General features: G+C 60.8%; 51 protein-coding genes, 1 tRNA gene and 3 pseudogenes (2 of these 55 only partly in view). 28 read left to right on the top strand and 27 right to left on the bottom strand.

The features are described 5' to 3' along the window. The 3 genes from rnd to CAG44_RS17020 all read right to left on the bottom strand — a co-directional run. A protein-coding gene (gene rnd / locus CAG44_RS17030) for a ribonuclease D (protein ID WP_075046034.1) crosses the window boundary here: on the bottom strand, positions 1-294 show its 5' end (the start). The gene continues 840 nt to the left of window position 1, outside the view; only the first 294 of its 1,134 coding nucleotides appear in the window; the start codon lies at positions 292-294; the stop codon falls past the left edge of the window. A 275-nt stretch (positions 295-569) separates the two neighbouring features. Then, positions 570-2,207 (bottom strand): phosphoethanolamine transferase, encoded by a 1,638-nt coding sequence (locus tag CAG44_RS17025; RefSeq protein WP_085692570.1) that lies wholly within the window; start codon positions 2,205-2,207, stop codon positions 570-572. A gap of 165 nt (positions 2,208-2,372) precedes the next feature. Then, positions 2,373-2,738 (bottom strand): 5-carboxymethyl-2-hydroxymuconate Delta-isomerase, encoded by a 366-nt coding sequence (locus CAG44_RS17020; protein ID WP_085692569.1) that lies wholly within the window; start codon positions 2,736-2,738, stop codon positions 2,373-2,375. Positions 2,739-2,854: 116 nt separating this feature from the next. Here CAG44_RS17020 and CAG44_RS17015 point away from each other — a divergent pair, with 116 nt between their 5' ends. Further along, positions 2,855-3,091, top strand: coding sequence for a YdcH family protein (locus CAG44_RS17015; RefSeq protein WP_075046038.1), 237 nt, complete (start codon positions 2,855-2,857; stop codon positions 3,089-3,091). 123 nt (positions 3,092-3,214) lie between these two features. On the opposite strand, the gene CAG44_RS17010 is transcribed toward CAG44_RS17015, so the two are convergent. Beyond that, positions 3,215-4,396, bottom strand: a complete 1,182-nt coding sequence (locus CAG44_RS17010; RefSeq protein ID WP_085590603.1) for a PLP-dependent aspartate aminotransferase family protein — start codon at positions 4,394-4,396, stop codon at positions 3,215-3,217. Between the two features lie 92 nt (positions 4,397-4,488). Here CAG44_RS17010 and CAG44_RS17005 point away from each other — a divergent pair, with 92 nt between their 5' ends. After that, positions 4,489-4,950: an Lrp/AsnC family transcriptional regulator gene (locus tag CAG44_RS17005; protein ID WP_015271359.1), complete on the top strand. Its 462-nt coding sequence runs from the start codon at positions 4,489-4,491 to the stop codon at positions 4,948-4,950. Positions 4,951-5,077: 127 nt separating this feature from the next. On the opposite strand, the gene CAG44_RS17000 is transcribed toward CAG44_RS17005, so the two are convergent. Next, on the bottom strand, positions 5,078-7,408 hold the full coding sequence (locus tag CAG44_RS17000; protein WP_085618049.1) for an FdhF/YdeP family oxidoreductase: 2,331 nt from the start codon (positions 7,406-7,408) through the stop codon (positions 5,078-5,080). 348 nt (positions 7,409-7,756) lie between these two features. Between CAG44_RS17000 and moaA the strand changes: the two genes are divergently transcribed. Then, positions 7,757-8,761, top strand: a complete 1,005-nt coding sequence (gene moaA, locus CAG44_RS16995; RefSeq protein ID WP_075046042.1) for a GTP 3',8-cyclase MoaA — start codon at positions 7,757-7,759, stop codon at positions 8,759-8,761. 20 nt (positions 8,762-8,781) lie between these two features. After that, positions 8,782-9,681: a bestrophin family protein gene (locus CAG44_RS16990; RefSeq protein ID WP_085590607.1), complete on the top strand. Its 900-nt coding sequence runs from the start codon at positions 8,782-8,784 to the stop codon at positions 9,679-9,681. A gap of 130 nt (positions 9,682-9,811) precedes the next feature. Here the strand turns inward: CAG44_RS16990 and moaB are convergent, their stop codons facing one another. Then, a complete protein-coding gene (gene moaB / locus CAG44_RS16980) occupies positions 9,812-10,351 on the bottom strand; it encodes a molybdenum cofactor biosynthesis protein B (protein WP_003259533.1) in 540 nt (179 codons plus the stop codon). 140 nt (positions 10,352-10,491) lie between these two features. Here moaB and CAG44_RS16975 point away from each other — a divergent pair, with 140 nt between their 5' ends. After that, a complete protein-coding gene (locus CAG44_RS16975; protein WP_085665272.1) occupies positions 10,492-11,379 on the top strand; it encodes a LysR family transcriptional regulator in 888 nt (295 codons plus the stop codon). On the opposite strand, the gene CAG44_RS16970 is transcribed toward CAG44_RS16975, so the two are convergent. After that, positions 11,367-12,149: an AraC family transcriptional regulator gene (locus CAG44_RS16970; RefSeq protein ID WP_085692568.1), complete on the bottom strand. Its 783-nt coding sequence runs from the start codon at positions 12,147-12,149 to the stop codon at positions 11,367-11,369. The two genes, CAG44_RS16975 and CAG44_RS16970, sit on opposite strands and share 13 nt — an antisense overlap. Positions 12,150-12,527: 378 nt before the next feature. Here CAG44_RS16970 and CAG44_RS16965 point away from each other — a divergent pair, with 378 nt between their 5' ends. The 5 genes from CAG44_RS16965 to CAG44_RS16945 all read left to right on the top strand — a co-directional run bounded on the left by CAG44_RS16965 (position 12,528) and on the right by CAG44_RS16945 (position 19,192). Beyond that, positions 12,528-14,144, top strand: a complete 1,617-nt coding sequence (locus tag CAG44_RS16965) for an APC family permease (protein ID WP_015271365.1) — start codon at positions 12,528-12,530, stop codon at positions 14,142-14,144. Positions 14,145-14,292: 148 nt separating this feature from the next. Beyond that, a complete protein-coding gene (locus CAG44_RS16960) occupies positions 14,293-15,219 on the top strand; it encodes a 4-hydroxyproline epimerase (RefSeq protein WP_085692567.1) in 927 nt (308 codons plus the stop codon). A gap of 45 nt (positions 15,220-15,264) precedes the next feature. After that, the gene (locus CAG44_RS16955; protein WP_085692566.1) at positions 15,265-16,212 is read left to right on the top strand and encodes a dihydrodipicolinate synthase family protein; all 948 of its coding nucleotides are present in this window, start codon (positions 15,265-15,267) and stop codon (positions 16,210-16,212) included. 152 nt (positions 16,213-16,364) lie between these two features. Continuing rightward, positions 16,365-17,942: an aldehyde dehydrogenase (NADP(+)) gene (locus CAG44_RS16950; protein ID WP_085692565.1), complete on the top strand. Its 1,578-nt coding sequence runs from the start codon at positions 16,365-16,367 to the stop codon at positions 17,940-17,942. 2 nt (positions 17,943-17,944) lie between these two features. Then, positions 17,945-19,192 (top strand): FAD-binding oxidoreductase, encoded by a 1,248-nt coding sequence (locus CAG44_RS16945; protein ID WP_085692564.1) that lies wholly within the window; start codon positions 17,945-17,947, stop codon positions 19,190-19,192. A 15-nt stretch (positions 19,193-19,207) separates the two neighbouring features. Here the strand turns inward: CAG44_RS16945 and xenA are convergent. Next, positions 19,208-20,278 (bottom strand): annotated as a pseudogene (xenA, locus tag CAG44_RS16940) (xenobiotic reductase XenA); the annotation flags it as partial. A 50-nt stretch (positions 20,279-20,328) separates the two neighbouring features. Between xenA and CAG44_RS16935 the strand changes: the two are divergent. Beyond that, positions 20,329-20,664 carry a helix-turn-helix transcriptional regulator gene (locus tag CAG44_RS16935; RefSeq protein WP_085590625.1) on the top strand — a complete coding sequence of 112 codons (336 nt, stop codon included), beginning with the start codon at positions 20,329-20,331 and terminating at the stop codon, positions 20,662-20,664. 120 nt (positions 20,665-20,784) lie between these two features. Here CAG44_RS16935 and CAG44_RS16930 read toward each other — a convergent pair whose 3' ends face one another. The 4 genes from CAG44_RS16930 to CAG44_RS16915 form a co-directional block, all read right to left on the bottom strand. After that, positions 20,785-21,402 (bottom strand): metalloregulator ArsR/SmtB family transcription factor, encoded by a 618-nt coding sequence (locus CAG44_RS16930; RefSeq protein ID WP_085692563.1) that lies wholly within the window; start codon positions 21,400-21,402, stop codon positions 20,785-20,787. Next, positions 21,402-22,046, bottom strand: coding sequence for a hypothetical protein (locus tag CAG44_RS16925; protein WP_085692562.1), 645 nt, complete (start codon positions 22,044-22,046; stop codon positions 21,402-21,404). The genes CAG44_RS16930 and CAG44_RS16925 overlap by 1 nt, the downstream gene beginning before the upstream one ends. A gap of 260 nt (positions 22,047-22,306) precedes the next feature. Then, positions 22,307-23,944: a malate dehydrogenase (quinone) gene (gene mqo / locus CAG44_RS16920; protein ID WP_075046052.1), complete on the bottom strand. Its 1,638-nt coding sequence runs from the start codon at positions 23,942-23,944 to the stop codon at positions 22,307-22,309. A 327-nt stretch (positions 23,945-24,271) separates the two neighbouring features. Continuing rightward, positions 24,272-24,463 carry a YhfL family protein gene (locus tag CAG44_RS16915; protein WP_003254720.1) on the bottom strand — a complete coding sequence of 64 codons (192 nt, stop codon included), beginning with the start codon at positions 24,461-24,463 and terminating at the stop codon, positions 24,272-24,274. A 257-nt stretch (positions 24,464-24,720) separates the two neighbouring features. Here CAG44_RS16915 and CAG44_RS16910 point away from each other — a divergent pair, with 257 nt between their 5' ends. The 7 genes from CAG44_RS16910 (at position 24,721) to CAG44_RS16880 (ending at position 29,470) form a co-directional block, all read left to right on the top strand. Beyond that, positions 24,721-25,338 (top strand): LysE family transporter, encoded by a 618-nt coding sequence (locus tag CAG44_RS16910; RefSeq protein WP_025340245.1) that lies wholly within the window; start codon positions 24,721-24,723, stop codon positions 25,336-25,338. A 440-nt stretch (positions 25,339-25,778) separates the two neighbouring features. After that, positions 25,779-26,042, top strand: coding sequence for a hypothetical protein (locus tag CAG44_RS16905; protein WP_025340251.1), 264 nt, complete (start codon positions 25,779-25,781; stop codon positions 26,040-26,042). Between the two features lie 136 nt (positions 26,043-26,178). Continuing rightward, a complete protein-coding gene (locus CAG44_RS16900; protein ID WP_025340252.1) occupies positions 26,179-26,451 on the top strand; it encodes a DUF3077 domain-containing protein in 273 nt (90 codons plus the stop codon). A gap of 339 nt (positions 26,452-26,790) precedes the next feature. Continuing rightward, positions 26,791-27,099, top strand: coding sequence for a type II toxin-antitoxin system RelE/ParE family toxin (locus CAG44_RS16895; protein ID WP_085590629.1), 309 nt, complete (start codon positions 26,791-26,793; stop codon positions 27,097-27,099). Next, positions 27,096-27,446, top strand: a complete 351-nt coding sequence (locus CAG44_RS16890) for an addiction module antidote protein (protein WP_085590631.1) — start codon at positions 27,096-27,098, stop codon at positions 27,444-27,446. The genes CAG44_RS16895 and CAG44_RS16890 overlap by 4 nt, the downstream gene beginning before the upstream one ends. 260 nt (positions 27,447-27,706) lie before the next feature. Further along, entirely contained in the window at positions 27,707-27,913 is a 207-nt protein-coding gene (locus CAG44_RS16885) for a hypothetical protein (protein ID WP_085590633.1), read from the top strand. A gap of 255 nt (positions 27,914-28,168) precedes the next feature. Then, positions 28,169-29,470 (top strand): hypothetical protein, encoded by a 1,302-nt coding sequence (locus tag CAG44_RS16880; protein ID WP_085590635.1) that lies wholly within the window; start codon positions 28,169-28,171, stop codon positions 29,468-29,470. A gap of 129 nt (positions 29,471-29,599) precedes the next feature. Here CAG44_RS16880 and umuC read toward each other — a convergent pair. Then, positions 29,600-30,875 (bottom strand): annotated as a pseudogene (gene umuC / locus CAG44_RS16875) (translesion error-prone DNA polymerase V subunit UmuC). Between the two features lie 80 nt (positions 30,876-30,955). Between umuC and CAG44_RS16870 the strand changes: the two are divergent. The 4 genes and pseudogenes from CAG44_RS16870 to CAG44_RS16855 all read left to right on the top strand — a co-directional run bounded on the left by CAG44_RS16870 (position 30,956) and on the right by CAG44_RS16855 (position 36,073). After that, positions 30,956-32,125 (top strand): tyrosine-type recombinase/integrase, encoded by a 1,170-nt coding sequence (locus tag CAG44_RS16870; RefSeq protein WP_085590784.1) that lies wholly within the window; start codon positions 30,956-30,958, stop codon positions 32,123-32,125. Continuing rightward, entirely contained in the window at positions 32,100-33,776 is a 1,677-nt protein-coding gene (locus tag CAG44_RS16865) for a hypothetical protein (RefSeq protein WP_085590637.1), read from the top strand. The genes CAG44_RS16870 and CAG44_RS16865 overlap by 26 nt, the downstream gene beginning before the upstream one ends. After that, on the top strand, positions 33,773-35,662 hold the full coding sequence (locus CAG44_RS16860) for an integrase (RefSeq protein ID WP_085692561.1): 1,890 nt from the start codon (positions 33,773-33,775) through the stop codon (positions 35,660-35,662). The genes CAG44_RS16865 and CAG44_RS16860 overlap by 4 nt, the downstream gene beginning before the upstream one ends. Then, positions 35,659-36,073: pseudogene (locus CAG44_RS16855) on the top strand (TetR family transcriptional regulator). Before CAG44_RS16860 ends, CAG44_RS16855 begins: the two are co-directional and overlap by 4 nt. Before the next feature lie 241 nt (positions 36,074-36,314). Here the strand turns inward: CAG44_RS16855 and CAG44_RS16850 are convergent. Further along, on the bottom strand, positions 36,315-36,692 hold the full coding sequence (locus CAG44_RS16850; RefSeq protein WP_085590643.1) for a helix-turn-helix domain-containing protein: 378 nt from the start codon (positions 36,690-36,692) through the stop codon (positions 36,315-36,317). A gap of 99 nt (positions 36,693-36,791) precedes the next feature. Between CAG44_RS16850 and CAG44_RS16845 the strand changes: the two genes are divergently transcribed. Continuing rightward, the gene (locus tag CAG44_RS16845; RefSeq protein ID WP_085590645.1) at positions 36,792-37,541 is read left to right on the top strand and encodes an NADPH-dependent F420 reductase; all 750 of its coding nucleotides are present in this window, start codon (positions 36,792-36,794) and stop codon (positions 37,539-37,541) included. Positions 37,542-37,648: 107 nt separating this feature from the next. Here CAG44_RS16845 and CAG44_RS16840 read toward each other — a convergent pair whose 3' ends face one another. The 8 genes from CAG44_RS16840 to CAG44_RS16805 all read right to left on the bottom strand — a co-directional run bounded on the left by CAG44_RS16840 (position 37,649) and on the right by CAG44_RS16805 (position 47,475). Then, on the bottom strand, positions 37,649-38,212 hold the full coding sequence (locus CAG44_RS16840) for a TetR/AcrR family transcriptional regulator (protein ID WP_085590647.1): 564 nt from the start codon (positions 38,210-38,212) through the stop codon (positions 37,649-37,651). 2 nt (positions 38,213-38,214) lie between these two features. Beyond that, positions 38,215-39,498, bottom strand: a complete 1,284-nt coding sequence (gene fabF / locus CAG44_RS16835; protein WP_085590649.1) for a beta-ketoacyl-ACP synthase II — start codon at positions 39,496-39,498, stop codon at positions 38,215-38,217. A gap of 102 nt (positions 39,499-39,600) precedes the next feature. Further along, a complete protein-coding gene (locus CAG44_RS16830) occupies positions 39,601-40,146 on the bottom strand; it encodes a PaaI family thioesterase (RefSeq protein ID WP_085590651.1) in 546 nt (181 codons plus the stop codon). Positions 40,147-40,177: 31 nt separating this feature from the next. Beyond that, complete coding sequence (locus CAG44_RS16825; RefSeq protein ID WP_085590653.1) at positions 40,178-41,656, bottom strand: MFS transporter; 1,479 nt, start codon at positions 41,654-41,656, stop codon at positions 40,178-40,180. A 61-nt stretch (positions 41,657-41,717) separates the two neighbouring features. Beyond that, complete coding sequence (locus CAG44_RS16820; RefSeq protein WP_085692560.1) at positions 41,718-42,524, bottom strand: oxidoreductase; 807 nt, start codon at positions 42,522-42,524, stop codon at positions 41,718-41,720. A 15-nt stretch (positions 42,525-42,539) separates the two neighbouring features. Further along, positions 42,540-45,671 carry an efflux RND transporter permease subunit gene (locus tag CAG44_RS16815; protein WP_085590656.1) on the bottom strand — a complete coding sequence of 1,044 codons (3,132 nt, stop codon included), beginning with the start codon at positions 45,669-45,671 and terminating at the stop codon, positions 42,540-42,542. Further along, positions 45,668-46,783 (bottom strand): efflux RND transporter periplasmic adaptor subunit, encoded by a 1,116-nt coding sequence (locus CAG44_RS16810; RefSeq protein ID WP_085692559.1) that lies wholly within the window; start codon positions 46,781-46,783, stop codon positions 45,668-45,670. The genes CAG44_RS16815 and CAG44_RS16810 overlap by 4 nt, the downstream gene beginning before the upstream one ends. 74 nt (positions 46,784-46,857) lie before the next feature. Next, on the bottom strand, positions 46,858-47,475 hold the full coding sequence (locus tag CAG44_RS16805; RefSeq protein ID WP_085590660.1) for a TetR/AcrR family transcriptional regulator: 618 nt from the start codon (positions 47,473-47,475) through the stop codon (positions 46,858-46,860). Between the two features lie 95 nt (positions 47,476-47,570). Here CAG44_RS16805 and CAG44_RS16800 point away from each other — a divergent pair, with 95 nt between their 5' ends. Continuing rightward, positions 47,571-49,028 (top strand): efflux transporter outer membrane subunit, encoded by a 1,458-nt coding sequence (locus CAG44_RS16800; protein WP_085590662.1) that lies wholly within the window; start codon positions 47,571-47,573, stop codon positions 49,026-49,028. Positions 49,029-49,153: 125 nt separating this feature from the next. Continuing rightward, complete coding sequence (locus CAG44_RS16795; RefSeq protein ID WP_085590664.1) at positions 49,154-49,726, top strand: TetR/AcrR family transcriptional regulator; 573 nt, start codon at positions 49,154-49,156, stop codon at positions 49,724-49,726. A 376-nt stretch (positions 49,727-50,102) separates the two neighbouring features. Here the strand turns inward: CAG44_RS16795 and CAG44_RS16790 are convergent, their stop codons facing one another. Beyond that, a complete protein-coding gene (locus CAG44_RS16790) occupies positions 50,103-50,531 on the bottom strand; it encodes a LexA family transcriptional regulator (RefSeq protein ID WP_085590666.1) in 429 nt (142 codons plus the stop codon). Positions 50,532-50,868: 337 nt separating this feature from the next. Between CAG44_RS16790 and CAG44_RS16785 the strand changes: the two genes are divergently transcribed. Together CAG44_RS16785 and CAG44_RS28135 are read left to right on the top strand one after the other, a co-directional pair. Beyond that, positions 50,869-52,089: an AAA family ATPase gene (locus CAG44_RS16785; RefSeq protein WP_085590668.1), complete on the top strand. Its 1,221-nt coding sequence runs from the start codon at positions 50,869-50,871 to the stop codon at positions 52,087-52,089. After that, positions 52,076-52,744, top strand: coding sequence for an HNH endonuclease (locus CAG44_RS28135; RefSeq protein WP_143493930.1), 669 nt, complete (start codon positions 52,076-52,078; stop codon positions 52,742-52,744). Before CAG44_RS16785 ends, CAG44_RS28135 begins: the two co-directional genes overlap by 14 nt. Before the next feature lie 8 nt (positions 52,745-52,752). On the opposite strand, the gene CAG44_RS29345 is transcribed toward CAG44_RS28135, so the two are convergent. Next, on the bottom strand, positions 52,753-53,418 hold the full coding sequence (locus tag CAG44_RS29345) for a DNA adenine methylase (RefSeq protein WP_371858549.1): 666 nt from the start codon (positions 53,416-53,418) through the stop codon (positions 52,753-52,755). Between the two features lie 444 nt (positions 53,419-53,862). On the opposite strand from CAG44_RS29345, the gene CAG44_RS16770 reads away from it, so the two are divergent. Further along, the gene (locus CAG44_RS16770) at positions 53,863-54,549 is read left to right on the top strand and encodes a tyrosine-type recombinase/integrase (RefSeq protein ID WP_256573555.1); all 687 of its coding nucleotides are present in this window, start codon (positions 53,863-53,865) and stop codon (positions 54,547-54,549) included. Here the strand turns inward: CAG44_RS16770 and CAG44_RS16765 are convergent. From CAG44_RS16765 to purC, 3 genes are all read right to left on the bottom strand, one after another. Further along, entirely contained in the window at positions 54,546-55,409 is an 864-nt protein-coding gene (locus CAG44_RS16765; RefSeq protein ID WP_143493928.1) for a hypothetical protein, read from the bottom strand. The two genes, CAG44_RS16770 and CAG44_RS16765, sit on opposite strands and share 4 nt — an antisense overlap. 336 nt (positions 55,410-55,745) lie before the next feature. Beyond that, positions 55,746-55,835: transfer RNA gene (locus CAG44_RS16760), tRNA-Ser, on the bottom strand. Positions 55,836-55,926: 91 nt separating this feature from the next. After that, a protein-coding gene (gene purC / locus CAG44_RS16755) for a phosphoribosylaminoimidazolesuccinocarboxamide synthase (RefSeq protein WP_004375217.1) crosses the window boundary here: on the bottom strand, positions 55,927-56,566 show its 3' portion. It continues 71 nt past the right edge of the window; the window shows 640 of its 711 coding nt (coding positions 72-711); its start codon lies off the right edge, out of view; the stop codon is at positions 55,927-55,929.

Below are 56,566 nucleotides of genomic sequence, written 5' to 3'. Positions count from 1 at the left end.
CAGCTTGCCGGTCAGGCGCAGCAGCACTTCGAGGTCTTCGCTGCAGGCGTGCAGCACCTTGACCACGCCGCTGTCATCCAGCAGTTCGGCCAGGGGTTGCCAGTTGCCGATCAGCAACGGGTCGATCAGGAAGGCACGCTGGCCATCGCCGATCTGGATCAGCCCGGCTTTCGGGTAGAAGGTGTCGACCCGCATGAATTCGGTGTCGACGGCGACAAAGGGCAGCTGATGCCAGTCGCGGCAGTGTTCGGCCAGGCTCTGGTCGTCACGGATCCAGTGTATTTCGATGGCCACGAGGCTCTCCCACTAACATTGGCGCGCAGTATATACGGCGCGGGCACTGCTGGTGAAACCCGGGCCATCCTTGATATCGATCAGCGGTGCTGTTGTGCGTGTTCAGGCAGCAGCAACTCTCGTGCGCAAAATTCGCAAGCTTCGCGATCCCTGTGGGAGCGGGCATGCCCGCGAACACGGGCGAAGCCCGTGCCATCCACCGCGTCGCCTGCTTCGCGGGCATGCCCGCTCCCACAAAGAGCGCGCAAGCTAGCGGTTTTTGAATGCGCGTCGCCTCAGCGCTTGGCTGCCAGCCACGGCCGGCAGCTGGCGAACATGTCCAGCGACTGCTGGTAGACCTCGGTGTGTACCTGCAACAGGCCGAGCATCGAGTGGAACAGGTTGTCCTGCGACAGCGGTGCATCGCTGAGCTTGGCCAGGCAGTCGGTGTCGACGCCGAAGTCCTCCTTGTAGCTGTCGGAGAACCAGGTCAGCAGCGGCACGTGCTTCTGCTGCTCGGGGGCGATGGCGTAAGGCGTGCCGTGCAGGAACAGGTTGTACTCACCCAGCGACTCGCCATGGTCGGACAGGTAGATCATCGCCGTGTCGACCTTGTCCTGCTTGCTGCGCAGGGTGTCGATCAGCGAGGCCAGCACCTTGTCGGTATAGGCCAGGGTGTTGTCGTAGCCGTTGACGATTTCCTGCTCGCTGCACTGGTCCAGCGCGTTGCTCTGGCACACCGGGGCAAAGCGCTGGTCGGCGCCGGGGTAGCGCTTGAAGTATTCAGGCCCGTGGCTGCCCATCTGGTGCAGCACCAGCACGGTGTCCTTGTCGAGGTTGTCGATCAGCTCACCCAGGCCCTGCAGCAGGATCTGGTCATGGCATTCACCATCAGCGCAGAACTGCGGGTCCTTGAGTTTGCTGACATCGATGAACTGCACGCGGTCGCAGGTGCCCTTGCAGCCCGACTGGTTGTCACGCCACTGCACCGCCAGGCCGGTACGCTGGAGGATGTCCAGCAACCCTTCGCGGTTCTTCGCCACGCGGGCATCGTAGTCCTTGCGCTTCATGCCGGAGAACATGCACGGCACCGAAACGGCGGTTTCCGTGCCGCAGGAGTGCACATCGGAGAACGCCAGCAGGCCCTGTTCCCTGGCAAGGTTCGGTGTGGTATCGCGGTTGTAGCCAAGCACGCCGAAGTGGTCTGCCCGCGCACTTTCGCCCACCACCAGCACGGTCAGCGACTTGCGTTCGTGCTTTTGCCAGGCGGCATCACGCTTGGCATCTTCGCCATAATGCTGGAAGGGCCGTGATGCGGTACCGACGCGCTCGCTGACATAACCGATGGAGGCACCCACGATATTGCTGGGGGTGAGCATCAGGCGCAGTTCGTGGTGGTTGCGAAACAGCGACGACAGGCCCTGGTAGTTGACCAGTGCCACCGAGCCCAGGGCCACCACGCAGGCACCGCCAACCACCAGCTTGCCGAGCAGTTCACGGTGCCAGGCGCGATAGGCGATCGGCGCCTTCCACAACAGCACCGAAGGCACTACACCGAGGCCCAGGATATACAAGGCAAACTTCAACGAAAGCAGGTCACGCACTTCCGCCACGTTGGTTTCCGCGATATTGCGGAACATGCCCGCGTCAATAAGTACGCCGTACTGGTTCATGAAGTAAGCCACGCCCGCGCCACTCATGAACAACACGATAAGTATTGGCTTCAATACATAACGGAAGGCGAACAACGTGAGGATCAGGTTGAACGCGAACAGCATCAGCACGGCAAACGCCAGGCTCAGCCAAAGCCCCGGCAAACCGGGCGGCACGACCTGTTCAAGATGCTGCCAGAGGAAGACATTGAAGCCGATCAGCAGGTAAAGGCTGGCCAGCAGCGTGACCCATTCAGTCCGCAGGGATTTGAAGTTGAGCATCAGTGTTCGCAATCAAGAGTGATTATCAGCCCGAGGGCCTTCGCGGCACCGGGGAAACTTGGCTGAACTCTAGAAAGCGTGCCATCAATATTTTGTGAAAAAGACGCCAACAAATTCGTGAGCAGGCGCCTTTTCTACATTAAAAGAAGTTCATTCAGCGCTTGTTCAGCCTGGCAGGCGTGCCTTGGCGTACGGCTCGCGGTCGATGTCCAGCACTTCCACGCACAGCTGGATGTCCAGCCCCGGTTGCTCGGGGATGGCCTCACGCAGCACATCCAGCAGGTTGGCGGACAGTTGCGTCTTCACCTCGGGCGAGCGCCCGCTGAGGATCGCCAGGCGCACGTGGGCAAAGGCACGCTCGCCGGGCGCGGTGCCCACGCGAAACTGGCCGAAGGCCTGGGCGCGGCTCTTGATGTCGGCCTCGTCGGCGAACTGGCCACTGCCGACCAGGGCATGGTTCAGGCGCAGCAGCAGGGTATCGACATTCAGCTCGCGCAGGTTGTCGCTGTATTCCAGGTTCAGGTGAGGCATGGCGCAGGTTCCGGGTCACGGGGAGATGCGACAGCCTACCCCAGTCCCCTACCTGCGCAAAGACGACTATCCTCAAAGGTCAGAACCATCCGCCAACCCCCGACAGAGGTGAAGAAATGCCAGTTCCGCATGATCTGCTCGCTGACCTGCACGTTACCGCTGATGCATTCCAGGCGCTCATGGACAAGGACCAGACGCTGCACTCACTGCACAAGGAATACAACGCCAAAGACAAAGAGGTGGTCGCCGCCGAAGGCAACGGCACCAACGACGAGGCCGTCAACCGCCTGCGCAAGGAACGGTTGCTGATCAAGGACAAGATCGAACGGATCATTCATCCGCCCAAATCCTGACAGGAATTCATTGAATCCACCGGCCTCTTCGCGGGTGAACCCGCTCCCACAGGTACAGCGCCAGACCTGAAGGCAGCGGAGCCCCTGTGGGAGCGGGTTTACCCGCGAAGAGGCCAACAGCCCTCACATACCAGCCGCAGCCTTCAACGCCCCATCCAGGTCCTCGACCAGGTCGCGGTAATCCTCGATCCCCACCGACAACCGCAGCAGGTTTTCGCTGATCCCCATCACGCCCTTCTGCTCCGGGCTCAGCGAGCAGTGCGACATACTCCAGGAGTGGTTGATCATGCTTTCCACCCCGCCCAGCGAGTCGGCCAGCACGAAGATCTGCAGCGCCTCCACCAGGCGGTTGAGCGCGGCGCGGTCGCCCTTGACCTTCATCGCCACCACCGCCCCGCCACTGCGCATCTGCCGTTTGCACAGCTCATGCTGCGGGTGGCTCTCCAGCCCCGGGTAATACACCTGCTCGATCTGCGCGTGGCTTTCGAGGAAGCGCGCCACCTGCAGGGCATTGGCACACTGGCGCTCCATGCGCACATCCAGGGTCTTCAGACCGCGCAGGGCCAGGTAGCAGTCGAACGGCCCCTGCACCGCGCCAATCGCCATGCTGATGCGGCGCAGGCGCGCCAACAGCGCATCATTGGCAGCTACCACCACGCCACCGGTGAGGTCGGAGTGGCCGCCGATGTACTTGCTGGCCGAGTGCATCACCAAGTCCACGCCCAAGGTGATCGGGCGCTGGTTCCACGGCGAGCAGAAGGTGTTGTCGATGCAAGTGAGGATGCCCCGCGCCTTGGCCAGGTCGCACACCGCCTTGATGTCGACCAGGTGCAGCAACGGGTTGGTCGGCGATTCGATCCAGATCAGCTGGGTTTCCGGCTTGATGGCGGCGGCCACCGCCTCAAGGTCGTTGAGGTCGACGTAGGTGGTGGTCAGGCCCGAGGTGCGGCTGCGGTAGTCTTCCATGATGCGGAAGGTGCCGCCGTACACGCCGTTCATCACCACCACGTGGGCATCCTTGGGCAGCAACTCCAGCACGGTGGCGGTGGCGTTCACACCCGAGGCGCAGGCGACCGCGCCAACGCCCTCTTCCAGGGCGGCGACACAGGTTTCATAGGCATGCCGGGTGGGGTTGCCGACGCGGCTGTAGGAGTATTCCGGCTTGTCGTCCAGGCTGCGCTTGGTGAACGAACTGGCAGTGACGATCGCCGGGAAAATAGCGTTATCGGCGACGCTGAACTGCTCACCGGCGTGAATGGTACGGGTGGCGAAATTGCGCGGCTTGTCGGACATGGTCAGGCCCATTGGCAGAGTGAAAGCTGCAACTATCGCACAACCCAAATCTTCTGGCCTTGGGGTAATCTGTGAAATATTTTTCTCCACGGCCCACGCGCGATATGGACAGCTTCGACCAGCACATTCTCACCCTGCTTCAGCGCGACGCCTCGATCTCGCTCAAGGACCTGGCCGAGGCCGTAAACCTGTCTACCACGCCGTGCTGGAAGCGGGTCAAGCGCCTGGAGGAAGACGGCTACATTGTCGGCCGTGTCGCCCTGCTCGACCCGGAACGGCTGGGGTTGGGGCTCACGGTGTTCGTCCAGCTCAAGACCCAGCGCCACGACAGCGCCTGGCTGGAGCAGTTTGCCGCGACCGTGACCGGGTTCGAGGAAGTGATGGAGTTCTACCGCATGTCGGGGGACTGGGATTACATGCTGCGGGTGGTGGTGGGGGATATTGCGGCGTATGACCGGTTTTACAAAAAGCTGATCACCAGTACTGACGGGCTGTCGAACATCACTTCCAGTTTTGCCATGGAGCAGATGAAGTACACCACGGCTTACCCGGTGAACCGTTCCTGATTCCTGTATGGCAGTACCGGCCCTATCGCCGGCAAGCCAGCTCCCACAGGTACGTCACAGGTTCTGAAATCTGTGCGGTCCCTGTGGGAGCTGGCTTGCCGGCGATAGGGCCCTTGCAGGCTACCTGTCAATCCGCGGCCAGCACCGCCGCAATCCGGTTCCCGGCCTTGGCTTTCTCGACCTTGATCGCCACGAACTTCGAGGTCGGGGTATAGGTCCCCTCGCCATAGCTTTCCAGCGGCACCAGCGGGTTGGTCTCCGGGTAATAGGCCGCCGCCTGCCCCTCGGGCACGTCATACGCCACCAGGCGGAAGCCCGACACGCGCCGCTCCACGCCATCCTCCCACAGCGACACCAGGTCCACATGCTCGCCCGGCTCGAAGCCCATCCGGCGGATGTCCACCTCGTTGACGAACACCACTTCACGCAGGCCGAACACCCCGCGATAACGGTCGTCCAGGCCATACAGGGTGGTGTTGTACTGGTCGTGCGAGCGCAGGGTCTGCAGGATCAGGTCGGGCTTGTCGCCGCGCGCCAGCACCTTGGCATTCACCAGTTGCTCCGGCAGCTGGTGCGGGCTGAAGCGCGCCTTGCCTGTGGCTGTGCGCCAGGTACGGTCGGCGGCGTTGTTGCCCAGGTGGAAACCACCTGGGTGCTGCAGGCGCTCGTTGAAATCGGTAAAGCCGGGGATCACATCGGCAATCATGCTGCGGATTCGGCCATAGTCGGCAACTGCGTATTCCCAGTCGATCGGCTGCTTGCCCAGGGTCGCCTGGGCCATGCCGGCGATGATCCACGGCTCCGAGCGCAGGTGCGGCGAGCGCGGGCGCAGCTGGCCGTGGGAGATGTGCACCATGCTGAAGGTGTCCTCCACGGTCACGCCTTGCGGCCCGCTGGCCTGCATGTCGATTTCGGTACGGCCCAGGCACGGCAGGATCAACGCATCGCGGCCGGTGACCAGGTGCGAGCGGTTGAGCTTGGTGGAAATCTGCACGGTCAGCGCGCAATTGCGCATGGCCGCATGGGTGCGCGGCGTATCCGGCGTGGCCTGGGCAAAGTTGCCACCCAGGCCGATGAACACCTTGGCCCGCCCCTCTTCCATGGCCTTGATCGCCAGCACGGCATTGTGCCCGTGGGCACGCGGAACGCGGAACTGGAAGCGTTTTTCAATGGCATCGAGCAGCGCCGCCCCAGGCTTCTCGTCGATGCCCATGGTGCGGTCGCCCTGCACGTTGCTGTGGCCACGCACCGGTGACAGGCCGGCACCGGGCTTGCCGACGTTGCCGCGCAGCAGCTGCAGGTTGACGATTTCCTGAACGGTCGGCACCGAGTGGCGGTGCTGGGTGACGCCCATGGCCCAGCACATGATTACCCGTTCGGCCTTGCGGTACATGCGCGCGGCCAGTTCGATCTCGGCCTGGGTCAGGCCCGATTGCTCGACGATGTGCGCCCAGGGCGTGGCATCCACGGTTTCCAGGTATGCGTCGATGCCACTGGTGTGCTCGGCGATGAAGGCATGGTCGAACACCGCCGGTTCACCATTGGCCTGGGCTTCGCGTTCCCACTGCAGCAGGTACTTGGCAATGCCGCGCATCACTGCCATGTCGCCGCCCAGGGCCGGGCGGAAGTAGGCCGTGTTGGTTGGTTCGGAGCCATTGCTGAGCATCTCGAACGGGTGCTGCGGGTGCTGGAAGCGCTCCAGGCCGCGCTCCTTGAGCGGGTTGAAGCAGACCACCTGGGCACCACGCTTCACCGCTTCACGCAGCGGTTCGAGCATGCGCGGGTGGTTGGTGCCGGGGTTCTGGCCGATGACGAAGATGGCGTCGGCCAGCTCCAGGTCGTGGAACACCACGGTGCCCTTGCCCACGCCGAGGGTTTCCGACATGCCCACGCCGCTGGCTTCATGGCACATGTTCGAGCAGTCGGGGAAGTTATTGGTGCCGTAGGCGCGGACGAACAGCTGGTAGAGGAACGCCGCCTCGTTGCTGGCCCGGCCCGAGGTGTAGAACTCGGCCTGGTCGGGCGATTCGAGTGCGCGCAAGTGTTGGGCAACCAGCGCAAAGGCTTCTTCCCAGCTGGTTTCCACATAGTGGTCGGTGGCCGCGTCGTAGCGCATCGGGTGGGTCAGGCGGCCCTGGTACTCCAGCCAGTAGTCGGTCTGCTCGGCCAGCGCACTGACGCTGTACCTGGCGAAGAATGCCGGGTCCACCGAGCGGCCGGTAGCTTCCCAGTTGACTGCCTTGGCGCCGTTCTCGCAGAACTTGACCATGTCGTTTTCCGGCGACTCGCCCCAGGCGCAACCGGGGCAGTCGAAGCCGCCGTTCTGGTTGGTCTTGAGCATGGCCCGCAGGTTCTTGAAGGCATTGTCGCTGCCCAGCCAGCTCTTGGTCACGCTCTTGAGCGCCCCCCAGCCGGCGGCGGCGCCCTTGTAGTCCCTGATGTGTTGGTCCTGGCTCATGCGATGAATCCTCACGCTTCGATGCTTTTTTTCAGCCTATGGAGCGTGGGGTAGAGCCGTCCAATCGAAAGATCTTACGGGGTGATAGGTGGTTTCGATCATGGGCTGGAACCGCGTCGCGGCCTTCGCGGGTGAACCCGCTCCCACAGGGCCACCACAGGTTTCGAGCCCTGCGCTTTACCTGTGGGAGCGGGTTTACCCGCGAATTGGGCGACGCGGTCAACACTTTGAAATACGTGGCCTACAGCCATGATAGAGGCCATCGATCAATCGGTCGGACAAAGCAATTTGACGGCCCTGCGCCCAAGTTATAGCTTGAATCGAGTCCCTACCCATTCGAGCGCGAACGTGGAACAGAACAGCCGGGCCCTGATCGACGGCTTCAACCGGAAAATCGACTACCTGCGGATGTCGGTCACCGACCGCTGCGACTTCCGTTGCGTGTACTGCATGGCCGAAGACATGCAGTTCCTGCCGCGCCAGCAAATCCTCAGCCTCGAGGAACTGTTCCAGGTGGCCGAGCGCTTCGTCGCCCTCGGCACCCGCAAGATCCGCCTGACCGGCGGCGAGCCGCTTGTGCGCCAGGGCATCGTCGACCTGTGCGGGCGCATCGCCGCCCTGCCCGGCCTGCGCGAATTGTGCCTGACCAGCAACGGCTCGCAACTCGGGCGCCTGGCCCAGCCGCTGTTCGACGCCGGTGTCACGCGCCTGAACATCAGCCTCGACAGCCTGGACGCCGAGCGCTTCAAGCAACTGACCCGCACCGGCGACCTGCACCAGGTCATCGCCGGCATCGACGCCGCCCGCCAGGCCGGCTTCAAGCGCACCAAGCTCAACTGCGTGGTCCTCAAGGGCCGCAACGATCATGAACTGGTCGACCTGGTGCGCTTTGCCATCGACCGCGAACTGGACATCACCTTCATCGAAGAAATGCCCTTGGGCGTGATCAGCGAACATGAACGCGGCGAGTCGTTCTGCTCCAGCGATGAAGTACGTGCGCTGCTGGCCGAGCAGTTCACCCTGGTCGAATCGACCGAGTCGTCCCAGGGCCCGGCCCGCTACTGGCGCCTGGCCGAAGCCGCCAACACTCGGGTCGGCTTCATTTCGCCACACAGCCACAACTTCTGCGCCACCTGCAACCGCGTGCGCCTCACCGTCGAAGGCCGCCTGCTGCTGTGCCTGGGCAATGAACACTCGGTGGACCTGAAGCAGGTGCTGCGGGCCCACCCCGGCAACCCTGAACGCCTGGAAAAGGCCATTCGTGACTCGCTGCACCTCAAGCCCTACCGCCATCATTTCGAAGTCGGTGGCGACGTGCAGATCCTGCGCTTCATGAACATGACCGGCGGCTAGGCAGCCGTCTCTGGATTTCCATGATCGTCCACCCCACCCCCGATGTGCTGCGTGTGCTGTTCACCCTCAAGGGTTCGATCGTCAAACGTATTGCCCTGCGCTGCCTGACGGTCACCCTGCTGGCCGCGCTGATCGTGTTGGTCGAGCGACATTTCCCGGCGTTTTTCTACCCGGTCAGCGCCACCCCGTTCACCTTGCTGGGCCTGTCGCTGTCGATTTTCATGAGTTTTCGCAACAACGCCTGCTATGACCGCTGGTGGGAGGGGCGCAAGGCCTGGGGCAAGCTGATCATCGAAACCCGTTCGTTCGTGCGCGAAAGCCTGGTGATTACCGACGAAACCCTGCGTGCCGAACTGTTGCGCAGCCTGTGCGGCTTTGCCCATGCGCTGAATGCACGGCTGCGCAGCGAGGACGAACTGGCCGCCGCCCGGCCTTGGCTGGCCCGGCCCGAAGCGATTACCCCGCACAACGTGTGCGACGCCATCCTGCGCGAAATCGGCGGGCACTGCTCGCGGCTGGCAACACAGCAGCAGATCAGTGACTGGCGCTACAGCCTGCTGGAGCAGCGGCTGGTGGGCCTGACCGAAGTGCAGGCCACCTGCGAGCGGATCAAGGGCACACCGTTGCCGTTCCCCTACACGCTGTTGCTGCACCGCACCATCTACATCTTCTGCCTGCTGCTGCCGTTTGCCCTGGCCGAGCCGCTGGGCTGGCTGGCGCCGCTGTTCACCACCATCGTGGGGTACACGTTCTTCGGGCTGGATGCGATTGGCAACGAACTGGAAGACCCGTTCGGGCGCGATGAGAACGACCTGCCGACCGATGCCATGGTGCGGACCGTGGAGCGCGATGTGCTGGCGGGGTTGGGGGAACAACAGCTACCGCCGGCGTTGTTGCCGGTGGACCATGTATTGAGCTGACTGAATGCAGTGGCCTGTGCCGGCCCTTTCGCGGGTAAACCCGCTCCCACAGGGCCCCCACAGGTTTCGAACCCTGCGCGGTACCTGTGGGAGCGGGTTTACCCGCGAAGAGGCCGGTACAGGAGAAAACTCAGCCCCGGCTTGCACAGGCCTCGATCGGCTTCAGGTGCTTGACGAAGTTGCACGGCCGGTGCCGCGCATCCAGCTGCTCCGCCAGGATGCCCTCCCACGCCGTACGGCAGGCCCCGGTGGAGCCCGGCAGGCAGCACACCAACGTGCGGTTGGACAGCCCGGCCAGCGCCCGGCTCTGCACGGTCGAGGTGCCGATATCGAGAATCGACAGGGCCCGGAACAGTTCGCCAAAGCCATCGATGCGCTTGTCCAGCAGGCACTCGACCGCTTCCGGCGTGCTGTCACGCCCGGTAAAACCGGTACCGCCGGTGATCAGCACCACCTGCACCTGCTCGTCGGCAATCCAGGTGGCGACCTGGGCGCGGATCTTGTAAAGGTCGTCCTTGAGCAACGCCCGCGCCACCAGGCGGTGGCCGATCTCCACCGAGCGGCTGGCCAGCAGCTCACCAGAGGTGTCGTTGTCGTAGGTACGGGTGTCGCTGACAGTCAGCACGGCGATGTTGAGCGGTACGAAGACCGCGTCGGGTTGGACGCGCACGGTGGGGCTCCTCGAGTGGCAGTGCCGCCACGCTAGAGGCATGGCCCGGGGGCGTCCAATCGATATGGCGTACCGACTGATCAATGACATCTATCGCAGACGTGGGTTAAGGTCTGCATAACCCGATACCAGGCACTTCCATGGACATCAAGCAGCTCAAATTCCTCATCGCGCTCGACCAGACACGCCACTTCGGCCAGGCGGCGGCGCTATGCCATATCACCCAGCCGACGCTGTCCATGCGCCTGCGCAACCTGGAGGACGAGCTGGACCTGGTGCTGGTCAAGCGCGGCCAGCGCTTCGAAGGTTTCACCGAGGCCGGCGAGCGCATCCTGGCCTGGGCCCGTACTCTGCTCGCCGCCCACGACGGCCTGCAGGCCGAGGCCGCCAGCTGCCGCGGCCAGGTGGTCGGCAGCCTGCGCCTGGGCACGGTGCCGCTGGCCAGTTTCAACCCCATGCACCTGCTGCTGCCGCTGCGTGAAAAATACCCCGAGCTGCACTTCCAGATCAGCTCGCTCAGTTCGGAACAGGTCATCGACGGGCTCAGCCGCAACCAGCTCGACCTGGGCATCTGCTACCTGGACCAGGTCAACACCAGTTTCTTCGAAGTGATCGAACTTGGCACCACCACCATGGGCCTGTTGCACGATACCCGGCACTTCAAGTTCACCAGCGACACCCTGCGCTGGGACGAGCTGGGCGACATTCCGCTGGGCCTGCTGAGCAAGGGCATGCACTACCGCCAGTCGCTGGACCTGAGTTTCCGCAGCCGTGGCCTGGAGCCGAATGCGGTACTGGAAAGCGACTCGAGCTTCCAGCTGATCCAGGCCATCAACACCGGCATGTGCTGCGCGGTCATGCCGCTGGGCTGCGGCCTGGAAGACCTGAGCGAGCACCTGCGCATCCTGCCGGTGGCCGACGCCGCCATCCACAGCCCGGTCGGCCTGCTGCTACGCCGCAGCGAACCGCGTTCGGCAATTGCCGAGCAGTGCTTCGATGAGGCGCGGGCGCTGTTTCAGGCCAACTGATCGCTGGTTGCCTGGCGGTACTGGCGCGGGGTGAAGCCGGTCAGTTGCTTGAACTGGCGGCTGAAGGCGCTGTGGTCGGTATAGCCGCAGCACATCGCCACTTCAGTGATCGGCAGTTCCGAGTGCAGCAAACGGTGGGCGTGCTCCAGGCGCGCCTTGTGGATCATCTGCCGTGGCGTGAGGTGGAACACCCGCTTGCAATAGCGCTCCAGCTGGGCCACGGAAATGCCGGCGATACGGGTCAGCTCGCCCATGCTGATCGGCTGGTGGAAATGCCGGCGGATGTGCTCGTCCACCGCCGCCAGGCGCTGGTAGGCGGGGTGGCTGTCGGCGGCTGACTGCAAGTCGACCGAGATGCCGACCAGGCCGATGATCTCGCCAGCCTGGTTGTACAGCGGGCGCTTGTGGGTCAGGCACCAGCCAGGCTCTCGGCTGCCATACAGGTGCAGCTCCAGCTGGTCTTCCAGCACCAGGCCTTCCTTGAGAACGCGACAGTCCTGCTCGGTGTAGCCGGGGCCCAGCTGTGCCGGGAACACTTCGGCGCTGGTCTTGCCCAGCAGCGGTTGCAGGCGCTTGAGGCCACAGCGCTGGACCAGGGTGTTGTTGGCCAGCACATAGCGGGCGGCCGGGTCCTTGATGAAGATCGCGGCGTTGGGGATGGCGTCGAGAATCGGCAGCAGCAGGGACACACCGGCGAGCAGGGCCTCGAGGTTGGCGGGGCGGTGCTGGTCGAGGGACTGGTACAGGGTTGCCAGGGGGGTGTCGGTCATCTGTCGGTTCTCTGTTGGCTGTGCCGGCCCTTTCGCGGGCACGCCCGCTCCCACAGGTCCCCCACAAATTTCGAATCCTGTGCTGTACCTGTGGGAGCGGGCGCGCCCGCGAAGAGGCCAACGATACCCACATACCTCTACAGCCCTTGCTCGGTATGGCTTACAGCCTATCCACCACCTTGCCATCCCGCCATTTCTTTTTTGCAACTGTGCCGATTTCGTCATCCCCCCTGCAGAAAACCATCAAGAACCGCCGCCCCGATCGGTCCACTCTATGCCCCACGCAAGCCGCCCCAAGTCCTACAAGAGCGCGGCCCAAAAAGCCGCATCTCGTGACATCAGACCTGCCTATCCAATAACCAACAAAAAGGCGAACCCATGTCAGGCAAATTCAAAAAACAGTTGTCATTGCTGGACCTCACCTTCATCGGCCTAGGTGCCATCTTCGGCTCCGGCTGGCTGTTCGCCGCCAGCCACGTCTCGGCCATCGCCGGCCCGGCCGGCATCCTGTCCTGGTTCCTTGGCGGCTTCGCCGTACTGTTGCTGGGCATCGTCTATTGCGAACTGGGCGCCGCCCTGCCACGTGCCGGGGGCGTGGTGCGCTACCCGGTGTACTCCCACGGCCCGCTGCTCGGCTACTTGATGGGTTTCATCACCCTGATCGCCTTTTCCAGCCTGATCGCCATCGAAGTGGTCGCTTCGCGCCAATACGCCGCCGCCTGGTTCCCCGGGCTGACCAAGGCCGGCTCCAGCGACCCGACCGTGCTCGGCTGGCTGGTGCAGTTCGCCCTGCTGGGGCTGTTCTTCTTCCTCAACTACCGCAGCGTGAAAACCTTCGCCAAGGCCAACAACCTGGTCAGTGTGTTCAAGTTCATCGTGCCGCTGCTGGTGATCGGCGTGCTGTTCACCTTCTTCAAGCCGGAAAACTTCGAGGTCCAGGGCTTTGCCCCGTTCGGTCTGTCCGGCGTTGAAATGGCGGTATCGGCCGGTGGCATCATCTTCGCCTACCTGGGCCTGACGCCGATCATTTCGGTGGCCAGCGAGGTGAAGAACCCGCAACGCACCATCCCCATCGCGCTGATCCTCTCGGTACTGCTGTCCACCGCGATCTACGCCCTGCTGCAACTGGCCTTCCTCGGCAGCGTGCCGACCGAAATGCTGAGCAACGGCTGGGCCGCAGTGACCAAGGAACTGGCCCTGCCCTACCGCGACATCGCCCTGGCCCTGGGTGTGGGCTGGCTGGCCTACCTGGTGGTGGCCGACGCGGTGATCTCGCCCAGCGGCTGCGGCAACATCTACATGAACGCCACCCCGCGCGTGGTCTATGGCTGGGCGCAGACCGGCACCTTCTTCAAGTACTTCACCCGTATCGACGCCGAGTCCGGCATCCCGCGCCCGGCGCTGTGGCTGACCTTTGGCCTGTCAGTGTTCTGGACCCTGCCGTTCCCGTCCTGGGAAGCGCTGATCAACGTGGTTTCCGCCGCCCTGGTACTGAGCTACGCCGTGGCCCCGGTCACCGTCGCCGCCCTGCGCCGCAACGCCCCCGACATGCCGCGCCCGTTCCGGGTCAAGGGCATGGGTGTGCTCGGTCCACTGTCATTCATCATCGCAGCGCTGATCGTGTACTGGTCGGGCTGGAAGACCGTGTCGTGGCTGCTGGCCCTGCAGATCGTGATGTTCGTGCTTTACCTGCTGTGCGGCCGCTTCGTGCCGACCCAGCACCTGTCGCTGGCCCAGCAAGTGCGCTCGTCGGCGTGGCTGATCGGCTTCTACGCGGTGACCATCCTGCTGTCGTGGCTGGGCAGCTTCGGCGGCCTGGGAGTACTCGGCCACCCGTTCGACACCGTGGTCGTGGCCGCTTGTGCGCTGGGCATCTACTACTGGGGCGCTGCCACCGGCGTGCCTGCCCACCTGGTGCGCCTGGAAGGTGAGGACGAAAGCGAAGCCAGCCATGAACCTCTGGTAGGCCAGCGCCCGGCTGCACTGGCTCCGTAACGGCTACTGGCCCTATCGCTGGCAAGCCGGCTCCCACAGGGTCCGCGCTGACCCAGAGGCCGATGCAATACCTGTGGGAGCTGGCTTGCCGGCGATGAGGCCCGCACAAACAGCACAAGACTTGGCTGATCAAAGAATGGACAAGCTCATGAAACAGATTCACGTCATCGACTCGCACACCGGCGGGGAACCGACTCGCCTGGTGATGAAAGGCTTCCCGCAACTGCATGGCCGCAGCATGGCCGAGCAGCGCGACGAGCTGCGCGAGCTGCACGACCAGTGGCGCCGCGCCTGCCTGCTGGAACCACGTGGCAACGATGTGCTGGTCGGTGCGCTGTACTGCCCACCGGTAACGGCCGACGCCACTTGCGGGGTGATCTTCTTCAACAACGCTGGCTACCTGAACATGTGCGGCCACGGCACCATCGGCCTGGTCGCCTCGCTGCAGCACCTGGGCCTGATCGCACCGGGCGTGCACAAGATCGATACCCCAGTCGGCCAGGTCAGCGCCACCCTGCATGAAGACGGCGCCATAACCGTCGGCAACGTGCCGTCCTACCGCTACCGCCGGCAGGTACTGGTGGACGTGCCCGGCCATGGCCTGGTGCGTGGCGACATCGCCTGGGGCGGCAACTGGTTTTTCCTCGTCTCCGAACACGGCCAGCGCATCGAACTGGGCAACCGCGAGGCGCTGACCGAGTACACCTGGGCGATGCTCAAGGCCCTCGAGGCCCAGGGCATCACCGGTGAAAACGGTGCCCCCATCGACCACGTCGAACTGTTCGCCGACGACGCCAACGCCGACAGCCGCAACTTCGTGATGTGCCCCGGCAAGGCCTACGACCGCTCGCCCTGCGGCACGGGCACCAGCGCCAAGCTGGCCTGCCTGGCCGCCGACGGCAAGCTCGACGAAGGCCAGACATGGGTACAGGCCAGTATCACCGGCAGCCAGTTCCAGGGCCGCTACGAGCGCGACGGCGAACGCATTCGCCCGTTCATCACCGGCCGCGCCTACATGACCGCCGACAGCACCCTGCTGATCGACGAACAGGACCCGTTCGCCTGGGGCATCTGACCCCGGCTTTTTCCAAAAAATCGAATATCGCGAGGAGTGACAACAATGACCAACAACATCTTCACCGGCACCATGCCCGCCCTGATGACCCCCTGCACCGCCGAGCGCAAGCCGGACTTCGACGCCCTGGTGCGCAAGGGCCGCGAGCTGATCGAGGCCGGCATGAGCGCCGTGGTGTACTGCGGCTCGATGGGCGACTGGCCGCTGCTGACCGAAGCCGAGCGCCAGGAAGGCGTGGCGCGCCTGGTGGCCGCCGGCATCCCGACTATCGTCGGCACCGGCGCGGTGAACACCCGTGAAGCAGTATCCCACGCCGCCCACGCGGCCAAGGTTGGCGCCGCCGGCCTGATGGTCATCCCCCGCGTACTCAGCCGCGGCGCCTCGCTGATTGCCCAGAAGCACCACTTCTCGGCCATCCTGGCAGCCGCGCCGAAGCTGCCGGCGGTGATCTACAACAGCCCCTACTACGGCTTCGCCACCCGCGCCGACCTGTTCTTCGAACTGCGCAGCGAGTTCCCCAACCTGATCGGCTTCAAGGAGTTCGGCGGCGGTGCCGACCTGCGCTACGCCGCCGAGCACATCACCTCCAAGGATGACGACGTGACCCTGATGGTCGGCGTCGACACCCAGGTGGTGCATGGCTTCGTCAACTGCAACGCCACCGGCGCCATCACCGGCATCGGCAACGCCCTGCCGCGTGAGGTGCTGCACCTGGTGAGCCTGAGCAAGCAGGCGGCCAAGGGTGATGCCAAGGCCCGCCGCCTGGCGCGTGAGCTGGAGGCGGCGCTGGCGGTGCTGTCGTCGTTCGATGAAGGCTGCGACCTGGTGCTCTACTACAAGCACCTGATGGTGCTGAACGGTGACAGCGAATACAGCCTGCACTTCAACGAAACCGACGTGCTGACCGACGCCCAGCGCAACTATGCCGAGCAGCAGTACGCGCTGTTCCGCAACTGGTACGCCAGCTGGTCGGCTGAGCAGAACATCGCCTAAGCAGCCACTGCTTTCTCTGTGGGAGCGGGCATGCCCGCGAAGCAGGCGACTCGGTGCCTGGCACCGGCTTTGCCGGTGTTCGCGGGCTCGCCCGCTCCCACAGGGTAAACAGTACACCCTTGCAACTGCATGTAATTTCCCAAGGAGGCTCCATGACCCTCACAGGCAACCTGCTGATCGGCCAGACGCCGGTAACCGGCAGCCGCGAAGCCATCCGTGCCATCGACCCGGCCACCGGCCAGGCGCTGGAACCGGCCTACCTCGGCGGCACCGGCGAACACGTGGCCCAGGCCTGCGCCCTGGCCTGGGCGGCGTTCGATGCCTACCGCGAAACCTCGCTCGAGCAACGGGCACAATTCCTCGAAACCATCGCCACGCAGATCGAAGCGCTGGGCGATGCCCTGATCGATCGCGCCGTGGCCGAAAGCGGCCTGCCCAAGGCGCGCATCCAGGGCGAACGTGGCCGCACCTGCACCCAGCTGCGCACCTTCGCCCGTGTGGTGCGGGCCGGCGAATGGCTGGACGTGCGGGTCGACAACGCCCTGCCTGAGCGCCAGCCCCTGCCGCGTGCCGACCTGCGCCAGCGCCAGGTGGCCCTGGGGCCGGTGGCGGTATTCGGCGCCAGCAATTTCCCATTGGCCTTCTCGGTGGCCGGTGGCGACACCGCCTCGGCCCTGGCCGCCGGTTGCCCGGTGGTGGTCAAGGCCCACGGCGCTCACCCGGGCACCAGCGAGCTGGTCGGCCAGGCAGTCGCAAAGGCCGTGAAGCAGTGCGGCTTGCCGGCCGGTGTGTTTTCGTTGTTGTACGGTTCCGGTCGTGAAGTGGGCATTGCGCTGGTCAGCGACCCGCGCATCAAGGCCGTTGGCTTTACCGGCTCGCGCAGCGGTGGCATTGCGCTGTGCCAGGCGGCCCAGGCTCGCCCGGAGCCGATCCCGGTGTACGCCGAAATGAGCTCGATCAACCCGGTGTTCCTGTTCGACACCGCCCTGCAGACCCGCGCCGAGGCACTGGCACAAGGCTTCGTCGCCTCGCTGACCCAGGGTGCCGGCCAGTTCTGCACCAACCCCGGCCTGGTGATTGCCCGCCAGGGGCCGGCGTTGCAGCGTTTCATCGACGCCGCCAGCGAACACGTGCGCCAGGCTGCGGCGCAGACCATGCTCACCCCGGGCATCTTCAGTGCCTACCAGGCCGGTGTCGGCGCCCTGGCCGCAAACGCCAATGCCCAGGCCGCCGCCAGTGGCCAGGCCGAGCAAGGCCCCAACCAGTGCCAGGCGCAGCTGTTCGTGACCCAGGCCGAAGCGTTCCTCGCCGACCCGGCGTTGCAGGCCGAAGTCTTCGGTGCGGCGTCGCTGGTGGTGGCCTGCGCCAACGATGAGCAAGTGCGCCAGGTGGCCGAGCATCTGGAAGGCCAACTGACCGCCACCCTGCAATTGGACGATGCCGACATCGACAGCGCCCGCGCGCTGCTGCCGACCCTTGAGCGCAAGGCTGGCCGCATCCTGGTCAATGGCTGGCCGACCGGTGTAGAGGTATGCGACGCGATGGTCCACGGCGGGCCGTTCCCGGCCACCTCCGATGCCCGCACCACCTCGGTGGGCACGGCGGCGATCCTGCGCTTCCTGCGCCCGGTGTGCTACCAGGACTTCCCCGATGCCCTGCTGCCGCAGGCGCTGAAACACGGCAACCCGCTGCAACTGCGGCGCCTGCTCGACGGTAAACGGGAAGGCTGAGCATGGTCGAAACCGCTGAAACCGATATCGCCGTGGTCGGCGCCGGCATTGTCGGCGTCGCCTGTGCCCTGCAACTCGCGCGCCAGGGCCGCCGGGTAACCCTGGTCGACCGCCAGGCACCCGGCCAGGGCGCGTCCTACGGCAACGCCGGGCACCTGGCCACCGAGCAGGTATTCCCGATTGCCGACCTGTCGATTCTCAAACGCCTGCCGCGCATGCTGCTGGACCCGATGGGCCCGCTGCGCCTGGACTGGAAGTACCTGCCCAAGGCCATGCCGTGGTTCACCCGCCTGCTGCTCAACCTGCGCCCGGGCCCGTTTCAGCGCAGCGTGGCCGGCATCCGCACGTTGAACGAAGGCAGCCTGGGTGCCTGGCAGCGGCTGCTGGGTTCGATCGGGCGCAGCGAGCTGTTCCAGGAAGATGGCTCGTTGCTGGTGTTCGAGCGGCCGGAGTCGCGCCAGGCCCTGGAGGCCTTGCGCGCGCGCATGCAACAGCAGGCGGTGCCGGTGGACTTCTGGTCGGCCGACACCGTGCGCGAGGCGGCGCCGCAACTGAGCCCGTCGTTGCAGGGTGGGCTGTTCTTCCCACGTACCGGGCACTTCATCGACCCTTACCGGGTGGTGTGCGAACTGTTCGAAGCGGCCAAGGCCAGTGGCGTGCGCTTTGTACAGGCGCAGGTCGATGGCGGACGGCTGCACAGCGGCGGGGTCAGCCTGGCCAGCGACCAGGGCACCCTCGATGCCCGCCAGGTGCTGATCAGTTGTGGTGCGCATTCCGCGCGGTTGACCGGCGCGCTGACCGGCAAGCAAGTGCCGCTGGACACCGAGCGCGGCTACCACCTGATGTTGCCTGGCGAGCATCAGCGTTTGCCGTTTGCAGTTACATCGCTGGAGCGCAAGTTCATCATGACGCCCATGGCCGAGGGCTTGCGCCTGGCCGGCACGGTGGAATTCGCCGGGCTGGACGCGCCGCCGAGCATGCAGCGGGCGTGGCAGTTGCACCGCTTGAGCAAGGGGTTGTTCCGGAGGGACCTGAGTGTTGAAGGAGCGACGCCGTGGATGGGCTTCCGGCCTTCGTTGCCAGATTCGTTGCCGGTGATCGACCGGGTGTGTGATGGGCGGGTGCTGTTGGCGTTCGGGCATCAGCACCTGGGGTTGACCCAGGCGGCGGTGACGGCGGAATGGGTGGGGCGGTTGGCTGACAGGGAGAGTGGGGCTGATATGGCGGCTTACCGGTTGGATCGGTTCTAAGATTCGGGGGCCGCTGTGCGGCCCATTCGCCGGCAAGGTCCAGGAGGCTTTCTCCACGCCCAACTCCTTGGCCGCAAAGTAAGCCCAGTGCGGGTCTGCCAGGTGCGCACGCCCTACCGATACCAGGTCCAGCTGGTTGGCCTGCAGCGCCGCTTCCGCCAGTTGCGGCGTACCAAACCCCCACGCCGAGGTCACCGGCAGCTTCGCCTCACGACGCACGCGCTCGGCAATCGGCCCCATGAACGCCGGGCCCCATGGGATCTTGGTGTCGGGAATGGTAAAGCCGACACTCACGCTCAGCAGGTCGAGGCCGCCAGCCTTGAAGCGGCGTGCCAGTTCGATCGACTCTTCCAGGGTCTGCTCATCGCGGCCGTCGTATTCCAGCACACCAAAACGCGCGGTCAGTGGCAGGTTCTCTGGCCATACCTCACGCACCGCTGCCAGGGTTTCCAGCAGGAAGCGGCTGCGGTTGTCAAAGCTGCCACCGTAGGCGTCGGTACGCTTGTTGGAGTGTTCGGAGAAGAAGCTCTGGCCCAGGTAACCATGGGCAAAGTGCAGTTCGATCCACTCGAAACCGGCATCGCGCGCACGGCGGGCGGCATCGACGAAGTCCTGCTTGACCCGGGCGATGTCGTCCAGGGTCATCTCGCGCGGCACTTGTGGCAGGTGCGCGCCGAAGGCGATGGCGGACGGGGCGATGGTTTCCCAGCCGCGGGCGTCGTCGGCGGCAATGTGGTCGTCACCTTCCCACGGGCGGTTGGCGCTGGCCTTGCGCCCGGCGTGGGCAATCTGGATACCCGGCACGGAACCGGCGGCCTTGATTGCCTGCACCACCGGCACGAAAGCCTGGGCGTGGGCATCGCTCCAGATACCGGCGCAACCGGGGGTGATGCGCCCTTCCGGTGCCACGGCAGTAGCCTCGACCACCAGCAGGCCGGCACCGCCACGGGCCAGGCCGGCCAGGTGCACGTGGTGCCAGTCGTTGATCATGCCGTCCTCGGCCATGTACTGGCACATCGGCGGAATGGCAATGCGGTTGCGCAGGGTGACGTCCTTGAGGGTATAGGGTTCGAACAAGGCGGACATGAGCAAGCTCCCGGGCTGTCTGATTACGATAGTTCGATCATAATCGAACTATGGCAATTAATGATAGCCCCGTTATCATGACGACCATGCGAGCCTATCAACATCCCAACTCTGAAGACCTTACCTTGGAACGCCTGCTCTATGCCCTGAGCGACCCGGTGCGCCTGGGTATCGTGCGCCACCTGGCGGGCGTGGCCGAAGCCAGCTGCGGCGAGCTGGACGGTGGCCGGCCGAAGTCGAGCATGTCCCACCATTTTCGCGTGCTGCGTGATGCGGGGTTGGTGCATACCCGCAATGTGGGGACTACCCATATGAATTCGTTGCGTAGCGAGATGCTGGGGGAGCGGTTTCCCGGGTTGCTGGACTGCATTCTGCGGCAGAGCTGATTTTTCCTGCCCCGGCCCTATCGCCGGCAAGCCAGCCCCCACAGGTACTCCACAGTTCCTGAGACCTGTGGAGTACCTGTGGGGGCTGGCTTGCCGGCGATAGGGCCAGAACAGGCAACATCAGTTCTCTTTCTTGCCCAGGGCAAACCGGCACACCTGCCCTCCCCTGAGCATGCACTCCTCATGGCTGACCTCGGCCCCACCCAAGGCCCCGATCAGCGCCAGGTCCAGCTCGCACACCACCGGGTGCGCCTTGGCCAGGTGATGGAACACGCAATTGTGCGCAACGATCTGCGGCTCGCCCCCCGAGCGGAAGAACACCTGCGCCTCATACCCGGCATTGTTCATGTGCTCGACGATGCGTGCTTCATCCACCACTTGATGCTCCCGGTCCGCCGCCAGCTTGCGCCCCAGCTGGCGCATCAGCGCCAGCAACGCCTCCTGCCCCAGCAAGCCGGCCACTTCCTCAATCAGCAGGTTGGCCAGCAACGGGTACTGCCGCGGGAACAGTTCACGGGCCTGTTCGGTCAGCTCGTGCAACTGCTCCGGGCGTCGCCCGGTGGGCCGGGTAGCGCCACGCTTGACCAGGCCGTCGCGCTCCAGCGCTGCCAGGTGCTGGCGCACCGCCGTGCGGGTGATGGCCAGGGCCTGCGCCAGGTCGTCGATGCTCATGCCGGCCGGCTGGATCAGCAACGCATGGAGCAGGTCCTGTTGAGTACGGCCCAGGCCTTCGAGCATCAGAATTTGTCCGGGAACTGTTTGACCAACGCCGCAGCCAGGGCGTCGGACAGGGTCAGGATATGCTCGCGCATCATCGCCCAGGTGCGCGCCTCGCCCACGTAGTCAGCGGCCGCCAGCTGGTCGATCTGGGCCACGTGGTGCCCGCCGTGGGCGCTGAGCAGCGTCAGCAGGGTCGGTTCGGGCAGGTTCGGGTTGGCCTTGGCCAGGAACGCAGCGATGGCCTTGGCATTGCTGGTCAGCTCATTGACCGCGGCTTGCTGGCCTTTTTTGTCCTTGGCCACGGTGGCGTCGCTGTAGTGCTTGATGGCGCCCCAGTGGCCGGCCAGCAGTTTCAGCAACTGATCGGCGGCGGGCTGGCCGTACAGCGGGGCAATGCTGTTGGCGATCCTGGTAGCGTTGGCAACCACTTCCTTGGCAGCGACTTCAGCCTCCTTGGCGTTACCGGCCTGGTTGGCGACAGCATAGTTGCGCGCCCAGAAGATGTGCTCGACCCAAAGGTCGCGCAGGGCCATGCGCGTGGTCATTGCAGCAGATTCGGCGGGTTTGGCGGCGGGGGTTTCGCTGGAGTAGGAGTAGCTTTGGCTCCATGCCGGCTGGGCGCACAGGGCGAGCAGCAGTAAGGCGGCAATCTTGATGTTCATGACGGCACCCTCCTGGAGGGGGATCGACTGACAAGATTAATTTAAGCATCAAAATATGTTTTTATTGAGGCTGAGCTGGGTTTCCGATCAGTGGTTTCCTGAACTGGCCTCTTCGCGGGTAAACCCGCTCCCACAGGGATAGCGCCAAGCCTGTGGCCAGCGCGGTCCCTGTGGGAGCGGGTTTACCCGCGAAAGGGCCGGAACAGGCAACAAAAAAGCCACGAGGTCTCCCCCGTGGCTTCTGTCACAACAATGGCCAATTACAGCGCCATGTCATTCTCAGGCTTGCTCTCGACCGGCTGGCTCGGTGCAACCGTGGTGCCGACGCTTTCGTCGATCACCGGTGGCTTCTCGAGCTGCAGCACTTCAGCGGTGTAGTTCCACTCTTTCTGGGTGGCCGCCGCCGAGTCGTTCAGCTTGGTGCCGTAGCTTGGCACGATCTGCTTGATCTTGGCCTGCCACTCAGGGGTAGCGACCTTCTCCTTGAACACGGTTTCCAGCACGTTCAGCATGATCGGTGCCGCAGTCGAGGCACCTGGCGATGCACCCAGCAGGCCGGCGATGGTGCGGTCTTCGGAAGCGACCACTTCGGTGCCCAGCTTCAGCACGCCGCCCTTCTCGGCATCACGCTTGATGATCTGCACGCGCTGACCGGCCTGCCACAGGCGCCAGTCTTCCTTCTTGGCGTTCGGGAAGTAGGTGCGCAGGGCTTCGAAGCGGTCGTCGTCAGACAGCATCAGCTGGCCAGCGAGGTATTCCACCAACGGGTACTGATCGATGCCGACCTTGGTCATCGGCCACACGTTGTGGGTGGTGGTGCTGCTCAGCAGGTCCAGGTACGAGCCGTTCTTCAGGAACTTGGTCGAGAAGGTGGCGAATGGGCCGAACAGGATCACGCGCTTGCCATCCAGCACGCGGGTGTCCAGGTGCGGAACCGACATGGGTGGCGCGCCGGTCGAGGCGATGCCGTAGGCCTTGGCCATGTGCTGCATGGCCACGGTCGGGTTCTCGGTCACCAGGAACGAGCCGCCCACCGGGAAGCCTGCGTATTCCTTGGCTTCAGGAATGCCCGACTTCTGCAGCAGCTTCAGCGCGCCGCCGCCGGCACCGATGAACAGGAACTTGGCGTCGGTGGCCGATTCGCTACCGTCCTTCAGGTTCTTGTACTCGACGTGCCACGAGCCGTCCTTGTTGCGGGTGATGTCCTGCACTTCGCTGGACAGCTTCAGGTCGAAGTTTTCCTGGGTTTTCAGGTGGCCGACAAACTGGCGGGTGATCTCGCCGAAGTTGACGTCGGTGCCGATTGGCGTCCAGGTCACGGCCAGCTTCTGGTTAGGGTCGCGGCCTTCCATCATCAGCGGGACCCACTTGGCGATCTGCGCGTGGTCCTCGGAGTACTGCATCGGGCGGAACAGCGGGCTGGCCTGCAGTGCGTCGTAACGCTTCTTCAGGAACTTGATGTTGTCATCGCCCCACACGAAGCTCATGTGCGGCGTGGTGTTGATGAACGAATGCGGGTTCTTCAGCACGCCCTGGCGGACCTGCCACGACCAGAACTGGCGGGAGATCTGGAAGGCCTCGTTGATTTCGATGGCCTTGGTGATATTGACGTTGCCGTCCTTGTCTTCCGGGGTGTAGTTCAGCTCGGCCAGCGCGGAGTGGCCGGTACCGGCGTTGTTCCAGCCGTTGGAGCTTTCTTCGGCCACGCCATCCAGGCGCTCGACCATTTCCATCGACCAGCTTGGCTCCAGCTCGTGCAACCACACGGCCAGGGTCGAGCTCATGATGCCGCCGCCGACCAGCAGCACATCTACTTTCTTGGTTTCTGCGGCGTGCGCTTGCATGACGCTTGCAGCGACAGCCAGACCCAGCAAGGTCTTGCCAGCTTTCTTGAACATTGATCGATTCCAGTCAGGAGAACAGGGGGTGGGCCTGTGGCTGGCCCAAGTAAAGCATGTTCTGCAGCGCAGGCTTGTTGTTGATCATTGTTCAGCAGCCAGAGAACCAGAAAACGACTCGGCCTTTTGTCGAATTGACCGACAAGGCTGAATCGTTTTTCCGATTGTAGCTCAAATGCCAGCACAAACAAATTGCCACCCGGAGCGTCAAGGCGACGGGTTGCCTCAGTGGCAGATTGTCACGCGAAAAAACAAAAACCCCGGCCATGTACATGACCGGGGGCCTTGGATCACGCCGCAAGCGTCGCGATCAGGGTACCGCCAAGATTACTGCTGCTGAGGCAGTTTATCGATCGGGCCGCAGCCACCGATGATCTTGGAGATGGAAACCGAAGGGTGGAACAGGTAGTCGTAGGTGCAGTTTTTCGGCTGGTTGTAAACCTGGCCAGTGCAACCCGACAGCAGGGCAACACCCGAAACGACAGCAACGGCTACGGTAGCCTTGAACAGCTTTTTCATACTAAGTCCTTTAAATGAATCATCTTCGGCCATCATTCTGATGGCGGCGGGATGATACAGAACCCAGGCATTGGATCCAAGCCGCAAAGTGCACTGGCTGGTTGCACGTGTGCAACAACAAGTTGCCCTTGTAGGAAATTTCTCGCACTTCTGAAAATTCAGAGCTTGTTTCCAATTTCCTGGTAGACGGTTGAAAAGCGGGCCGGTGGCAACGATAGTCTTGAACTCTGCCTACGCACCACCAACAGGAGTTCCCCATGCTCGGCGTCACAGACTACGGCGCGTTCGTCATCGCCTTCATCATCGTCCTGGCCATCCCCGGCCCGGGCAACTTCGCCCTGATCACCGCCACCGGCAAGGGCGGAATCAAGGCCGGCATGGCCGCGACCTGCGGGGTGATCCTGGGTGACCAGGTGCTGCTGTGGCTGGCGGTGGCCGGCGTTGCCACCCTGCTGGCGGCCTACCCTGCCGCCTTCCACGTGGTGCAGTGGGCCGGTGCTGCGTACCTGGCCTACCTGGGCCTGCGCATGCTGCTGAGCAAACCCGGAGGCGCGCCGCGGGCCAGCCGCATGGACAACGGCCAGTACCTGCGCCAGACCATGATGATCACCCTGCTCAACCCCAAGGCGATCATGTTCTACATGGCGTTCTTCCCGCTGTTCGTCGACCCGGTGAAGCACCAGGGGCTGGTGACCTTCGGCTTCCTCGCGGCGACGGTGGCAGTGGTGACCTTCCTGTACGGGTTGATTGCCGTGGTGCTGACGCACCAGTTGGCCGAACGCATGCGCGCCAATCCGCGGATTGCCAATATGTTCGAGCGGCTGGCGGGGGCTTGCCTGGTGGGGTTCGGCATCAAACTGGCGGCAATGCGCTGAAGGCCCTGGGGGGCGCTTTGCGCCCCTTTCGCGACACAAGGCCGCTCCTACAAGCGATCGCACCAGGCTGGACCTGTGCGCGATCCCCTGTAGGAGCGGCCTTGTGTCGCGATGGGCCGCAAAGCGGCCCCCGGTCCTACAGCTGAAACTCAGAATTATCCCCTTCCCTGTAGGCCATTTCCCAAACATACTGCCAACCCGCTCAAACTGTTGCGACGGATTGGGTCGCGCTCTAGTCTCGGCTTGTCGTTGTCAACTCAACGACCGGCTTTGACAGGCCGACAACTTCTCCGTGCACGTACACCCGTTATGGCGGCAGTACGTGGGGCACCTCGTGTGCGCCGAGTCTCCGGAGTCCTCGGTCTGTCAACCCGCGTACCGCTGCCACCCTCTTGTTTGACAGCAAGTCCGTAGCAGCTCGACTGACTCTGGAGCTAACTATGCGCAAGATGGTCCCCGATCCACCCCACTCCCTCGATTCCACCCAGGCTCTGCAAGACACCCTGGTCCAGTCCTCAGAGTACGTACTCTGCGCCCTGTTCGTGGCCCGCCAATCCGTGCAACTCAAACCCACGGCCCCGAGTTCGATCGTGATGCAGGCCGTGATCCATGAAATGGAAGCGGTACAGGGCCTGGTCGAGTCGGCATTGATGCAATTGCAGATGCAGGCCCATTTACCGGCTGAGCCACGAACTTTGCACTAGCAGGCCTGGCCTCTTCGCGGGCACGCCCGCTCCCACAAGGGTAATCATTGCCCTCAAGTACTGCGCCGTACCTGTGGGAGCGGGCGCGCCCGCGAAGAGGCCGGCCCAGACACCCAAGATTCCAGGGAGAAAAACAATGCCCACCGACGACACAAAGCAACCCACCACAGTCGGCAAGACCTGCTTCTACCAAGGCGAAAACAACACCCACCCGCTGTTCCGCATCGAACCCGGCATCCCCTGCCAGGACGCCCGCGAACAGGCATCCGAACTGATGGGCTACGTCCGCGACCTGATCATCACCGGTTTGATGGATGGCGACCAGAAGCTGATCTGGGCCTCGCATTACCTGAGTGCGATGGCCAAGGCGCTGTTGGATGATGCTGAATTGGGGATGATGAAAAAATAAGAAAAAAGAAGCCCTTGGAAACGCAAAACACCCAGGGGCTTCATTCATCGCATCTCGTCGCGATCACTCCCAAATACGCTCCGGCCCCATGCGGTAATGCGACCTCTTCCATCGCGATGTAGTCCATTTCCCAAACAAACATCAAACCCGCTGTATTCGTTGCCAGTGCAAAGCCCGCACCTTAGCCTCGTCTCTTCATCGCCATTCAGACCAACGCAGGAAGGCGATCGTCGGGCTAGGCGCAACCAACCATTGCGTAATGGCCTCCACCTCGTTTCCGCAGGACCACTCGGTCACTCATTCATCGACAAGGAGTAGCCACTAGGCTACATTTAATGCATGCCGAATCAGATCGACACAACGTCTGAATTTGAAGATTGGCTGGATGGCGTAAAAGACCCAATCGGCAGAGGTGCTGTCACCTCAAGGATTGCCAGAGCCGAAAATGGCAGCTTCGGTGATACCGAATCGGTTGGCGATGGTGTCAGTGAGATGCGCGTGTTTGTCGGCCCCGGATATCGAATCTACTTCGTACGAACGGGCCCAACCCGCTACCTGATGCTCTATGGCAGCGATAAAACGGATCAACACAGAGCCATCAAACGAGCCAAGGAAATCCTTGATGCAGTACGAGGTAAAAAACGATGAGCGACAAGTCCACCCCTGAAGACATGCCAATCCTTGATCTGGACTTGAGCAATACCAAACGATTCGAGGCATCCCGGTTTCTCGACAGCCCAGAAACCATCGCAGCATTTCTGGCAGAGGCTATGAAGGCTAACGATGCTCAAATCCTGATGCATGCCCTGGGTGAAGTGGCAAAAGCCAAGGGCGTGAACCAGTTTGCGCAAGACGCTGGCGTCAATCGCGAGTCTCTCTACAAAACTTTGAAGGGCGGCGATAAAACCCGATTTTCTACAATTCAGAAGCTGATGCTTGCCTTGGGCGTAGAACTCACCGTCAGGCCGCTCAAGAAGCTCCCCGCGTCTTCATAGACTCGCCCGCGCAATTGGGATGCTCGCTACAAACAACTTCGCGCCACACAACGAAAAAGCCCCTGGTAACTTTCGTTCCCAGGGGCTTCATCTTGTATGGCGGAGAGATAGGGATTTGAACCCGCCCGAGGATCTCAATAGGCCTCCGGAGGCCAGCATAAACGGCTATTCTGGCTTTAGCGGATGGCCTGCATAGGCCTAACACGCCCTAGGATTTGCCCTAAATTTGCCCTAAGAATTCTCGTATCTGGAGCATGCGCATGGATGACCAAGCCTCGACCACAGCTGACACCCGTGAGCTGTTGCATCTGAACCAGATCGCAATCAGAGCAGCTCTGGAGGAGCTCTCGCTATGGGTGAGCCATCGCGGCTCAGTCCACATACATGAAAACGTCATGGCCGCGTTAGCGACCCTCGATATCCATGCTGAGGCGATCTCATCCGGGGTAGAACGCCTGCGGGCGTGAGCGATCCCGCAAGCAGCACGCCGCTGACAGAAGCCACATGATCAGCGCCGATGATGGATTGGGCATAGTTTTCTTGGAGCCCTTACTCCACTAGGCCTGTAGGCACTGCTAGTTTAGCTTGTACCAATTTTTCCAAACCAATCCAGCGCCTCCACCTTCCCTCTTCATGTATCCAATGGCAATCTGCCCTCAACGCTAACCTGCGCTATGCCTTCTGCGTCGAAGCTTTACAACATTCCATAATACGAGGTGGTTATGAGCAGCTTCTCGATTGAGAATATTTCAAAAGACATCCACTCCCCCAAGACAAGCAAGTACTTCGAAGAAGTAATTTCATCATATCAAAATGGAAATTATCGCTCCGCCGTTGTCATGCTTTGGTCTGTAGCTGTGTGCGACATAGTTCACAAACTTCAAAACCTTGTAGACATTTACAACGACACCACTGCAAAACAAATTCTCGATGAGATGAGTGCAGCTCAAGAAGCCCAACCAACATCATCAGCTTGGGAAATAGCCTTATTTGAAGAGGTTTTCAAAAAAACAGAACTACTAGACTCACCAGAAATTGAAAACTTAAGAAGTCTACAGAAGCAACGACATCTTTCCGCACATCCGATATTGAACAGAGACCGAGAGCTACACTCCCCCAACAAGGACACCACAAGAGCTTTATTGAGAAATACATTAGAAGGACTACTCATCAAGCCACCCTTCTATACAAACAAAATAATAAACGAACTTCTTGCAGATCTTTTAGAGTCTCACGAGGCGCTCAACACCCGAGAAAAAGTCAATCAATATATTGAAAACAGATACCTTCGCCGTTTGAAGCCCGATGCCCAGATGGCTCTATATAGAAGCTTCTGGAAATTCACATTCAAACTGAATAATGAGGAATGCACTAAACATCGCAAACTTCACCTACACGTTCTCGAATGCATCAACGATCGGCAACACTTGCGCATCCCGGACGCCATTAGAGGCGACCACGACTTTTACGGAAATATCGCTTCTGGCGGAGATGCATTAACCTATATGGTTTATTATCTAGCCAGAAACCCTGGGCTTTTCGAATGCCTGCCGGAAGCCGCACAGCTGAAAATTTCACACCACATCGAGAATGACACAGACAGCAGAGTCCTAGGCTGGTTCATCCGACCCAATCTCGAAGCCCACTACACTGATCTTTTAGCTTGGATCACCGGAGATGACTATCCAACGATAGACTCAGAACTCTGGACTATAATCCTCCGGTTTGAAGATTCTGTAGAGTGGCAGAGAAACTGCTGCAAGCTCATGGCGGCTTATTACTGCGCAAGCGTAAGCTTCAATTCTGCAGACTTCAGATTTCAAAGTTCGATCCAACCAAACCTAGAACTATTCGACATTGAAGCACTTCAATTCCTACTGCAAAGTATACGACTAAATAATCAGACATATCATCGAGGACGAGCCGAAGCCGATCACACCAAAATCATAGCGCGAATCACCACGGTAGACTCCACGTTTGATTACAGCGAGCACCCACATTTTTTAAGGCTAATCGAAAACTGAGTATCGAGCAAACATCGATTGCGCTGAAAAGCATTAACTTGAAAAGCGCCCAAGCCATTATACGGAACATTGGGCGCTTTTTGTGTCTAAAATCGAAGCTGCAAAAAACGTAGAATGGCAACCTCACTTTCAACGGGCATAAACTGTCCAAAGTTGATCGACCTGCGTCGTATAAGACTGACTCATCATTTCTCGACGCATCCCCCAATCGGGGGCGCGAGGGACGCTCCCAGCCCGTACTGTTCCTCTGCCATACCGGTCGTTGATTTTATCGAGCGCCAACATCAGCCGGCCACTGGCCACGGGCTGTGCGAGCGCGAATAGGTCATCAGTGAACTCCCCAGGCTGCCGTAGATCGAGCAGCAACACCTCGGCCTTGCTGTAACGATAGCCGGCCTGGTAGACCCGCTCCACAGCTTCCGTTGCAGCCCTGGTTAGCAGAAAGGTGTCATTGGTGGGGTACGGCAGGTCTACCAAGGCCCCCTTGGCGAAGTGGAGTTCGTTGGGGTTGAACATTCCAGTACGGATTGATACTCGCATGCGCTTGCACACCGAGCCTTGGGCGCGGAGCTTCTCGGCTGCCCGCCCGGTGTAGGTGGCCACTGCCTGCTGGATCGGCGTCAGCTCCGTCAATCGCCTCCCGAACATCCGGCTGCAGCAGATCTCCTGCTTCGGGTGATCTGCCTCATCAAGTTCAAGGCATGGCGTGCCGGCCAGCTCACGCGCAGTCTTCTCCACCACCACACTGAACTTGTCGCGCAACATTCTCGGATCCGCTTTGGCCAGCTCCATCGCCGTGTGGATGCCCATGGCCTCCAGGTGCGCAGTCAGCCGCCGGCCGATACCCCCACACCTCTTTCACCCCCGTGTTACGAAGCACCCAGTCGCGCTTGAAGTCGTCTGTTATGTCGACCACACCGCCTGTCTGCGCTTGCAAGCGCTTTGCGGTGTGATTGGCGAGCTTCGCCAAGGTCTTAGTACGGGCGATCCCCACACCGACGGGGATGCCCGTGCAGCGCAGCACCTTGGCGCGTACGTCCCGGCCGAATTGGGTGAGACAGCCCTTCATGCCTGTGAAATCTGCGAAGCACTCATCGATCGAATAGACCTCGGCCGCGGGCACCATGGACTCGATCAGGGACATAACCCGCTCGCTCATGTCGCCATACAGCGCGTAGTTCGACGAGAACGCCACAATGCCATGCCGGCTAAGCTTCTCCCTTACCTGAAAGTAGGGCTCCCCCATCTTCACGTACGGCTTTGCATCGTACGACCGGGCGATTACGCACCCATCGTTGTTGCTCAGCACCACGATGGGAGTCTTGGCCAGATCCGGACGGAAGATTCGCTCGCAGCTCGCATAGAACGAATTGTTCCGGGGCTTGCTAAAGGTTAGGAATGAAATAGGCTTATAAACAATGATTTAAGAAAGATCTAAAAACAGCTTTAGAAGCAATGGGGATGGTCAGAGACGGAGGGATGTTGATGGAGCTTGTGTGGGCTACCGAGGACTTGGTGATTGCCGGTCGTCCTTATCCAGGCTTTCCGATCCTGCTTTGGGACACGATGGACAGTTGCGTCCCGGCCAATGAATTCTTTCGCCACTACCTGTTGCGTGGCGCTATTGGGTCACGAAAGTCATGGCCAAGCACAGGGCGTGCGCTGTATGACTTTTTTAGTTTCCTCCAAGTGCATGACCTTGACTGGCGCGACGTGGAACGTGGCGAGGCCAAGAGTGTCGTAGGGGCCTACCGGGACTACTCCCTGGTGGATTGCAAGTTGGCCTCATCAACAACACGTCAACGGCTGCACTATGTGTGCAAGTTCTACGAGTATGCACAGCAGCAGGGATGGGTGAGCAGACTGCCGTTTGGCTATGAGGAACGAACGGTCAAACGCGTCCTCGGCTTCCTTGCCCACGTTGATGCCGGCGGCGCCAAAGCAATGGTGAACGACGTCATGCCGCGCAAGCATCGGGCGCTTCCGAAGTTTCTAAGCATGGATGAGATCAAGGCATTGCTGGCGACGCAGGAAAATCCGCATCACCGCATGATGATTCGGCTCGGCCTTCAGACGGGACTGCGCCGGGAGGAAATCGCCTCTTTCCCGCTTGCCTACATCTTCGATCCGGATAAAGCCGGTAGGCGCGAGCGCAACATCCGGATTCGCCTCGATCCACACGATGGTCATGGCATGCGCACCAAGGGCAGCAAACCACGCGACATCTACATCAGTCGCCGCTTCCTCGCTGATTTGCATCGTTATGTAGTGCAGGTTCGCGGTGAGCGGGCATCATTGAGCCGCACCAAACATGAGACGCTGTTCCTGAACCAGTTTGGTGAGCCCTACTCTGATGATGGCAAGCGCGTCGCGCGTATCGTCCGGGAAACCGGCAAGCGAGCCGGTATCAGGGTCCATACCCACATGCTACGACACACCTACGCCACCCATACCCTGGTCACGCTCCAGCGAAACCGCGCTGGGGCGGATCCGCTGGTGTTCGTGCAGCGGCAGCTTGGCCATAGCTCCATTCAGACGACGATGGTTTATCTGCACTTGGTCAACGAACTGGCCGACGACGCGGTGCTGGCCTACGACGATGAATTGAATGAAGGGTTGGAGCGGTCTAATGGGCAAACGCAAGGTATTCAATAGGACCGACCTCAGCGTCCCACATGTCGAGCACAGCCGCGATGCGGCGGGTCATGTTGTCGTTCTCCCGGAGGCGATTCCGCCGGCCACTACTATAGTGGCCTTCGAGCGCAATGCCACTCGCTCCCGGGGCATCGACTTCGCCCCTTGGTACGGCACGGGCATTGATCCGATCACTTATGCCTGCCAGCGGCAGATCGAACGCTTCCTGGCCCGACAGGACGGCGGGCTCGAGGCCAGTTCCGTGGCGAGTATCTGTAAAGGTGGTTTACGTCACTTTCTAAACTACATTGCACTGCGCGCAACCGCGCTCGGGCGCGGGCTGACCCTGGACGATATTAATCGCGCTGTAATTGACAGCTTTCTTGGCCACCTCGCTGGACTGGGCATCAGCACCCTTAGCCAGAGGGGCCACTACACCAGCGCGAAGTCCGTCCTTCATGCGTTGGGCCAGCGTAGCCTTATTTCGTTAGTCTCCACGGGGGACGATGCGACTTTCCCACGAAATCCGTTTCCAAACAGTGGCAAGCATAAGGGCGAAACGCCGCTGCCGAAGCGTCAGCGGCAGGCGTTCACCACCGCGCTCAGGCAAGCGGTCATGCCGATCTGGCACGACGATATCCCAGTAACTGGCGAATTGTTGGCTTATGCCCTGCTGACTGTAGCACTGCACACCGGGCGAAACTCCACGCCGCTGCTGGAGATGGAGCGCAATTGCCTGCGCGCCCATCCCAAGGACAACAGCGTATTCCTGGTCCTTTGGAAGCGCCGCGGCCACACCAGCCACAAGGTGGCGCTGCGCGCCGAGAACACGACTGCACATCTGTTGGAATCCACGCCAACCGTCAAGACCAATGTCGAGCGCCTGATACGACGCATCCTTGCCCACAGCGAGCCGCTGTGCGCGGAGTCCCCGGACGAACTCAAGGATCGCGTGTGGCTGTATCGCGTGCATCGCGGCCCAGGCCCCGGCCGGGTCATTGCACTGACTGACGGGACGTTGAAACTGGCGATCAAGAAACTCGTGGCCGACCACGGGCTTACCGATATCGACGGCCAACCGCTGCGCATCAACATCTCTCGCCTCCGCAAAACGTTCGCCAACCGAATTTTCGAGTTACTAGGGGGCGACCTGGTGACTACGGCCATCGCGCTTGGCAACACGCCACAGGTGGCCGGGCGAAATTATTTGGCACCTAGCGGGGACGCGAGGCGCAACTGGAAATTTATGGGCGAGATACTTGTTCAAGAATTACTGACCCGCACCATCGGCGCGACCTACCAGACCACCCCGATGGGGCGCTGTGGCGACCCGATGAATGGCCAGTACGCACCGAAACGTGAAGGGGTAGCGTGTTTTTCGTTCCTCAACTGTCTGCGCTGCAAGCATTACGCAGTGACGGAGGAAGATCTGCACCGCCTATTCAGCTTCTACTTCCGTGTATTCACGGAGCGCACACGCATAGACAAGCGGCGTTGGGCACAGGAATACGCGCACATTCCTCGATTGATTGACGACTACATTGTAGCCGAGGGGCTGCGGCGCGGGACTTTCAAGCCGGCGGCCGTCGAAGCCGCCCGCGAGCGTGCGCGCCGCGAGCCGCACCCGTTCTGGTCGTCCGATGTGGTGGAAAAGCTGGAGATCTTTGCATGAGCGGCAACAACCTAGTCACGCTATCTTGGGCGAACATCGAGCCCCAGCCGGGGGAAATATGCGACCTACCCAAGAGCGATCGCGACGCACTCATCGTGAGCGCCATCCAGGTCGAGGGGCACTGGGTCATCCTCAGCCGCTACGGCGACGATATTTGGCAGCTGGACGGCTTTACCAGCAACGTGCCAGACAACTTGCGGCGCCAGGACTTCAGCCGCGTGCCCTGTGCGTTTAAGGACGTGATGAAGGCTCTGCTGTACCGCTACCTGCGGCGCGGTCGCGCGGGGCAGAAGCGCCCCAAAGCGAGCACTTTGCGAAATTTTTTTGAGAATGCGCTGCCCTTCCTACGGTTTCTAAACGCGCTCAAGCTCAATCACTTCGGCGCGGTGACACCCATGGTCTGCGCGAACTACGTTGCCGAGTGTCGGGCGTACAAGCAGACGAGCCGGAACCAGGGTAAGCCGCTGTCTCAGAGCGCCCTTGAGCGCCGCTTCATGGCAGTCGAGGCGCTTCATGAATTGAGCCAGTACACCCACGATCCGATCCCTCTGCATCCCTGGCCTGATACTTCCGCGAATGCGCTGGCCGGCAGCGGCACGGCTCGTAAACAGGGTGGCAAAACACCGCTGATGCCGGATGAGGTGTTCTGCGCCCTGTTCGAGAGAGCCTATCAACAGGTTCAGCACGGCAAGGCGCTACTCGATTTACGCGATGCCCTCAATGCCGTCGCAGCACAACGGAGAAGGCAGGTTACCAGAACAGTCATAGAGGCTAAAAACCGCCACCTCGCCACTTTGGGCTGGGATGGCGGCTTGGGGGCATTTAATCAGGCGATCCTTGATCTACGGACTGCCTGCTACATCGTGCTGGCCAGCACCTCCGGTTGCCGCAACCACGAACTGGCCAACATCCAGTCGGGCGCGCACCACTGCACAGAGGACGACGAGGGAACGATCTATCACTGGATGCGCTCCAGGTCGGATAAGACCGACACTGGGGTACACGACTGGATGATCCCCGAAGTCGCCGTGCGCGTGTTGCGCCTGATGGAGCGTTGGGCCGAGCCGTATCAGGCTATGATCGCCGCCGAGATTGCCGAGCGAAGAAGGGTCAATCTGCGCGACCCAGAAATCGCCACGGCGCATAAGCATCACCATGCACTCTTTCTCGGGGTGTGCCCTGCAAAGGGCAATTTAGTTCGCACCCTGTCGGGCATTACATGGAACCATGCCCTCAAAGCGTTCGTGCAGGGCTGTGGGCTGGACTGGAACCTCGCCAGCCATCAATTCCGCCGCAAATTCGCCAACTACGCGGCGCACAGCCAATTCGGCGACTTGCGCTACATGCGCGAGCACTTCGCACACTGGTCCATGGACATGACGCTGGGCTACGCCATGGACGAGGACTGGGGTCAGCACCTCGACATCGAGTTGTACAGCGACATCCAGGCAGAACTCGAAGACATCAAGTTCGGCGTCGTTGACACCTGGATGGAGGACGAACCGCTGGCCGGAGGCTACGGTCGCTCGATCAAACGCTGGCGGCGCGATCCGGCGAACCTCGCCATCTTCAAGAGTCATGCATCGATGGTGACCTCAATTTCCGAGAGCACCGCGATCCGCAGCAATGGCCACGCCTGGTGCACCGCCAGCGACGACCGTTGCATCGGCAACACATTAGAGCGGACTCGCTGCGGCGACTGCCACAACGCAGTAATTGGGCGCAGCCACATTGGCGTATACCAGCGTCTCTACGACAACCTGAAGGGATTGCTGGATTGTAACGACATTGGGGACGGTGGCCGCCAGCGCATCTTGCGCGACCTGCAGCGCTGCCGTGACGTGCTCGTGCAGCTTGGATACGCCCCGGAGATGAACCTAGCATGACGACCAAACGCAAACCCTCGGACGCCCGTGAGCGGGATTTGCAACTCGCGCTCGCCCGCATCCAGCGTGGCCGGGCACATACCGGAGAATCCAAGGTCACTATCGCCTCTGTGGCGCGCGAGGCGGGCGTTTCGACGGCGCTGATTCACAACCACTACCCCATAATCGCTGAGGCGATCCGCGATGCTCAAGGGCGTTCCAGTCGCGCCCAACGCGATGTGAAACACCAAGATCTCTGTGCGGAGCGTGAGAAGAATCGCGCGCTTCGCCAGGAGATAGAGGGACTGCGCGCAAAGGTAGCCAGCCTTGCCTCCATCAACGATGGTTTTGCTAGCCGAGAACCGACTTCTACAGGCAAAGCAGAGCGACTCCAAGGTGATCGACCTGCCCCCCGTGCATATTCTGACGTAACCCCGATAGCAGTCATTCTCTAAACCCGCTACTGATAATGCTCCCATAGCACCGCCATTTATGCGCTTTCCGACGATCCAGATTGGGTAGTTGCACAGCCTTTGCCCAGCCATTTGCACTCGATCTGACCAGTCATTTGCATCGAATCTGACCGGCATGCTTCATGACCCTAAACTGGCAGGGAACGACCTGGTGCTTCCAGTTCGGGCAGAAATCGGCCAAAAGCGGTCGATCATCATCGCTAGCTAGGATCGGCGAGCTTCGATTGGTACAGGTTACGAAGTTCAGCCCAATCAATCAGAGCGGTCATAGCCGGCCCTAATGCATGGCCCAGTTCCGTAAGACTGTATTCCACTCGCGGGGGAACCTCCGGATACACCGTCCGATGGACAATGCCGTCCTGCTGAAGCGCCCTCAGTTGCTGGATAAGCATTTTCTGGGTGACGTCAGAAATGAGTTTTTCCAGCTCTGAGAAGCGGAGCGGCTGGCTTTTGGCAGCCATCAGCTCATTGATAATCACGATTTTCCACTTCCCTTCCAGTACACGAAGAGTCGCATTAATCGCCGAAGACCATCGCTGACGCTGTATAGGGTCTTCACATCGCCATTCGCGGTTCATCTAGCTTACCTTTTTGTTCGTTATAGACAAAATCGTCCGTTCTTGTGCTTTTAACGGTAACACCAATACCGTATCCGAACCTGAGATTCTGGAGGCACTATGAAAATCGCTATTGTTGGTATCGGAGCCATTGGCGGCACGCTTGCTCGTCGGCTCGTGGTTCTGGGCCATGACGTCTGGGTGGCCAACTCGCGTGGCAAGGAGGCAGTGCGTGCTTTTGCCGAGGAAGCAGGCGTCGTTCCCGCCGAACTCGAACAGGCTGTCAACGCAGCGGATTTGGTGATCCTGGCCATCCCCCAGCCGGCGATGGCGACTCTTCCCATGGGATTGCTCGCATCGCTGCCTCCTGCGGTACCGGTGATCGATACCAGCAACTACTATCCCGACCTACGCGACGAACGCATTCCGGCGCTTGAAGCCGGGCAGACGGAGAGCATCTGGGTCAGCGAACAGCTCGGTCGACCAGTGATCAAGGCGTTCAATAATATTCTGGCATACTCGCTAGCCAATCTAGCTGCGCCAGGCGGCAACAATGGCCGTCTGGCAGTGGCTGTTGCTGGTGACGACCAGGCTCAGAAGCAGTTCGTCATGAGCCTGGTCGACGACATCGGCTTCGAGCCGGTCGACAGCGGCAGCCTAGCGGAGTCCTGGCGGCAGCAGCCCTGTACCCCCGCGTATTGCTGTGATTATTCGGCAGATGAGATGCGACAGGCGTTGACGGACGCAGTAAGGGGGACGACGGCGCAGAAGCGGGAGGCGTTCCATGCGCGCCTGCCCGAACTCTTTGCCAGCAACCCCAGCCATGAGGACGTGGTTGCCTTCAACCGCACTTTCAACAGGGCTGATTAGCCTTCACCGCCGATGCGGCTCTCTACCCAGCTTGAGGTTGCTCTGGTACTTACCTAAAGCAACCTTACGCGCTGCGTTCAATGCCAACGGATCGGGTGATCTTTGCCTCACGCATAGGCTTGGACGAACAGTTCCACTGCGGCGCTAACGCGCGATTCGTTCACCGCCATAAGGTTGTTGCAATCGATGCTTCCGACCGCCAGCAGAAGAAACTGGATGGAGGCCTGCCTGGGATCGTTGCAGCGTCTGGACTGGGACAAAGCCCTTTCAAGATAGGCCTGGTAGGGGCGATGGCGTTGGCGCCAGCGCTTCTGCGGAATTCGGTTGGATCGCCGCAGTATATGAGTGAGAGCATGAAAGGCCGGATGCGTGCTTTGCTGTAGCAGTTCACCTGCGGCTTCCTGCAGACAGGCGCGCAACCCGCCCGTTGCCTGGCACGACAGCTTCGGCTCCGGCAGCTCCTCCAACCAGTGATCGATGACGGCTCGGAACAGCTGCTCCTTGTCGCCGAAGTGCGCATACAGGGTGGCCTTAGTCACCCCGGCGGAGTCGGCAATGGCTTGCATGTTCGCCAGGTCGTAGCCGAATGCGGTGAACACATCGCTCGCCGCCCCCAGTATCTCGCGCCGACGTTTATCACGGCGCCTGTCCTTCTGCGTGAGGTGGCTCATGCTCAAGACTCCCAGCGGCGAAACAGCAGGCTGGCGTTGACGCCGCCGAAGCCGAAACCGTTCGACAGCGCATGACGGATCGTCATGTGCCGGGCATTCAGGGCGACCAGGTCTAGCCCCTCGGCCGCCTCGTCGGGATGGATGAGATTGAGCGTGGGCGGGACGACCTGATCGCGTAGCGCCAGGACGGTGAAGATGGCCTCGACGCCACCGGCGGCACCCAGTAGGTGGCCGGTACTGGACTTGGTCGAGGTGATCGCCACGCCCGATTCGCTGCCGAACACCGAGCGGATGGCGGCCAGTTCGCCGTGGTCGCCCACCGGCGTGGAGGTCGCATGGGCGTTGATGTGCTGCACCTCGCTTGGCGCGATATCGGCCTGGCGTAACGCCTGCTGCATGGCCCGGCGGGCGCCGTCGCCGTCCTCCGGGCCGGCGGTCAGGTGATAGGCATCGGCGCTGGTGCCGTAGCCGACCAGTTCCGCCAGCGGCTGGGCGCCGCGGGCCAGGGCATGCTCCAGCGATTCGATCACCAACAGGCCGGCGCCCTCGGCCATGACGAAGCCATCCCGGTCGCGGTCGAACGGGCGCGATGCTTCCCGGGGCCGGTCGTTGAATCCGCTGGACAGGGCACGCGCCGCCGCGAAGCTGCCGAGCGTGACGCGATGGATCGCGGCTTCGGTTCCGCCGCATACGGCGATATCCGCTTCGCCACTGCGGATCAGCCGGGCCGCATCGCCGATGGCTTGCGCGCCGGCCGCGCAGGCAGTCACCGGAGCCCCGAGCGGGCCGCTGAAGCCATGGCGGATGGAAACCTGCCCGGCGGCCATGTTGGCCAGAAAGGAAGGTGCGGTGAATGGCGACAGTCGTCGCGGGCCGCGTTCGTCCGTGGTGCGAACCGCCTCGGCGATGGCACCGAAGCCGCCGACACCGGAGGCAATGATGGTCGCAGTTCGTTGTCGCTGCGCTTTGTCTGTCGGCTGCCAGCCAGCCTGTGCCAGGGCTTCATCGGCAGCGACCAGGGCGAACTCGATAAAGCGATCCATCTTCTTGCGCTCCTTGGCGGCGATGGTTCGCTCAGGATCAAAACCCGCATGCGGATCGTCCTCCACGGTAGGTACCCGGCCACCCACCGCGCAGCCAGTACCTTCGCTCAACTTGGCGGGCAACGCTCGAATGCCCGACTGCCCTGCCAGCAGGCGTGACCAGACAGTCTCGGTGCCGCAGCCCAGGGGGCTGACCACACCTGTGCCGGTCACCACGATTCGAACTGCATTGCGGACACTCATAATCTCACCTCGCTTGTCACAGGGTCGGCGCCTCGCAACGCGCACCGCCCGGTTGCTTTCTAGTCGCTTATACGCTCGGTTCCGGCCATGCGCACTTCGCCGTCAAGCCGTCGGCACGTCGAAGACGAAACAGGTAGTGGTCGCATGGGCATAGAGCTTGCCTGTCTCGTCTTCGACACGGGCCTCGGCCGTGGCGATCTGCCGCCCGCCGTGGATCAGCGTGCCGACCGCCCGTAACGGGCCGATCTTGTGGGAGGCAGATCGCACGATGTTGATGCTGAGTTCGGCCGTGGTGTAGGAGCGTCCGGCCGGCAGCGTGGTTTGCACTGCGCAGCCCAGGGCTGAGTCCAGCAATGTGGCGAGCCAGCCGCCGTGCACCGTCCCCAGCGGGTTGTAGTGCTGCGGCAGCGGGATGCCCTGGAATACGGCACGGCCGTTTTCCACCGCCAACAACGTCATGTTCATGGTCTCGTTCATGGGTGGGTACGGCAGCTCGCCGGACATCATGGCTTCGAGAATCTCGCGGCCGCTCTTGCCGGCGAGTTGTTCCATCCGGGCGAGCCCCGGCTTGCCGCCGCCTTCGCGCATGCGCTGCATTGCGTCCGACTGCTGGCTTGTCCAGACAAGGGATTTCTGCTCGATGTCCATAGATCTCTCCGACTGGGCAGGTACAGATTTTTTACCTGGTAGTTTCTCGGCTTGCGTCCGAGTCATTGGGTTTGATGAGGGTTGCTGGCCGCGTGTTGACGGGCAGGCACAAGGCTGCGGTCAACAGCGCCAAGCCGACATGGCACAGGTAAACGGCATCGAAGTCGACGCGTTGCAAACCGGCACTGCCGAGCAGCAGCACGGTGAGGACGACGCCCATGACGGAACCAATTTGCCGGATTGCCTGGTTGATAGCGCCGCCCACGGCGTATTGGTCCGCAGGTAAGCGGCTGACCGCAGCTCCCGACAGCGACGGCATTACCATGCCCACACCAATCCCACTGAGCAGCATGCCCGGCAGCCACTGCGTCAGGTACGCCGGCTCGGCTCCTGGTACCAGCAAAAACCACAGTCCACTGGCCGCGTAGACCAGACAGCCCGCCAGCAGCAGTGGGCGGTGGCCATGCCTACTCGCGAGCCGACCGGACAGAGCGGCGACCGGAGTCACCAGCAGTGGACCAGGTGTAATTGCCAGGCCTGCCAGTGGCAGCGAGTAGTGCCAAATCGAGTTCATGTAGAAGAAGAAAGCGAAAAACATCATCGAAAACGCGATGCTGAAACTCAAGCTTGCGAGGTTGACGTAGCGGTAAGTGGGGTTGCGAAACAAGCTCAAATCCACCAGCGGCGCGCTGGCGACCCGTGCCCAGACGACAAATCCGACGATGCCCATTAGGCCGATACCTGCAACGCTCAGCAGTTCATGGCGTGACCAGGCAGGCGACTCCGATTGCACGATGGACAGCGCCAGGGCACCGATGCCGATAATCAGCAGGCCCATGCCCAGCAGATCCAGTGGACGGGGCCTGGCTTGCTGGGTTGCTTCCGTCAATAGCGTTGCGCCGCGCCACAGTGCAAGCAGGCCCACAGGCAGGTTCAGGTAGAACGCCCACTGCCAGCCGACCGATGCGATCACGAACGACCCCAGGCTGGGCCCCACCGCCGCGGCCAGGCCACCGACGGCCCCCCATAGGCTGACCGCCACGGCGCGCTGGCTTTGCGGGAACGCCGCCAGTACGAGTGAGAGCGATGCGGGTGTCAGCAGTGCAGCGCCGATAGCCTGCAGTACTCTTGCCGCAACGAGCCATCCCACGTTGTTTGCCAAACCACAGGCGGTAGATGCCGCCAGGAACAGCGCAACGCCGCCGAGAAACACCTTTTTTCGCCCATGCTTGTCGGCCAAGCCACCGGACGGGATCAGCATCGCGGCATAGACCATCGTGTAAGCATTGAGCACCCAGGAGAGATCCGCCGGAGTTGCCAGAGGAAAACCTTCTCGCAAGGAACCGAAGGCCGCGAACAGCATGGTGCCGTCCATCGACACCAGAAACACCGCCAAACTGACCACCCCAAATACCCGCCAAGGTGAGGCGTTGCTGGTATGCGTGCTCGGCGCTGCCTGTGCCTTATTGGCAGGAGAGGGCATGATGGTCTGGCTGTCGGGGGCGTTCATGGAGTCTCTCGCTTAATACATGCGTGTCTGTTCAAATGCGATGTGACGCCCGGACGGGATGTCAGGCGAGGCCAAACGTTTTCCTCAGGCCCTTCGCGACTGGGCCGGTCGGCATGAAACGGCGCAGCTTGCTCAGCAGGGCGGCCTCGCCCTTGGGCGTATGGCGCATTTTCCAGGCCCCCAAGGCGGCCTCGACCATGGTCGAGGCGACCCCCTCGGGCTGCGGCGCCTTCTCGACATTCCTTTGTATGGCCTGGGCAACGACGCCGCGCTCGCTGTCGTAGGCCGCGATCCTGGAAGCCGCCTGGGGCGCATTGAGGTCCAGGTTGGTCTTGGTGAAGGACGGCTCGACCAGGGCGACACGAATGCCGAACTTGCGCACCTCGTGATCCAGGGTCTCGGACAGCCCTTCCACGGCATGCTTGGAGGCCGAGTAAAGTCCCATGTACGGCGCCGGCAGGAAACCCAGCACCGAGCTGACGTTGACGATGCGCCCGGCGCCTTGCTCGCGCATATGCGGCAGTACTGCCTGGGTGGTACGCAGGATGCCGAACAGGTTGGTGTCGAACAGCGCCTGGGCTTCAGCAATCGAAGTCTCCTCCGTCGCGCCGAGCAGGGTCATCCCCGCGCTGTTGACCAGCACGTCGATGCGGCTGGCCTGGGCGATGATGTGCTGAACGCCCTGCCTGATCGACGCCTCGTCACGGATATCCATCTCGACTAGCTCGACGCCGGTTATGGGCTGTGCCTTTGCAGTGTTGCGCACGCTGCCGAATACCCGGCAACCGCGTTGGGCAAAGCGCTCCGCGGCGGCGCGGCCGATACCCGATGACACGCCGGTAACAAGCACAACTTTTGAGTTCGCCATGGTGGTTTCTCTCGTTCAGGGAAGTTTAAGGTCTGCCATCTGCCGCACTGGGGGCACCCTGTCCACGCCGGCCAGGCTGCCATCGTTGCCGTTGCCGGGCCTGATCTTGAACCAGATCGAATACATGGCCGGCAGGAACACCAGGGTCAGCACGGTGCCGGCGAAGGTGCCGCCGATTAGGGTGTAGGCGAGCGTTCCCCAGAACACCGAGTGGGTCAGCGGGATGAAGGCCAAAATCGCCGCCAGTGCGGTGAGGATCACCGGCCGGGCGCGTTGTACGGTAGCCTCGACCACCGCGCGGAACGGGTCCAGGCCTGCCTGTTCGTTGTGGCGGATCTGCCCGATCAGGATCAGCGTGTTGCGCATCAGGATGCCCGACAGCGCGATCAGCCCGACCAGTGCGTTGATGCCAAATGGCTGCTGGAACAGAATCAGCGTGGGCACCACCCCGATCAGCCCCAATGGGCTGGTCAGAAACACCATGACCATCGCCGAGATCGAGCGCACCTGCAGAATGATGATGATCAGCGTGACGGCCAGCATGATCGGGAACAGCGGCAGCATCGCCTTGCTCGCTTTGCCCGACTCCTCGATGGAGCCCGCCTGCTCGATACGGTAGCCGCTCGGCAGCTGCTCGATCAGGGGCTGCAATTGTCGGCTAATGGCCGTCGACACATCCGGCGGCTGCAGACCCTCGGCGATATCGCCGCGTACGGTGATAGTCGGCATACGGTCGCGCCAGCGCATAATCGGCTCTTCCATACGCACCTCCACCTCGCCGACCTGCGACAGTGGGATACGCTGCCCGTTGGCACCTGCCAGGGTAAAGTCCATAACCTTGGTCGGATCGAAACGAATATCGCCAGCCGCACGTGCCATCACCTGAACTGTGCGGATGTCCTCGCGCACGGCGGTGATGGGTACACCGCTGAGCAAAAACTGCAGTTGCTGGGCCACGGCGCTGGAGGTCAGTCCCACGGCCTGCAGGCGATCCTGTTGCAGGCTGAAGTGCAGCGTCGGCACGCGCGTGCCCCAGTCGGTATTGACCGTGCGCATCATCGGGCTGGCGTCCATCACCTGCTGTACCGCCGCCGCGATTTCGCGCAGCTTGTCCGGGTTGGGGCCGGTGACCCGATAGGCAACGGGGAACGGCGAGTACGGGCCGAACACCAGCTGGGTAACGCGCACCCGCGCCTCGCTGGCCAGACCCTCGGCAATCGCCTGGCGCAGCCGATGCTTCAATGCTTCGCGCTCGTCCTGATTGTCGGTACGGATAACTATCTTGGCGAACGACGGATCCGGTAGCTCCGGCCCCATGGCCATGAAGAAGCGTGGCGCGCCCTGGCCGATGTAGGCCGTGACAATTTTGGCCTCTTCCTGCTGGGCCAGCCAGGCTTCGACCTTCTCCGTGGCGGCGCTGGTCTGGGCGATCGAGGTGCCGTAGGGCATCTGTACCTCGACCAGCACCTCGGGTCGGTCGGAGATCGGGAAAAACTGCTTCTTCACCAACCCCATGCCGAGTATCGCCGTGACGAAAAGGCCGATCACCGAACCGGCGACCAGCCACTTGCGTGCGATTACGCGGCCCAGCAGACGACGAAAACGGTTGTAGCGCGGGGTATCGTAGATGGCTTCATGCCCACCCTCGATCTTTTTGATCTCGGGCAGCAGCTTGACGCCGAAATAGGGCGTGAAGATCACCGCAACCAGCCACGAGGCGATCAGCGCGATGCCGACGATCCAGAACATGTTGCTGGTGTATTCGCCGGCCGTAGAGCGGGCAAAACCGTTGGGCATAAAGCCCACAGCGGTGACCAGGGTTCCAGACAGCATCGGCGCCGCCGTATGGCTCCAGGCGTAGGCGGAGGCCTGGATCCGGCTGTAGCCCTCTTCCATTTTTACCACCATCATCTCGATGGCGATGATGGCGTCATCCACCAATAGGCCCAGGGCCAGGATCAGCGAGCCCAGAGTGATGCGGTCGAAGTTCTTGCCGGTCGCCGCCATCACCACGAAGACCATCGCCAGCGTCAGCGGCACGGCCACCGCGACCACCACGCCCACCCGCCAGCCCATGCTGATAAAGCTCACCAGCATGACCACTAGCAGCGCGACGAAGAACTTGATCATGAACTCGTCGACCGAAGCGCTGATATTGACGGCCTGGTCGGTGACCTTGCTCAGGCTCATGCCCAGCGGCAGCTCGGCGTTGATTGCACTCACTTCGTCGTTCAGGGCTTTGCCCAGGTCGAGACCGTTCCAGCCTTCGCGCATGACGATGCCCAGCAGCAAAGCCGGTTCACCACCGTTGCGAATCAGGAAGGTCGCCGGGTCCTCATAGCCGCGCCTGACCGTGGCGACGTCCGACAGCTTCAGGGTACGCCCCTGGGCCACCACCGGCGTGTCGCGAACCTTCTGCAGCTCATCGAAGGCGCCGTCCAGGCGCAGGAACACCTGCGGCCCCTTGGTCTCCACGGAACCGGCCGGCGTCAGGGCATTCTGCGCATTGAGCGCGGCGAATACCTCCTGCGGACCGATCCCTAGCGTTGCCAGGCGCTCATGGGAGAACTCAACGAAAATGCGTTCGGCCTGCTCTCCGATGATGTTGACCTTCTTCACTCCCGGCACGTGCAGCAGCCGCTGACGCAGCGCCTCCGCGTCGCGCACCAGCAGGCGCTGTGGCTCGCCCTTGGCCTTGAGCGCTAACAGGGCGAAGGTGACGTCCGAGTATTCGTCGTTGACCAGCGGCCCGATCACGCCGGACGGCAACGTCTTCGCCTCGTCGCTGATCTTCTTGCGGGCTTGGTAGAACTCCTCCGGCACTTGCGAGGGAGGCGTGGTATCGAGCAGCGACAGGGTGGTGAAAGCCAGGCCGGGTCTCGTGTAGGTTTCGCTGCGGTCGTACCAGCGCAGCTCCTGCAGGCGCTTTTCGATTTTCTCGGCGACCTGATCCTGCATTTCCTGGGCCGTGGCACCGGGCCAGGCGGTGACTATGGTCATCACCTTGACCGTAAAGGCCGGATCCTCTGCCCGCCCCAGCTTGAAGAAGGCGAGTAGCCCCGCCAGCGAGATCAGACAGACCAGGAACAGGGTGATGGAGTGCTCGCGCACGGCAAGCGCCGAGAGGTTGAACCGACCGTCGCTCATGGGCGGCCTCCTTCGGCCACCGCAACAGCTGGCTGACCGTCGACCCGAACGTGCTGACCTTCACGCAGCAGGTGTGCCCCGAGCGCGACGATCTGCTCGCCTTGCTTGAGCTGGCCAGTGATGCGGGCATGCTCGTCGTCCAGGTGCAGCACAGTGACCGGCTGCCAGGCTACCTGAGCGGGCTCTCCCCGGATGACCCACACACCCGGCCCCTTGCCCGCGTCGTACAAGGCGCCGATCGGTACCTGCAGGTTGAATTGCTGATCGGCCTGCCCGTTCGCTACCTGCACGGTGATGGTGGTACCCAGGGGCGCTCTGGCGAGTTCGCCTTCCAGCACATAGCGCGCCTCGAAGGTGCGGGTCAGGCGGTCGGCGACATCCGAGAGTTGGCGCAGATGGGTCGCAACGCTGATGTTGTCTTTGCCGAAGAGTGTGGCCTGGGCGACAGAGCCGACCGCAGGGCGCAGGGTTTCCGGTAGCTGGATAACGGCTTCCCGAGGCCCGGCATGCGCCACTCGCACCACGGGCTGGCCGGCACTGACGACCTGACCGGGCTCGACCAGCGTCTCCATGACAATGCCATCGGCATCGGCCAACAGCTCGGCGTAGCGTGTCGCATTACCGGCGACTTCCGCCTGGGCCTCGGCCGCGCTGAGCTGGGCCCGCGCCGCATCCGCCGCAGCCTTGTACTGGTCGTAGGCCGACGCCGATACCGCGCCGGTGCCGCGCAACGCGCGATAGCGGGCTTCATCGTCGATAGCCTGCTGCGCCCCCGCTCGCACCGCGGCGACCGCTTCGCGCTGCGCATGGGCGGCAAGCTTCAAGTCGACGGGGTCGAGGCGCAGCAGAACCTGGCCGCGCTTGACCGATTGTCCGGTATCCACCAGCCGCTCCAGCACCTTGCCGGCTACGCGAAAGCCCAGATCGCTTTGGACCCTGGCTGCGACGATGCCGGTGAATGAGCGCGGCGCGGGTGCCGCCGATTGAGCGAGGGCGACTCGCACCAAGGGCGCATCGGTACGTGGATCGGACGGCGCTTGTTCGCCGCAGGCGACTAGCGCAAGGGGCAATGCGCAGATGACGAGGGATGAGGTGAAGCGGCGCAAAAGCATGAGAGTCCCATTGGCGAGTGGGTTGGGACTCTCACTTTGAATCTAGTGACCAATTTAGTCAATAGTCACAACTGTCAGGGCGACAGGCTACGCAGTATCAAGCTGGACAGCAGTTGTGGAGCCCCGTCGGTGTAGTCGAGGCCGTGCTGCAGGAGCAATGGATTGAGATAGGGGCGCATGACCAGATGGATCGCCATCGCGGCTTCATCGAGAGGGGTCTTGCGCTCGAAATCTCCGCTTTGCCGTCCCTCCTGCAGGATGTCTTGGATCAGCTGCTGGATGCGCCCCTCATAGGCGCGTGCCGACGACCAGCGCTCGGTCGCCGCAGAAGCGGCGATTTCGTAGAGCTTACGGTCCTGGAAGAACAGCCGCAGGCTCGACTCGACCAGCGCCTTGAACATGCGCCGCAGCTTCTCCGGCGGGCGCTCGGCCTCATCGACGGCGGCCCTGACTTCGGCTTCGATCTGGCCCAGACAGTTCGAACAGATTGCCTCGCCGATGGCCTGCTTGGACTCGAAAAACTTGTAGATATAGGCTTTGGAAAAACCGATAGCCTTGGCCAGATCGGAGACCGTCGTCTTCTCGTAGCCATAGAGGCTAAAGTGTTCGGTAGCCGCGACCACGATCTGGTTGCGTACCTCGTGATCGACCGGACCACGGGATGCCGTTTTAGGGGAAGGTGTCTTGTTCATGGGCATAGCCTACAGGCCGATTCGGTGATAGACAATAAGTGACCAAACTGTAATATGGTCACATATCTTCTCCGTCGCCTGTCCGGGAACAAACCATGCCACCCAAACGCCCGCTTGCCCTGCTCGTCCTCGCCAGCCTCTCGGCCGGCTGCACCGTCGGCCCCGACTACGCTCAAACGGACACGCCGCTGCCGCAGCAGTACCAGGGCCAGGCGGCAGTCGATCGACGGCAGGCCAGCACCAGTGCCGACCTTGCTGCCTGGTGGGCGGGGTTCGGCGACCCGCAACTGACCCACTTTGTGACCCTGGCGCTTGAGCAGAACCTCGATCTCACCCAAGCCACTGCCCGCGTGTCTCAGGCTCGTGCAGGATTAGAGGCCGCAAAAGCAGCATTAGTGCCATCCGGCTCTGTCGGCAGCCAAGCAGCCAGAGCCTACCAGTCGGTGGAGACCCCGTTGGGCCAGGTACTGAACTCGACACCTGACTTTGACCGCTACGGCAACACCTATGAAGCTAATCTAGGCGCCAGTTGGGAGCTGGATGTGTTCGGTGGACTGCGCCGTGAGCGCGAAGCGGCACTGGCCGATTACCAGGCTTCGAAGGCAGGCGCTGCCGCCACACGACTAGCAGTGGCGGCGCAGACTGCCGATATCTACATCATCATCCGCGGGCTACAAGCTCGCATCGCCGTTGCACGTCGGCAGGTACAGACGCAAGAAGAGCTGCTGGCGACCGTACACCTGCTGCATGACCAGGGGCTGGCAGCCGAGTTGCAGGTGCATCAGGTCGAGGGCGCGCTTGCCCAGGTGCGGGCATCCGTCCCCGTGCTGGAAACGGGCCTGGACACGGCGATGAACACATTGGATGTAATACTGGGCTCAACGCCAGGCACGCACCGCGCAGAACTTGCCAAGGTGAAAGCCATTCCGCTCGCCCCGCAGATTGCAGCAGTGGGATCGCCGGGCGAACTGCTCAGACGCCGGCCCGACCTGATTGCGGCCGAACGCCGCCTGGTCGCTGCGAACGCACGGATTGGCGCCGCCATCGCCGAGTATTACCCCAAGCTCTCCCTGAGCGGGCTGATCGGCAGCGCGACCTCGATGTCGTCCGGCAACCTGTTCGGCAGCGGCGCCAGCCAGGCCTCCGGTGTGCTAGGCCTGCGTTGGCGGCTGTTCGACTTCGGCCGCATCGACGCGCAGATCGACCTGGCCAAGGGCCGGGAAGCCGAGAGCCTGGCGGCGTACCGACTGGCCGCCCTGCGTGCCACCGAAGACGTGGAAAATGCCTTCTCAGCCCTGGTCAAGCGTGAAGAGCAGGCGGGCCTGCTTGAGCAAGGTGTGGATTCGCTCGCCCGTGCACGACAGGCGTCCTTTGCCTCCTACCAGCAAGGCGTCGTCAGCCTGATCGAAGTTCTACAAGCGGATGAGAGCTTGCTGCGCGCCTCCGATACGAGAGCCCAGGCGCAAACCGAATCGGCCCGTGCCGCCGTCGCGGCGTTCAAGGCACTGGGTGGGGGTTGGTCTCCTCATCCTACCGAGGTGGCATCTAGATAAAAACAAACGAGTTGCGGCCGCCCTGGCTTTGTTGGCTCAACAGCTGCAGTGCAAACCGCCCGGGCGCCCCCTTTAACAGGCGAGCCAATTTTCTCAGGAAGGCCATACCAAGAGGAAATAAGCATATGAGGCTGTCCACCCGCACCAAGGCTGAAGCTACGCGAGAAAGGATTGTCGAAACGGCATCAAGCCTGTTCCGCAAGCATGGCTACTCAGGTGTGAGCGTAGGCGACGTTATGGCTGCCGTGGGGCTGACTGTAGGAGGCTTTTACAAGCACTTTTCGTCGAAGGAGGCTTTGGCCGCGGAGGCCTGCGCCCGATCCTTTCTCAAGGCACAGAAAACCTGGAGCACGGTCCTGGCAGGTAGCTCGCCAGATTCGGCTCCAGCGCTGCGAAATCTGGCGCAGTGGTACCTCGCAGAAACCGCCAAGGAAACGACCTGTCCGATTGTTGGCCTCAATCATGATGCAGCCACTATCCATAACAATTTAATAGTCGAGGCTTATAAACAGGGTGCCAGGCTGCTGCTTGATACCTTACTGGAGGCTTCGGCCGGCGAGACCTCGCTCGACCGTTCGCGAGATCAGGTGTTGCTCCTGTTTACCGCACTCATAGGCGCAAAATTGCTTGGCAGGGCTGCTGGAAACGAGCCTTGGGTCGAGGAAATCCAGCGTGTAGTGCTTAGCCAACTGAAGTAAATCCATCGTCCTCATTGCGGATTCCACGCTGACTCGGACACCGATTCCACGGCCCTCCGCAGAAGGGAGCCATTGCACTCGCTCACCCCGCAAGCTAGCCCATGCCCCTCAAAATGGGCATGAATGGTTTCTATGCCGCTTTCGGGGTCTTGCGTTACGTTGATCCTGCCTGTGAGTAGCCATCGTCGCCTTAAGGAAGCAGCATTTCGTGTGGTGCCATGCAGATCCTTGCCATTGGCTGGATTCAGTAGAATGCGGAGCTCGAAAAATCTATAAATAGTTACAAACAGTAAGACATTGAATTACAGGAATAAAATCAATACTAACGGTTAGTAAGGGTCCGGATGAGTTGCAGTCGATCAGCGCGAACACCTGCTCACTGGGCATGATCGCGCACGCTGTAGCGAACCACACCCCAGATGACGAGATCGTCGCCTTCCAAGATGTGCCGCGGTGGGTAGGCAGGATTCTCCGACTGAAGAACCACCACCCCGTTGCGCCGGTACAGCCGCTTGCCCACCGGCTCCGCGTTGATGGCAGCAATCACGATATCGCCGTGCACAGCTTCGTTACCGCGGTCGACGATCAGCAAATCACCGGAGTAGATCCCCACGCCCTGCATACTGTCGCCCTCCACCTGTACCAGATAGACATGGGGAGCTCTCAAGTCAAAGAGCTCGTCGAGGGAGATGTGTCGCTCCAGATGATCCGCAGCTGGCGACGGGAAGCCAGCCGGTACACGGAACGAGTACACCGGCAGCAACGAGGGGCCGCCCGTGGGCGTACCGAGGAAGGAGATGCTCATAGGGAAGGGTCCAAGGTAAACTGTATATGCGTACAGTTAACTGCGAGATCGTCCCTACGTCAATGTGCACCTACTCGATAACCGCTTCGCCTCAACGCAGCTGGAGCGCGGTTTGCACTTGAAAGCCATTAGCATGCAGGCATTATCATTTTCGTTTGAGGCGGAAGGCTTGGTATCTTCGCTGCCCGTCCCTCCTAGGAACCTCACTCGAATCCAATCGATTGGAATAGCTTCAGTGATCTGAAGGTCTCGTTGCGCCGATCATAGAAATCTAGCAGATTAAGCCGTACACCTATCGTTCCATTACGTTCATACAGCGAATTTGAAGCGAGTAAAAATGCCTCCCCACATCCAAAAAATTAGCGGACAAATCCCCGATTCTGGAATGCAGTTAAATATTCCGTTGAATGGAAAAAACCTAATTATTACAGGCTCCAACGGAGCAGGAAAAACCTGGTTCCTTACACAACTAAAACTCAAACTCCTAAACAAACTTACGATGATGGACCCATCACGATCAACATTACAAACAGAGCTAGACGCGCTCATAGAAAGAGGCGCCCCCGAAATTGGCGACCACTATGGGCACGCCAGAAGAGTAGAACTCCTACGCCAACAACTAAAAAACTACGACTCTGATATTTATCTTGAGGTAGAACCTAAGAAACCAATCATAGGTCATCTAGTCGTGATGTTCTTTGAGGCAGATCGAAAATCCTCTATAGGCGCTGCTTCTTCGGTATCGAGTGTTGAAGACTCCAAAGAACAGTGGCGAAGTGCTATAGAGCACAGCTTTGTTGGCGGCGAACTTGAAAGACACTTGGTAAACTTGAAAAGTCGAGCTGCCATCGTTGAAAAATATGAGAAAAATGCGAAATACGCTCAAAGCATCGACGAATGGTTCGTAGCACAAGAACAAAACCTCAAACTTCTAATGGAAGATGATTCCACGCAGTTAATATATGACTCTAGAAAGGATCGGTTTACCATAACTAGAACAGGAAAGCGCGACACAAACTTTCAGAGCTTATCCTCAGGCTACTCATCCGTATTTAGCGTCTACGCGGAAATACTCATGCGAACTGAGGTACTCGATATTTCTCCCGCCGAGTTCGAGGCAGTTGCGTTTATTGACGAAATCGAAACTCACTTACATGTTTCACTACAGCGCCTTATTTTACCCTTCCTCAAGAAAGCATTTCCCAAAGTACAATTCATTGTAACAACCCACTCACCATTCATAATCACCTCTACAACCGATGCTATCGTGTACGACATAAGCACAAACGTTGTAGTTGATGCCGACCTTTCTCTTTATACGTACTCCGCGATAATGAAAGGCATCATGCATACCAAGCCAACATCAGTAGTCCTAGAGGATATTGTTAAAAACATATCAGAGATAATAAACTCTGAAAAACTGGACGCACTGATACTTCGAACAGAGCTAAATAAACTGTTGGGGTTTTATGAATTCTTAGACGACCGCGCAAAGACCTTCTTCCAATTAGGCCAAAAAGCACTTGCCGACAGCGAGGACAGCAATGTTCAAGGTTGAGCGCCCACACGAGGCACCGGAATGCAATGAGCGAACCGGATACAATACGCCTGAGATCGTTAAAGCTCTTGAGAAAATGTTCTTAGGGAAATGCTATTTGTGTGAGCAGGACGCTTTGAGTGACCCCGAAATAGAACATTTTCAACCACATGAAGGCAATAAAAAATTAAAGTTTGACTGGACGAACCTCTATTATTCATGTAGCAGATGCAACAGCCTTAAAGGCTCAACCCATACGAATCTTTTAGACTGCTGCGATCCGAATACCGATGTATTTTCGCCTATAAAATTAATCCTACCCTCTCGTTACGATGATGATATACAGGTAATCCTCACTGAAGATCAGCCCAGTGAACAAGCGGCAAACACAGCCAAGTTACTTGACAAATGCTATAACGAAGACACCACTGGGCTGCGCGGAATTACCAGAGCGGTGCTAGTTGAGAAGATGCACAGCGATTGGCACCTACTTGTTGGCTACAGAAACATCGTTACTTCCGTCCGGTTCTCTGATGAAGAAAAAATCGTGGCGATGGGGCGTATCAAGACGATGCTGCAAAGCAAATACCCATTTTCAGTTTTTTGGAAGTGGTGGGTGCTCGGCGATAGCAAACTGCTCGAGGCCATGCCTGAACTCAAAGTGCTAGCCAAATGACTAGCCAACTAAAAAAGTTGATCAAGCAAGCCCGGATACCAATTCATGATCACTAATTCACCGGTGACTTCCGCCTTTCCCTGACGCTGGTTCGTATTGCTGTACCGGATATCGAGGCATTCGAAGTGGAAGCCATCAAAGACGCGCCGGATGTCAGGGTGGTCGTTTATGCTGACCATCACCCTCCCCTTGCAGCTCCGCATGAAATTGGCCATGCGTTCGTACTGCTCGAAGGGGAAGTCGAGCCCATAGCCGGCGGTCTGCCAGTAAGGCGGGTCCATGTAGAAGAACGTATGTGCTCGATCGTAGCGCTCGGCGCAGTCGAGCCAGGACAGGTTCTCGACGTAGGTGCCGGCAAGGCGCTGCCATGCGGTCGACAGATTCTCCTCAATGCGCAACAGGTTGATAGCCGACCCAGTGGTGGCGGTACCGAACGTTTGCCCAGTGACCTTGCCGCCGAAAGCATGCTGCTGCAGGTAGAAAAACCGGGCGGCGCGCTGGATGTCAGTCAGGGTCAGGCGCTCCTGCCCGGCCCAGCGGAACGCGGTCTTGCGCGTCAGCTCGTCAAACGCGGCCGTGTCCAGGTTGAAGTAATAGGGCTTAAGTTTCGGGTCTTGCGGCTGGATGATCAGCAGGTGCGGGAACGGCTTCACCGCCTCAGCTGCCGGCGTCATGTCGGCGCCAAGCGCACTGCTCGGAAAGATATTGCCCAGGCTTGGGCTGAGCTTCCCAGCCATGCGATTGATCGCCGCCCCTGCCTTGGCCGCCTGTTCCTTAAGCGTACCCAGGCGCTGCTGCACCTGAGAGGCCGCCGAAACGGCCTGGTTGTACTTTGCCGCCACCTGCCCCGCTGCGGACTGGGCGGTGTTGATCTGCCGCATAGTGCGCTGCAGCTTTTCGCCCACCATCGGGCCAACGATCGGCAGGCTTTCCAGCTCCGAGGCGGCGCCCGTCATGTCACGGACGGCCCCATTCAGCGGACCCAGCATGCCGTCGAGGCTGGTACGGCCGGCCTGGCCGGCCGCCACCAGCGACGACAGCGTCGATCCCATCAGTTCCATGTAGGCCATGGCACCTCCTTAAGCGACATCCGCCGCATCAAACAAGCTAACCGAGGCTTGGGCGTTGAAACGGCTTTTGCCATCGAGCAGCGCCTGCAGGCCGGTACCCGGAGCGAGATCGAGCGGATAGCCGCCGCCGATCCGGAGCGAATGGCAGACAGCCGGATGATCGTCTTCAACTGTTGGGCCGGGCTGTCTCTGTCCGAATTGATTGCGACATCCATAGAGGACGTCGACCTGGTGGCCGGCACTCTGACGATCCGGCGCGCCCTGGTCGCCGGGGAGTTCAAGGTGCCGAAAGAACGCTCGCGCATTCGAACGGTGGAGCTGATCGCGCCGGCCCTGGAGCTGCTGACCATGATCGTGGCCGATGCCAAGGAAGCCGAACCCACGCACATCACCGTTGTGCAGCGAGACAACATCACCAAGAAGCATGAGCGGGTTCGCTTCCTGTTCCGCAGCTCCACCAGCGGCCTGCTGTGGAACGGCAAGACCGTCAGCAACTGGTTCACCGCCCACCTTGAGAAAGCCGGGGTTCGTCATCGAGGCGCCAACCAGGCACGACACACGTTTGCGAGCCAAGCACTGTCAAGCTACGTCCCAATTGAGTGGGTCGCCCGCCAACTAGGCCACAGCGACACCACCATGGTACGCAAGCACTACGGTCGTTGGATCTCAAAAGACACTAAAAGCATGGCAAATCTAGTTTCCGAAATGTTGGGCTTCCCATTTACTAAGGCCTAAGACGATAAATGTACTTCGGTAGCTTTGACCTCAATGATTAACTTCTTCAAAGACTCCAGATCATGAACAGGGGGAGGTAGTCGTTCAAGGCCACCCTCCTCCACTACGCCAAAATCGATTACCGGAAACCCCTTTGCCTTGAAAGGACCATCTAAAACTTTTCCAATCTCAATCATTGCATCATGAAGATACTGAATCACAAAATCAAAATTAGTAAGTACATTCTCGGTAGTATTATATACCGAAATCAGCCTAGCCGGCTCAATTACGGAGACAATCGCAGGAAAATCAACTACCAGATCGTGCCCCAAACGAGAAGAATTCAAAATATCCCTATAGCTTAAATACGTACCATTCCGACCCTTTATATTCTCGAACAAGGCCTGATAATTATGATTAGCATTAAGAACCATATCTACTGCGGTCTTTGCCTTTTCAGCTAGTAAATAATCTATAATCTCCAACCCGATTACCCCCGCTACTCTTGGTGTATCCGGAAGCGTTTGGATAGCCAGAAACCTAAACTCGTGAGCTTTAAATCTTTCGATTGAGTTCTTCTTAATTGCTACTAGATACTGAATTCTTCTCAGATAGTCCAGCTTAGTCATAGAAAGGGCACGATACCCCTCCCGGGCTTCTTTATTTCTTTCATTATGCCCCTGAAACCAAAATGCTGCATATGCACCTGCAATTGCCCCACCGAAGCCTGACGAGACTGGACCAACAACATCTTTTAGAAAAGCGATCGAATTGGTATCAAGCAGCAGCGCGATATCAGGCGAAAAAGAGATCAAGAATAGTGAAAACTGAAGAGCCAGAAACAACCCTAAACCAACACCAATAAATACATGCTTAAACATCTACGACCTCTAGCCCCAATTTATCTAAATCTTTAATAAACCTCTCATTGCAACAATAAACTTACATCAATTACGTGCCCAACAGAACAGACGCTCTCAATAATCACTAAGCGGTCTATTACGAATTCCGCTTATGCCGTTCTTAGCTTAAATTGACTACCCAAACCCAGCTTTTCGGGTATACGCCCTAGTCGAGGTCAACCCCAACGGCCTAGATAGTCCTGAAACGGCCCGACAAGCGATAAATCTGCCCTAAATCTGCCCTAATCAAAAGCCCAGAAACGACGAAGCCCCCGAAAACTTCAACGTTTTCGGGGGCTTCGACTACTTCATGTATGGCGGAGAGATAGGGATTTGAACCCTAGGTACTGTTGCCAGTACAACGGATTTCGAATCCGTCCCGTTCGACCACTCCGGCATCTCTCCAATGCCGCGCATCATACCAGCGTTCTTTTAAAACGCAAACCTTTTTTTAAAAAAAATCGCGTTGTATCAGGCGCTTGCGTGAACGTGCCGCTTAAAGCGGCACGCCCAGGCGCTTGGCAACTTCTTCGTAGGCTTCGATCACGTCGCCCAGGCCCTGGCGGAAGCGGTCCTTGTCCATCTTCTTGCGGGTCTCTTTGTCCCACAGGCGGCAGCCGTCCGGGCTGAACTCGTCGCCCAACACGATCTGGCCGTGGAATACGCCGAACTCCAGCTTGAAGTCGACCAGCAGCAGGCCGGCGTCATCGAACAGCTTGCTCAGCACTTCGTTGACCTTCAGCGACAGCTTTTTCATTTCGGCCAGCTGCTCGGCGGTGCCCCAGCCGAACGCGACAACGTGAGATTCGTTGATGAAGGGGTCGCCCTTCTCGTCGTTCTTCAGGAACAGCTCGAAGGTGGACGGCTCCAGCTTGATGCCCTCCTCCACGCCCAGGCGCTTGACCAGGCTGCCGGCGGCGTAGTTGCGCACCACGCACTCGACCGGGATCATGTCCAGCTTCTTCACCAGGCACTCGTTGTCGCCCAGCAGCTTGTCGAACTGGGTCGGCACGCCGGCTTCTTCCAGTTTCTGCATGATGAAGGCGTTGAACTTGTTGTTCACCATGCCTTTGCGGTCGAGCTGTTCGATACGCTTGCCGTCGAACGCCGAAGTGTCGTTACGGAACAGCAGGATC

It is taken from the genome of Pseudomonas sp. B13(2017) (assembly GCF_002113245.1).
Lineage (GTDB): Bacteria > Pseudomonadota > Gammaproteobacteria > Pseudomonadales > Pseudomonadaceae > Aquipseudomonas > Aquipseudomonas putida_Z.
The sequence above is the reverse complement of the archived record's forward strand: the minus strand, read 5'-3'. Positions and strand labels throughout refer to the sequence as shown.

Coding starts and splice junctions, on each gene's coding strand:
- CAG44_RS16935 (WP_085590625.1), top strand. CDS start 20,329: ATGGCAATTAATGATAGCCCCGTTATCATGACGACCATGCGAGCCTAT.
- CAG44_RS16885 (WP_085590633.1), top strand. CDS start 27,707: ATGGATGACCAAGCCTCGACCACAGCTGACACCCGTGAGCTGTTGCAT.
- CAG44_RS16845 (WP_085590645.1), top strand. CDS start 36,792: ATGAAAATCGCTATTGTTGGTATCGGAGCCATTGGCGGCACGCTTGCT.
- fabF (WP_085590649.1), bottom strand. CDS start 39,498: ATGAGTGTCCGCAATGCAGTTCGAATCGTGGTGACCGGCACAGGTGTG.
- CAG44_RS16925 (WP_085692562.1), bottom strand. CDS start 22,046: ATGAACATCAAGATTGCCGCCTTACTGCTGCTCGCCCTGTGCGCCCAG.
- CAG44_RS16990 (WP_085590607.1), top strand. CDS start 8,782: ATGATCGTCCACCCCACCCCCGATGTGCTGCGTGTGCTGTTCACCCTC.
- CAG44_RS16915 (WP_003254720.1), bottom strand. CDS start 24,463: ATGAAAAAGCTGTTCAAGGCTACCGTAGCCGTTGCTGTCGTTTCGGGT.
- CAG44_RS16800 (WP_085590662.1), top strand. CDS start 47,571: ATGCCACCCAAACGCCCGCTTGCCCTGCTCGTCCTCGCCAGCCTCTCG.
- CAG44_RS16840 (WP_085590647.1), bottom strand. CDS start 38,212: ATGAGCCACCTCACGCAGAAGGACAGGCGCCGTGATAAACGTCGGCGC.
- CAG44_RS16890 (WP_085590631.1), top strand. CDS start 27,096: ATGAGCGACAAGTCCACCCCTGAAGACATGCCAATCCTTGATCTGGAC.
- CAG44_RS16895 (WP_085590629.1), top strand. CDS start 26,791: ATGCCGAATCAGATCGACACAACGTCTGAATTTGAAGATTGGCTGGAT.
- CAG44_RS16805 (WP_085590660.1), bottom strand. CDS start 47,475: ATGAACAAGACACCTTCCCCTAAAACGGCATCCCGTGGTCCGGTCGAT.
- CAG44_RS16930 (WP_085692563.1), bottom strand. CDS start 21,402: ATGCTCGAAGGCCTGGGCCGTACTCAACAGGACCTGCTCCATGCGTTG.
- CAG44_RS16950 (WP_085692565.1), top strand. CDS start 16,365: ATGACCCTCACAGGCAACCTGCTGATCGGCCAGACGCCGGTAACCGGC.
- CAG44_RS16820 (WP_085692560.1), bottom strand. CDS start 42,524: ATGGCGAACTCAAAAGTTGTGCTTGTTACCGGCGTGTCATCGGGTATC.
- CAG44_RS29345 (WP_371858549.1), bottom strand. CDS start 53,418: ATGACGCCGGCAGCTGAGGCGGTGAAGCCGTTCCCGCACCTGCTGATC.
- CAG44_RS16955 (WP_085692566.1), top strand. CDS start 15,265: ATGACCAACAACATCTTCACCGGCACCATGCCCGCCCTGATGACCCCC.
- mqo (WP_075046052.1), bottom strand. CDS start 23,944: ATGTTCAAGAAAGCTGGCAAGACCTTGCTGGGTCTGGCTGTCGCTGCA.
- CAG44_RS16960 (WP_085692567.1), top strand. CDS start 14,293: ATGAAACAGATTCACGTCATCGACTCGCACACCGGCGGGGAACCGACT.
- CAG44_RS16910 (WP_025340245.1), top strand. CDS start 24,721: ATGCTCGGCGTCACAGACTACGGCGCGTTCGTCATCGCCTTCATCATC.
- CAG44_RS16900 (WP_025340252.1), top strand. CDS start 26,179: ATGCCCACCGACGACACAAAGCAACCCACCACAGTCGGCAAGACCTGC.
- CAG44_RS16815 (WP_085590656.1), bottom strand. CDS start 45,671: ATGAGCGACGGTCGGTTCAACCTCTCGGCGCTTGCCGTGCGCGAGCAC.
- CAG44_RS16785 (WP_085590668.1), top strand. CDS start 50,869: ATGCCTCCCCACATCCAAAAAATTAGCGGACAAATCCCCGATTCTGGA.
- CAG44_RS17020 (WP_085692569.1), bottom strand. CDS start 2,738: ATGCCTCACCTGAACCTGGAATACAGCGACAACCTGCGCGAGCTGAAT.
- CAG44_RS17005 (WP_015271359.1), top strand. CDS start 4,489: ATGGACAGCTTCGACCAGCACATTCTCACCCTGCTTCAGCGCGACGCC.
- CAG44_RS16830 (WP_085590651.1), bottom strand. CDS start 40,146: ATGGACATCGAGCAGAAATCCCTTGTCTGGACAAGCCAGCAGTCGGAC.
- CAG44_RS17000 (WP_085618049.1), bottom strand. CDS start 7,408: ATGAGCCAGGACCAACACATCAGGGACTACAAGGGCGCCGCCGCCGGC.
- CAG44_RS16765 (WP_143493928.1), bottom strand. CDS start 55,409: ATGTTTAAGCATGTATTTATTGGTGTTGGTTTAGGGTTGTTTCTGGCT.
- CAG44_RS16850 (WP_085590643.1), bottom strand. CDS start 36,692: ATGAACCGCGAATGGCGATGTGAAGACCCTATACAGCGTCAGCGATGG.
- CAG44_RS16975 (WP_085665272.1), top strand. CDS start 10,492: ATGGACATCAAGCAGCTCAAATTCCTCATCGCGCTCGACCAGACACGC.
- CAG44_RS16865 (WP_085590637.1), top strand. CDS start 32,100: ATGGGCAAACGCAAGGTATTCAATAGGACCGACCTCAGCGTCCCACAT.
- CAG44_RS16790 (WP_085590666.1), bottom strand. CDS start 50,531: ATGAGCATCTCCTTCCTCGGTACGCCCACGGGCGGCCCCTCGTTGCTG.
- CAG44_RS16905 (WP_025340251.1), top strand. CDS start 25,779: ATGCGCAAGATGGTCCCCGATCCACCCCACTCCCTCGATTCCACCCAG.
- CAG44_RS16945 (WP_085692564.1), top strand. CDS start 17,945: ATGGTCGAAACCGCTGAAACCGATATCGCCGTGGTCGGCGCCGGCATT.
- CAG44_RS17010 (WP_085590603.1), bottom strand. CDS start 4,396: ATGGGCCTGACCATGTCCGACAAGCCGCGCAATTTCGCCACCCGTACC.
- CAG44_RS28135 (WP_143493930.1), top strand. CDS start 52,076: ATGTTCAAGGTTGAGCGCCCACACGAGGCACCGGAATGCAATGAGCGA.
- CAG44_RS16970 (WP_085692568.1), bottom strand. CDS start 12,149: ATGACCGACACCCCCCTGGCAACCCTGTACCAGTCCCTCGACCAGCAC.
- CAG44_RS16860 (WP_085692561.1), top strand. CDS start 33,773: ATGAGCGGCAACAACCTAGTCACGCTATCTTGGGCGAACATCGAGCCC.
- CAG44_RS16825 (WP_085590653.1), bottom strand. CDS start 41,656: ATGAACGCCCCCGACAGCCAGACCATCATGCCCTCTCCTGCCAATAAG.
- CAG44_RS16795 (WP_085590664.1), top strand. CDS start 49,154: ATGAGGCTGTCCACCCGCACCAAGGCTGAAGCTACGCGAGAAAGGATT.
- CAG44_RS16870 (WP_085590784.1), top strand. CDS start 30,956: ATGGAGCTTGTGTGGGCTACCGAGGACTTGGTGATTGCCGGTCGTCCT.
- CAG44_RS16810 (WP_085692559.1), bottom strand. CDS start 46,783: ATGCTTTTGCGCCGCTTCACCTCATCCCTCGTCATCTGCGCATTGCCC.
- CAG44_RS16880 (WP_085590635.1), top strand. CDS start 28,169: ATGAGCAGCTTCTCGATTGAGAATATTTCAAAAGACATCCACTCCCCC.
- CAG44_RS17025 (WP_085692570.1), bottom strand. CDS start 2,207: ATGCTCAACTTCAAATCCCTGCGGACTGAATGGGTCACGCTGCTGGCC.
- CAG44_RS16965 (WP_015271365.1), top strand. CDS start 12,528: ATGTCAGGCAAATTCAAAAAACAGTTGTCATTGCTGGACCTCACCTTC.
- CAG44_RS17015 (WP_075046038.1), top strand. CDS start 2,855: ATGCCAGTTCCGCATGATCTGCTCGCTGACCTGCACGTTACCGCTGAT.